The 56,739-nt window shown below is 74.1% G+C and carries 52 protein-coding genes and 1 tRNA gene (2 of these 53 running past the window's edge); 18 read left to right on the top strand and 35 right to left on the bottom strand.

Going from position 1 to position 56,739, the window contains the following annotated elements; translation table 11 throughout:
- Positions 1–1,047: the 5' portion of an MFS transporter gene (locus CLV34_RS15615; RefSeq protein ID WP_100351237.1), read on the bottom strand. It extends 426 nt beyond the left edge of the window; 1,047 of the gene's 1,473 nt are visible here — the first part of the coding sequence; it begins with the start codon at positions 1,045–1,047; its stop codon lies beyond the left edge, outside the window.
- Positions 1,048–1,263: 216 nt separating this feature from the next.
- Between CLV34_RS15615 and CLV34_RS17135 the strand changes: the two genes are divergently transcribed.
- Positions 1,264–3,507: a molybdopterin-binding protein gene (locus tag CLV34_RS17135; protein WP_100351236.1), complete on the top strand. Its 2,244-nt coding sequence runs from the start codon at positions 1,264–1,266 to the stop codon at positions 3,505–3,507.
- Entirely contained in the window at positions 3,504–3,758 is a 255-nt protein-coding gene (locus tag CLV34_RS15605; RefSeq protein ID WP_100351235.1) for a DUF6457 domain-containing protein, read from the top strand. Before CLV34_RS17135 ends, CLV34_RS15605 begins: the two co-directional genes overlap by 4 nt.
- On the opposite strand, the gene CLV34_RS15600 is transcribed toward CLV34_RS15605, so the two are convergent.
- From CLV34_RS15600 to CLV34_RS15590, 3 genes are all read right to left on the bottom strand, one after another.
- Entirely contained in the window at positions 3,755–5,209 is a 1,455-nt protein-coding gene (locus CLV34_RS15600) for a hypothetical protein (RefSeq protein WP_100351234.1), read from the bottom strand. The genes CLV34_RS15605 and CLV34_RS15600 overlap by 4 nt on opposite strands.
- Before the next feature lie 195 nt (positions 5,210–5,404).
- Positions 5,405–7,489 carry a carbohydrate-binding protein gene (locus CLV34_RS15595; protein WP_100351233.1) on the bottom strand — a complete coding sequence of 695 codons (2,085 nt, stop codon included), beginning with the start codon at positions 7,487–7,489 and terminating at the stop codon, positions 5,405–5,407.
- 86 nt (positions 7,490–7,575) lie between these two features.
- Entirely contained in the window at positions 7,576–8,208 is a 633-nt protein-coding gene (locus tag CLV34_RS15590; RefSeq protein WP_100351232.1) for an FMN-dependent NADH-azoreductase, read from the bottom strand.
- Between the two features lie 111 nt (positions 8,209–8,319).
- On the opposite strand from CLV34_RS15590, the gene CLV34_RS15585 reads away from it, so the two are divergent.
- Complete coding sequence (locus CLV34_RS15585) at positions 8,320–8,832, top strand: MarR family winged helix-turn-helix transcriptional regulator (RefSeq protein WP_100351231.1); 513 nt, start codon at positions 8,320–8,322, stop codon at positions 8,830–8,832.
- A gap of 13 nt (positions 8,833–8,845) precedes the next feature.
- Here the strand turns inward: CLV34_RS15585 and CLV34_RS15580 are convergent, their stop codons facing one another.
- Positions 8,846–9,820, bottom strand: coding sequence for a helix-turn-helix transcriptional regulator (locus CLV34_RS15580; protein ID WP_100351230.1), 975 nt, complete (start codon positions 9,818–9,820; stop codon positions 8,846–8,848).
- A 156-nt stretch (positions 9,821–9,976) separates the two neighbouring features.
- On the opposite strand from CLV34_RS15580, the gene CLV34_RS16500 reads away from it, so the two are divergent.
- The gene (locus CLV34_RS16500) at positions 9,977–14,128 is read left to right on the top strand and encodes a hypothetical protein (RefSeq protein ID WP_157803883.1); all 4,152 of its coding nucleotides are present in this window, start codon (positions 9,977–9,979) and stop codon (positions 14,126–14,128) included.
- A gap of 332 nt (positions 14,129–14,460) precedes the next feature.
- On the opposite strand, the gene CLV34_RS15570 is transcribed toward CLV34_RS16500, so the two are convergent.
- Both CLV34_RS15570 and CLV34_RS15565 read right to left on the bottom strand, forming a co-directional pair.
- Positions 14,461–16,041 (bottom strand): SulP family inorganic anion transporter, encoded by a 1,581-nt coding sequence (locus tag CLV34_RS15570; protein ID WP_211289491.1) that lies wholly within the window; start codon positions 16,039–16,041, stop codon positions 14,461–14,463.
- 66 nt (positions 16,042–16,107) lie between these two features.
- A complete protein-coding gene (locus tag CLV34_RS15565) occupies positions 16,108–17,655 on the bottom strand; it encodes an extracellular solute-binding protein (protein WP_170044716.1) in 1,548 nt (515 codons plus the stop codon).
- A gap of 118 nt (positions 17,656–17,773) precedes the next feature.
- On the opposite strand from CLV34_RS15565, the gene CLV34_RS15560 reads away from it, so the two are divergent.
- Positions 17,774–18,607, top strand: coding sequence for an SDR family NAD(P)-dependent oxidoreductase (locus tag CLV34_RS15560; protein ID WP_100351228.1), 834 nt, complete (start codon positions 17,774–17,776; stop codon positions 18,605–18,607).
- Here the strand turns inward: CLV34_RS15560 and CLV34_RS15555 are convergent.
- Genes CLV34_RS15555 through CLV34_RS15545 form a run of 3 tightly spaced genes read right to left on the bottom strand, consistent with a single transcriptional unit; the run spans position 18,597 to position 22,056 of the window.
- Positions 18,597–19,748, bottom strand: a complete 1,152-nt coding sequence (locus tag CLV34_RS15555; RefSeq protein ID WP_100351227.1) for an NAD-dependent epimerase/dehydratase family protein — start codon at positions 19,746–19,748, stop codon at positions 18,597–18,599. The genes CLV34_RS15560 and CLV34_RS15555 overlap by 11 nt on opposite strands.
- Positions 19,745–20,602 carry an MTAP family purine nucleoside phosphorylase gene (locus CLV34_RS15550; protein ID WP_100351226.1) on the bottom strand — a complete coding sequence of 286 codons (858 nt, stop codon included), beginning with the start codon at positions 20,600–20,602 and terminating at the stop codon, positions 19,745–19,747. Before CLV34_RS15550 ends, CLV34_RS15555 begins: the two co-directional genes overlap by 4 nt.
- Positions 20,599–22,056, bottom strand: coding sequence for a glycosyltransferase 87 family protein (locus CLV34_RS15545; protein ID WP_100351225.1), 1,458 nt, complete (start codon positions 22,054–22,056; stop codon positions 20,599–20,601). Before CLV34_RS15545 ends, CLV34_RS15550 begins: the two co-directional genes overlap by 4 nt.
- A 122-nt stretch (positions 22,057–22,178) precedes the next feature.
- On the opposite strand from CLV34_RS15545, the gene CLV34_RS15540 reads away from it, so the two are divergent.
- The gene (locus tag CLV34_RS15540) at positions 22,179–23,387 is read left to right on the top strand and encodes a molybdopterin-dependent oxidoreductase (RefSeq protein WP_100351224.1); all 1,209 of its coding nucleotides are present in this window, start codon (positions 22,179–22,181) and stop codon (positions 23,385–23,387) included.
- Positions 23,384–23,908, top strand: a complete 525-nt coding sequence (locus CLV34_RS15535) for a hypothetical protein (RefSeq protein WP_211289489.1) — start codon at positions 23,384–23,386, stop codon at positions 23,906–23,908. The genes CLV34_RS15540 and CLV34_RS15535 overlap by 4 nt, the downstream gene beginning before the upstream one ends.
- On the opposite strand, the gene CLV34_RS15530 is transcribed toward CLV34_RS15535, so the two are convergent.
- From CLV34_RS15530 to CLV34_RS15520, 3 genes are read right to left on the bottom strand one after another with little or no spacing between them, the layout of a single operon-like run.
- Positions 23,808–24,557 carry a class I SAM-dependent methyltransferase gene (locus CLV34_RS15530; protein ID WP_211289488.1) on the bottom strand — a complete coding sequence of 250 codons (750 nt, stop codon included), beginning with the start codon at positions 24,555–24,557 and terminating at the stop codon, positions 23,808–23,810. The genes CLV34_RS15535 and CLV34_RS15530 overlap by 101 nt on opposite strands.
- Positions 24,554–25,291: a TIGR04282 family arsenosugar biosynthesis glycosyltransferase gene (locus CLV34_RS15525; RefSeq protein WP_100351223.1), complete on the bottom strand. Its 738-nt coding sequence runs from the start codon at positions 25,289–25,291 to the stop codon at positions 24,554–24,556. The genes CLV34_RS15530 and CLV34_RS15525 overlap by 4 nt, the downstream gene beginning before the upstream one ends.
- Positions 25,288–25,992 carry a glycosyltransferase family 2 protein gene (locus tag CLV34_RS15520; RefSeq protein ID WP_100351252.1) on the bottom strand — a complete coding sequence of 235 codons (705 nt, stop codon included), beginning with the start codon at positions 25,990–25,992 and terminating at the stop codon, positions 25,288–25,290. Before CLV34_RS15520 ends, CLV34_RS15525 begins: the two co-directional genes overlap by 4 nt.
- Before the next feature lie 140 nt (positions 25,993–26,132).
- Between CLV34_RS15520 and CLV34_RS15515 the strand changes: the two genes are divergently transcribed.
- From CLV34_RS15515 to CLV34_RS15500, 4 genes are all read left to right on the top strand, one after another.
- The gene (locus CLV34_RS15515; protein WP_245859294.1) at positions 26,133–26,507 is read left to right on the top strand and encodes an ArsR/SmtB family transcription factor; all 375 of its coding nucleotides are present in this window, start codon (positions 26,133–26,135) and stop codon (positions 26,505–26,507) included.
- Complete coding sequence (locus tag CLV34_RS15510) at positions 26,504–26,923, top strand: arsenate reductase ArsC (RefSeq protein WP_100351221.1); 420 nt, start codon at positions 26,504–26,506, stop codon at positions 26,921–26,923. Before CLV34_RS15515 ends, CLV34_RS15510 begins: the two co-directional genes overlap by 4 nt.
- Before the next feature lie 121 nt (positions 26,924–27,044).
- Entirely contained in the window at positions 27,045–27,818 is a 774-nt protein-coding gene (locus tag CLV34_RS15505) for a response regulator transcription factor (protein WP_100351220.1), read from the top strand.
- The gene (locus CLV34_RS15500) at positions 27,815–29,038 is read left to right on the top strand and encodes a sensor histidine kinase (RefSeq protein ID WP_100351219.1); all 1,224 of its coding nucleotides are present in this window, start codon (positions 27,815–27,817) and stop codon (positions 29,036–29,038) included. The genes CLV34_RS15505 and CLV34_RS15500 overlap by 4 nt, the downstream gene beginning before the upstream one ends.
- Before the next feature lie 41 nt (positions 29,039–29,079).
- On the opposite strand, the gene CLV34_RS15495 is transcribed toward CLV34_RS15500, so the two are convergent.
- Together CLV34_RS15495 and CLV34_RS15490 are read right to left on the bottom strand one after the other, a co-directional pair.
- The gene (locus tag CLV34_RS15495; protein WP_100351218.1) at positions 29,080–31,644 is read right to left on the bottom strand and encodes a glycoside hydrolase family 31 protein; all 2,565 of its coding nucleotides are present in this window, start codon (positions 31,642–31,644) and stop codon (positions 29,080–29,082) included.
- A 119-nt stretch (positions 31,645–31,763) separates the two neighbouring features.
- Positions 31,764–33,164 carry an ABC transporter substrate-binding protein gene (locus CLV34_RS15490; RefSeq protein WP_100351217.1) on the bottom strand — a complete coding sequence of 467 codons (1,401 nt, stop codon included), beginning with the start codon at positions 33,162–33,164 and terminating at the stop codon, positions 31,764–31,766.
- Between the two features lie 146 nt (positions 33,165–33,310).
- Here CLV34_RS15490 and CLV34_RS15485 point away from each other — a divergent pair, with 146 nt between their 5' ends.
- Positions 33,311–34,366, top strand: a complete 1,056-nt coding sequence (locus CLV34_RS15485) for a LacI family DNA-binding transcriptional regulator (protein WP_211289487.1) — start codon at positions 33,311–33,313, stop codon at positions 34,364–34,366.
- 176 nt (positions 34,367–34,542) lie between these two features.
- Here the strand turns inward: CLV34_RS15485 and CLV34_RS15480 are convergent, their stop codons facing one another.
- Complete coding sequence (locus CLV34_RS15480; RefSeq protein WP_100351216.1) at positions 34,543–34,938, bottom strand: iron chaperone; 396 nt, start codon at positions 34,936–34,938, stop codon at positions 34,543–34,545.
- A 239-nt stretch (positions 34,939–35,177) separates the two neighbouring features.
- Between CLV34_RS15480 and CLV34_RS15475 the strand changes: the two genes are divergently transcribed.
- Positions 35,178–35,253 (top strand) — tRNA-Gly (locus CLV34_RS15475).
- A gap of 82 nt (positions 35,254–35,335) precedes the next feature.
- On the opposite strand, the gene CLV34_RS15470 is transcribed toward CLV34_RS15475, so the two are convergent.
- Positions 35,336–35,728, bottom strand: a complete 393-nt coding sequence (locus CLV34_RS15470) for a class F sortase (RefSeq protein ID WP_100351215.1) — start codon at positions 35,726–35,728, stop codon at positions 35,336–35,338.
- A 36-nt stretch (positions 35,729–35,764) separates the two neighbouring features.
- Entirely contained in the window at positions 35,765–37,444 is a 1,680-nt protein-coding gene (locus CLV34_RS15465) for an ABC-F family ATP-binding cassette domain-containing protein (RefSeq protein ID WP_100351250.1), read from the bottom strand.
- Positions 37,445–37,706: 262 nt separating this feature from the next.
- Here CLV34_RS15465 and CLV34_RS15460 point away from each other — a divergent pair, with 262 nt between their 5' ends.
- Entirely contained in the window at positions 37,707–39,422 is a 1,716-nt protein-coding gene (locus CLV34_RS15460) for a GAF domain-containing SpoIIE family protein phosphatase (RefSeq protein WP_170044714.1), read from the top strand.
- A gap of 10 nt (positions 39,423–39,432) precedes the next feature.
- On the opposite strand, the gene CLV34_RS15455 is transcribed toward CLV34_RS15460, so the two are convergent.
- Positions 39,433–40,416, bottom strand: coding sequence for an LLM class F420-dependent oxidoreductase (locus CLV34_RS15455; protein ID WP_100351213.1), 984 nt, complete (start codon positions 40,414–40,416; stop codon positions 39,433–39,435).
- 85 nt (positions 40,417–40,501) lie between these two features.
- Between CLV34_RS15455 and CLV34_RS15450 the strand changes: the two genes are divergently transcribed.
- Together CLV34_RS15450 and CLV34_RS15445 are read left to right on the top strand one after the other, a co-directional pair.
- Positions 40,502–41,020, top strand: a complete 519-nt coding sequence (locus CLV34_RS15450) for a hypothetical protein (RefSeq protein ID WP_100351212.1) — start codon at positions 40,502–40,504, stop codon at positions 41,018–41,020.
- Positions 41,021–41,030: 10 nt separating this feature from the next.
- Positions 41,031–41,510 (top strand): DUF421 domain-containing protein, encoded by a 480-nt coding sequence (locus tag CLV34_RS15445; protein WP_100351211.1) that lies wholly within the window; start codon positions 41,031–41,033, stop codon positions 41,508–41,510.
- A gap of 226 nt (positions 41,511–41,736) precedes the next feature.
- Here the strand turns inward: CLV34_RS15445 and CLV34_RS15440 are convergent, their stop codons facing one another.
- The 9 genes from CLV34_RS15440 to CLV34_RS15400 all read right to left on the bottom strand — a co-directional run bounded on the left by CLV34_RS15440 (position 41,737) and on the right by CLV34_RS15400 (position 47,814).
- Positions 41,737–42,441, bottom strand: coding sequence for an HAD family hydrolase (locus tag CLV34_RS15440; protein ID WP_100351210.1), 705 nt, complete (start codon positions 42,439–42,441; stop codon positions 41,737–41,739).
- Positions 42,441–42,968: a DnaJ family domain-containing protein gene (locus tag CLV34_RS15435; protein ID WP_100351209.1), complete on the bottom strand. Its 528-nt coding sequence runs from the start codon at positions 42,966–42,968 to the stop codon at positions 42,441–42,443. The genes CLV34_RS15440 and CLV34_RS15435 overlap by 1 nt, the downstream gene beginning before the upstream one ends.
- 11 nt (positions 42,969–42,979) lie before the next feature.
- On the bottom strand, positions 42,980–43,705 hold the full coding sequence (locus tag CLV34_RS15430; RefSeq protein WP_100351208.1) for an HAD-IA family hydrolase: 726 nt from the start codon (positions 43,703–43,705) through the stop codon (positions 42,980–42,982).
- Positions 43,706–43,728: 23 nt separating this feature from the next.
- Positions 43,729–43,965 (bottom strand): PLD nuclease N-terminal domain-containing protein, encoded by a 237-nt coding sequence (locus CLV34_RS15425; RefSeq protein WP_100351207.1) that lies wholly within the window; start codon positions 43,963–43,965, stop codon positions 43,729–43,731.
- A 105-nt stretch (positions 43,966–44,070) separates the two neighbouring features.
- Positions 44,071–44,667 carry a hypothetical protein gene (locus tag CLV34_RS15420; RefSeq protein ID WP_100351206.1) on the bottom strand — a complete coding sequence of 199 codons (597 nt, stop codon included), beginning with the start codon at positions 44,665–44,667 and terminating at the stop codon, positions 44,071–44,073.
- The gene (locus CLV34_RS15415; protein WP_100351205.1) at positions 44,652–45,938 is read right to left on the bottom strand and encodes a hypothetical protein; all 1,287 of its coding nucleotides are present in this window, start codon (positions 45,936–45,938) and stop codon (positions 44,652–44,654) included. Before CLV34_RS15415 ends, CLV34_RS15420 begins: the two co-directional genes overlap by 16 nt.
- Positions 45,935–46,666, bottom strand: coding sequence for an ATP-binding cassette domain-containing protein (locus tag CLV34_RS15410; protein ID WP_100351204.1), 732 nt, complete (start codon positions 46,664–46,666; stop codon positions 45,935–45,937). The genes CLV34_RS15415 and CLV34_RS15410 overlap by 4 nt, the downstream gene beginning before the upstream one ends.
- Positions 46,667–46,867: 201 nt before the next feature.
- Positions 46,868–47,395: a dihydrofolate reductase family protein gene (locus tag CLV34_RS15405; RefSeq protein WP_245859293.1), complete on the bottom strand. Its 528-nt coding sequence runs from the start codon at positions 47,393–47,395 to the stop codon at positions 46,868–46,870.
- 29 nt (positions 47,396–47,424) lie between these two features.
- The gene (locus tag CLV34_RS15400; protein WP_100351203.1) at positions 47,425–47,814 is read right to left on the bottom strand and encodes a VOC family protein; all 390 of its coding nucleotides are present in this window, start codon (positions 47,812–47,814) and stop codon (positions 47,425–47,427) included.
- Between the two features lie 181 nt (positions 47,815–47,995).
- Here CLV34_RS15400 and CLV34_RS15395 point away from each other — a divergent pair, with 181 nt between their 5' ends.
- Positions 47,996–48,931, top strand: a complete 936-nt coding sequence (locus CLV34_RS15395) for a DNA-3-methyladenine glycosylase family protein (protein ID WP_211289486.1) — start codon at positions 47,996–47,998, stop codon at positions 48,929–48,931.
- Positions 48,932–49,002: 71 nt separating this feature from the next.
- Here the strand turns inward: CLV34_RS15395 and CLV34_RS15390 are convergent, their stop codons facing one another.
- The 3 genes from CLV34_RS15390 to CLV34_RS15380 form a co-directional block, all read right to left on the bottom strand.
- Positions 49,003–49,389 carry a type II toxin-antitoxin system VapC family toxin gene (locus CLV34_RS15390; protein ID WP_157803882.1) on the bottom strand — a complete coding sequence of 129 codons (387 nt, stop codon included), beginning with the start codon at positions 49,387–49,389 and terminating at the stop codon, positions 49,003–49,005.
- Entirely contained in the window at positions 49,386–49,640 is a 255-nt protein-coding gene (locus CLV34_RS15385) for a type II toxin-antitoxin system Phd/YefM family antitoxin (protein ID WP_100351201.1), read from the bottom strand. The genes CLV34_RS15390 and CLV34_RS15385 overlap by 4 nt, the downstream gene beginning before the upstream one ends.
- A gap of 111 nt (positions 49,641–49,751) precedes the next feature.
- Positions 49,752–50,324 (bottom strand): ClpP family protease, encoded by a 573-nt coding sequence (locus CLV34_RS15380; RefSeq protein ID WP_100351200.1) that lies wholly within the window; start codon positions 50,322–50,324, stop codon positions 49,752–49,754.
- A gap of 220 nt (positions 50,325–50,544) precedes the next feature.
- Between CLV34_RS15380 and CLV34_RS15375 the strand changes: the two genes are divergently transcribed.
- Positions 50,545–50,913 carry a helix-turn-helix domain-containing protein gene (locus CLV34_RS15375; RefSeq protein WP_245859292.1) on the top strand — a complete coding sequence of 123 codons (369 nt, stop codon included), beginning with the start codon at positions 50,545–50,547 and terminating at the stop codon, positions 50,911–50,913.
- Positions 50,914–51,013: 100 nt separating this feature from the next.
- On the opposite strand, the gene CLV34_RS15370 is transcribed toward CLV34_RS15375, so the two are convergent.
- The 4 genes from CLV34_RS15370 to CLV34_RS15355 form a co-directional block, all read right to left on the bottom strand.
- On the bottom strand, positions 51,014–53,077 hold the full coding sequence (locus CLV34_RS15370; protein ID WP_100351198.1) for a glycosyl hydrolase family 28 protein: 2,064 nt from the start codon (positions 53,075–53,077) through the stop codon (positions 51,014–51,016).
- A 139-nt stretch (positions 53,078–53,216) separates the two neighbouring features.
- Positions 53,217–54,527 carry a glycoside hydrolase family 28 protein gene (locus CLV34_RS15365; protein WP_245859291.1) on the bottom strand — a complete coding sequence of 437 codons (1,311 nt, stop codon included), beginning with the start codon at positions 54,525–54,527 and terminating at the stop codon, positions 53,217–53,219.
- A complete protein-coding gene (locus CLV34_RS15360; RefSeq protein ID WP_100351196.1) occupies positions 54,524–56,155 on the bottom strand; it encodes a UxaA family hydrolase in 1,632 nt (543 codons plus the stop codon). Before CLV34_RS15360 ends, CLV34_RS15365 begins: the two co-directional genes overlap by 4 nt.
- A protein-coding gene (locus CLV34_RS15355) for a DUF6807 family protein (protein WP_100351195.1) crosses the window boundary here: on the bottom strand, positions 56,152–56,739 show its end. Its footprint extends 1,485 nt past the window's final position; 588 of the gene's 2,073 nt are visible here — the last part of the coding sequence; its start codon lies off the right edge, out of view; the stop codon is at positions 56,152–56,154. The genes CLV34_RS15360 and CLV34_RS15355 overlap by 4 nt, the downstream gene beginning before the upstream one ends.

The raw sequence follows: 56,739 nt of genomic DNA, 5'->3' as shown, positions 1-56,739 counted from the left end.
CGCCATGACGAGGTACGCCGCGATGGTGACCCGCGTGCCGCCGAGCTTGTCCGCGATCGTGCCGCCGAACGGTCGGGCCACCGATCCGACGAGCGCACCCAGGAACGCGAGCTGGACCGTCACCTCGGGGAACTGCGTCTTGAGCAGCGTGGGGAACGCGCCCGAGTAGCCGATGAACGACCCGAACGTGCCGATGTAGAGGAACGAGACGATCCACGTGTGCTTCGACCGGGCCGCGAGCGCGAAGCCCTTTCCGTCCGCGTGGGCGGTCGCGAGGTTGTCCATGAACCGCCAGGCGAGGAACGCCGCGAGGACCACGAACGGGATCATCATGAGTCCCGCGCGCCCCAGGTGGACGCCCGCGCCCACCGCGATGACGAGCGGTACGGCGAGCTGGACGGCCGCCGTCCCGAGGTTCCCGCCCGCTGCGTTGAGGCCGAGGGCGCGACCCTTCTCCTTCTCCGGGTAGAAGAACGAGATGTTCGCCATGGACGACGCGAAGTTCCCGCCGCCGAAGCCCGCGAGCGCCGCGACGCCCAGCATGACGCCGAACGACGTGCTCGGGTCCTGCACCGCGATCGCGAGCGCCGTCGTCGGGAGGAGGAGCAGGAGGGCGGACACGATCGTCCAGTTGCGGCCACCGAACGCCGTGACCGCGAACGTGTACGGGATGCGGAGCGTCGCGCCGACCAGGCTCGGGATCGACACGAGCCAGAACTGCTGGTCCACCGTGAACGTGAACCCCGCCGCGCCGAGCTGCGGCACGACGATCGACCACAGCGCCCACACGGAGAACCCGAGGAACTCCGCGAACATCGAGACCCACAGGTTGCGGCGCGCGACGCGTCGGCCACCGTCGTGCCAGAACGTCGGGTCCTCGGGGTCCCAGTGCTCGATCCAGCGGCCGCCCAGGCGGCGGCGTCCCGGTGCGGACGCGGGGGCGGCCGCGTCCGGCGTGGCGACCGTTCCGGGTGGTGACGTGGTGCCGGGCGCGGCGGTCGTGCCGGGCGGTGCGGTCTCGGTGAGGCCGTTCGTGGGGAGGGACATGCGCGTGCTCCTCGTGCGGCGGGCGCCGGGACGGCGCGGGACGGCTGGTGAGGCACGACGCTAGGAAGCGCGTGTTTCGCTGCCGCGCGGCCGCAGTTTCCCGTCCGTAAGGGTTTGCGCACAGGTCGCCGGGGGCACGTGTGAGAGTTCCGCCGCGCCGTCGGCTGCGACCGGGCACCGACGGCCGGAGCCGCTCCGCGGTCCTACGGTGAGCACATGACCCGCCCGTCCCGGACCGTCGACGAGCACCTCGTCCGCGCGCTCGCGCTCGTCCGGCCGCTGCCCGTGGACGACGTGCCCCTCGACGAGGCCGTCGGGGCCGTCCTCGCGGCGGACGTCGCCGCGCGGTTCGCCGTACCGCCGTTCGACACCGTCGCGATGGACGGGTACGCCCTCGCCCGCCCCGCAGCCCCCTCCGTCGCCGAGCCCGACGCCCCGCCCCCGCCCCCGCCGAGGCGCACGTTCCGCACCTCGTCTGCGCGCGATGACGTCGACAACGTGCGCCTCGACGGGTGGGTGACGCTGCGGGTCGTCGGAGACGTGCCGGCCGGGTCGTCGTACGGCGGGACGGTCGGGCCGGGCGAGGCGGTCCGCGTCATGACCGGTGCACCGCTGCCCGCGGGCGCCGACGTGGTCGTGCCCGTCGAACGCACGCGCGGGTGGGCGGAACGACCGGCGCAGCCCGGGACGCCGGACGCCGTCGTGGGAGCGGCGTCCGCGGCCGTCGACGTCCCCGCCCCCGGACCCGGCGACCGTCCCCACGTGCGTCGGGCCGGCGAGGACGTCACGGCAGGGACCGTGGTCGCGCACGCCGGTGACGTCGTGACCTCCCGGCTCGCGGCGCTCGCCGCCGCCGTCGGGCACGGGACGCTGCCCGTCCACCGCACCCCCCTGGTCGCGGTGCTGTCGACAGGCGACGAGCTCGTCCCCGCAGGAGAGCCCCTCGCCGCCGGACGGATCCCCGACGCGAACTCCGTCCTGCTCGCGGGAGCGGCCCGGGAGGCGGGCGCCCGGTCATGGCGTCGCGGGGGCGTCGGCGACACCCCGGCGGCGCTCGCGGCGGCGCTCGACGACGCCGTGGCCGCGGGCGCCGACCTCATCGTCACGACGGGCGGGGTGAGCGTCGGGGCGCACGACGTCGTGCGTGACCTGCTCGACGGCTCTGCCGGTTCGCCGCGCGTGACCGACGCGCAGGTCGTGACCGTCGGCATGGCGCCCGGGAAGCCGCAGGGCCTCGCCCGCTGGCGCGGTGTGCCCTGGGTCGCCGCACCGGGCAACCCGACAGGGGCGTCCGCGTCGTTCGAGCTGTTCGCCCGCCCGATGATCGACCGGCTGCGCGGGCTGTCCGTCGTCTCCGCAGAGACCGTCTCCGCCGAGGTGCCCGAGACCGTCCGCGTCACGGACGGCTGGTCGTCGCCGCCCGGACGAGTCCAGGTAGTGCCCGTCCGCGCCCTGCCCGACGGCCGGGCCGCACGAGCCGGCGACGGGCACCAGCTGTCGTCGCTCGCCGCAGCGGACGGGATCGCGCTCGTCGGCCCGGACGTGGACACCGTCGCCCCCGGTGACGCGGTGCCGGTGCGCTGGTTCCCGGGTGCAGGTCGCGTGAGCGCCGCGCCGACCGAGACCGGTGTGACGACGGGTGCGGCGGGCACCCGGACGACGGGCGCCGCTCGGGCCGACCGACCCCTCCCGCCGGACCCGGTCTACGACGCCGTGATCCTCGCCGGGGGCCGCGCCGAGCGGCTCGGGACCTCGAAGCCCGGCGTCGACGTCGCCGGCGGAACCCTGCTCGAGCACGCGCTGCGTGCGGCGTCCGGAGCGGTTCGGGTCGTCGTCGTCGGGCCGGACGACCTGGCGGACGACGTCGGCGACCGCGCCGTCCTGACCCGCGAGGACCCGCCGTTCGGCGGCCCGGCCGCCGGGATCGCCGCGGGCCTGGCAGCGCTGGACGCCGAGCAGACGCGCGCCCGCGGTGACGATCGTCGGGCGTCGGCCGACCGTGTCCTGGTGCTCGCGTGCGACGTCCCGCGGGCTGCGGGTGCCGTGCCGCTGCTACTCGCCGCGGCCGCGCGGACGGACGACGGCGCGTTCCTCGTCCGCGACGGGCGCGCGCAGTGGCTCGTGGGCGTCTACGCGCGTCCGGCGCTCGACGACGCGCTGGCGGCGCTCGCGGCGTCCCGCACCGACGGGCTGCACGGCGCGTCGGTCCGCGCGCTCGTCGCGCCCCTGGCCTGCGCCGAGGTCCCCGACCCGGACGGCCTCAGCGCGGACGTCGACACCTGGGCGGACGTCGCCCGGTTCGCGGCATCGGACGCGGAGGGCGGGGGCGAGGCGGTGTCGCGCGGCCGTGGCCGGGCCTGGCGAGAGGCCCCGAGGGACGAGTGGCCGGATGGTAGGCCGCGCGACGCCGCCTCGCCCCCGCCCCCACACCCATCACAGCAACCGAGGAGAACACCATGAAGGAGCTCGACGACTGGGTCCGCGCGCTCGCGTCGGAGGTCGGCATCGACCCGGAGTCCGTGGACGTCGACGGCGTGCTCGACCTGGCGGGCGACGCGGCGCACAACGTCGTCCGACCTGCGGCGCCGGTGACGACGTTCGTCGCGGGGTACGTGCTGGGTCTGGCTGCGGCGGACGGCGACCCGGACGCACCGACGAGCGACGACGTGCTCGAGCGCATGGGTGCGTTCGCGCGGGCGTGGACGCCCTAGAGGTCCGCGAGCACGTTCTGGCGGAGCCTTGCCAGCTCGCCGTCGTCGATCAGCCCCTCGGCGTGGAGCCTCTGGATCTCGCGGAGTCGGTCGGCGGCGGAGGGTGTCCCTGGGGCTGCCGTCGGTGGCTGCGCGACAGCACCGGTCGGCGGGTTGCGGGGCGGCGTCGTGTTGCGGGGGGGTGCGGGCAGGGGCTGAGGCCGTTCCGGCTGGGCCTCGAGGTCCGCGAGGACCGCGCGGGCGACTGCGGCGAGCGTGTTCGCAGCTCGGATGCTCGAGGGGGTCGGGGAGTCGACGCGGACGGAGTGGGTCTTCGTCCCCGTGACGATCGTGACGTAGAGGTCACCTCGGGTGTTCGAGTACAGCGTGTTGAGGCCGCCCGTCAGCACCGCTCCCGCAGCACGGCCGGCAGCGCTCTTCTTCTGGACGTCTGCCGAAGACTCGATCGACAGCAGCCGCTCGTACGGGCTGGACCCGGTGCCGAACAGCCCTCCGACCTTCACGTAGCCCTTCGCGTAGACCTTCACGGTCTTCGTGCCGACGTTCTGGGTCGTCATCTCACGCCCGTAGGCTGCACGGTCCTTGGCCTCCTTGGCGTCGCGCTCCCTGTCTGCAGCGGCGCGTCGCTGGTCGCGTTCGTAGGAGCGTTGGGCCTTGCTGAGCTTGCGCTCCTCGCGGGCTGCTTCGCGTTCGGCGTCAGCGTGGGCGCGGCGCTCCTCTCTGGTCAGCGGGCCCGAGAGCCGCGCCTGGGCGTTGGTGTCGCTGCGGGCCGTCCGATTCGCGGAGAGCTCTTCGAGTCGTGCCGCGCGGTCAGCTGCCTCCTGCTCACGACGCGCCTCGTACTCCCTCGCGCGGCGCGCGTTCGCTCGCATCTGCTCGACGGCCCGGTCGGCCGCGGAGAGCGCCGGGGCGGCCGCCTCGCCCGCCGCGGCCTGTGCCGCGAGGGCTCGGGCCTTTTCGACGGCGGCCTGCGCGCGGGCTTCGCGCCGTGCCGCGTCGCGAGCTTCTTGTGCGGCGGACCGTTCCTGCTTGCGGTACTCCTTCGACGTCACGACGCCGTGCTCGCGCGCGAACGTCATGGCAGCCACCGCCACCGGCGTATCGACCACGAAGTCGTCCCGAAGCGCTGCGACGAGCCCGCTCAGGGCTGCGAGATCGTCCCGCGACATCACGATGAACCGGGTCGGACCAACCGCCGAGACCTCAACGGTCAGCGTCCTGAGGCGTTCGTCGACGACGATGTGGCCGACGTCGGACCAGGGGGCCCTGAAGACCATCTCCTTGGTCAGACCCGCGACGCTCAGGAGCCGAGCGTTCGTCAGGACGACCCGGTCGCCGCCTCGCGCGGATCCCTTCGCGAAGAACACCACTTCCTCGCCCTCGAGCAGGCCGGGAGTCTCCGCCAGCACCGCCTGAGCCTTCTCCGGTTTGATCCCCGCTCCGCACTTCATGCCATCGCTCCCGCCGTCATCAGCCGTTGCACGACCGTGCGGCCCGCAGCCCTCATAGTCGGTGACGAGCCCCGTGAATGGAAGGGTGAGATTGGTACCGCGACGTGGCGAGGCCGCCCGGTGTTCTCGCACGCGGGACGCACCAGCGGCCGGGTTTGCAGGTGCAAACCCGGCCGCACCGTGCGGCGGGGACCGTCAGCCGGCGAGGACCCAAGGCCCGTAGAGCGTGCCGGGCACCTGGTTCCGCGTCCACCACTGGGCCGTGTACCTCCGGCCCTGGTAGACGACGACGTCGCCACCGGTGAACACGCGCGACGGCGTCCACGCGGCGGTGCCGTCGGACGCGGTGGCGATCTCAGCCCAGGCGCCGTACGGCCGGCCGGGCTGCTCGCCCGACGTCCACCACAGCGCTTCGAACACCGCGCCGCCGGACGAGACCCGATCGCCCGCGACGTAGACCTTCGTGGCGACCCACGCGGCGGGCCGGGGCACGCCCTGGTCGCCGAGTCCGAGGTCGCAGCGGATCCGTCCGCTGTACAGGGCGTGGCCTTCCCCGGCCGAGCCGGGCCCGGTGCCGTAGATGCCGTCGTCGGACCACAGCACCGCACGGGTCCCGTCGGTGCAGGTCGACGTGGGCGCGAGCGCGAAGCCCTCGAGGTTGTCGACGGGCAGCCCGGCGGGCTTCGCGTAGGCGACGTCGGGGACGATCGCGCCCGTCGCACCCACCTTCAGGACGGTCGACGTGACGCCGCACGTGTTGTCGCACAGGGCCCAGATGCGCTGCGTGCCCGCGTCGAACTGGACGTCCATGACGTGGCCCATGCCCGTGTCGACGACGGCGACGCGGTGGTACGAGCCCCCGGCGCCGAGCGCGTAGGCGTAGAGCTTGCCGTCGTTCTCGAGGCCCGCGAAGTACAGGCCCGTGCCGTGGCCCGGGTAGTCGGCGGGGTGGTACGTGCGCCCGGTCGAGGCGTCGACGAACCCGTTCGCGGTGAGGTAGCTGTCGGGGACGAACGCGACGCCCTCGAACCCGAGGTTCGCCTCGGTCTTGTTGCCGGCGTGCAGCTCGGGGAACTCGGACGTCAGGTTCCACTGGTCCGTCGCGACGAGCGTGCTGCCCGCCTGTGTCGGGTCGAACCGCAGGACCGAGTTCAGCGGGACCGTGTTTGCCGCGTTGTTGCGCTCCGTCGTGACGTAGAGCGCGCCGTCGCCGCCGACCGTCAGGCCCTCGGTGTCGGGCTGGTTCGTCGCCGGGTCGCTGCTGCCCGGGAAGAAGATCTCCTTGCCCGCGCCCCAGCCGTCCGACGTGTCGGGCACCCAGAGGCCGTCGTGCTGCACGAGCCGGAACACCCAGCTCTTGTTCTTCACCGCGTAGAGCACGGACGGGTCGGACGGGTCGAACGCCAGCCCGCTGACGTCGCGCCCCTCCGGACCGGTCGTGGTCTTCCACGCGCACTGCGCGTCGGCGAGGGCGACGTCCGCGCTGCCCGGCCAGGAGGTCGGCGCGAGCGCCGTCGCGGGGAGCGTCCCCGTGCCGGACGGCGCCTCGGGCTCGCATGCGAGCGTCGTGCCGCCGGTTCCCCCGCCGGTGCCGCCGGACGCGCGCGGGTCACGCGCGTCGCCGAAGCGGCTGGTGCCGGGCGAACCGACGTCCGATGCCGCGCCGACCGTCGCGGCCCAGGCGTGGTCGCCGTCCCCGACCGCGGCGAGCTGCCACTGGCTCGCGTCGTCGGCGCCGAGCGCGGCGGCCGTCTTCGGCTCGCCCGACACGGCCTGGGTGCGCGGACCCTTGAGCGTCCCCGTGCCCTGGTCGTCGTAGGCGAGGCGGTCGACGAGCGTGCCGGTCGCGTCGTAGACCTCGACGTCGTCGGCTCGGCCGATGTTGTGGGTGATGCCACCGAGCACGGGGACGTCGGCCGCGAGCCCCCACTGCGTGCGGAACGTGTCCGCCGTCGTCTCGGTGAGGAGGACGGACCGACCGGAGGCGACGGTCCCGAGCGATGCGAGCGGGACCTGGCCCGCCCCGCCGCCGCTGGCCGCGTACGACCAGCCGGCGAGGTCCACCGGGGTGGCGCCCACGTTGGTGAGCTCGACGAACTCGCCGGCCGTGACGCCCGGCTTGTACATCCACTCGGTGATGCGGATCGACGACGTGGCCGGAGCGGTGGTCGAGGCGGGGGTCGTCGCGGCCTGGGCCGCCGCGGGGAGCGCGACCGTCAGGGCGCCGGCGGTCGCGGCGAGCGCGAGCGTCGCCAGTGCCCGGTGGGCAGGAGTGTGCATGGTGCCCGATGGTCGCGGCGTCGCCCGTCCACCCGCTGTCGCCGGGGTGAACGGGCGACGAACATCGCGCAGCCCGACGACGGCGGTCAGCGGGTGGCGAGCGCCCGGCCGGCGGCGACGGCGGCCTCCTCGGCCTCCTTCTTCAGGAGCGCGGCGGGCTCGGTGAACGCGTCGAGCGCCGGGTTGACGCCGACGAGCGTGAACTCGCGCTCGATGACGGTCAGGTCGGCCTTCCAGACGTCGCCGACGATGCGGCGCAGGTAGCCGATCGAGTGGTCCCAGCCCTCCTTGGGGGTGCCGGGCGCGTACGAGCCGCCGCGGGTCGTGATGAGCACGACGGGCTTGCCCTCGAGCAGGGGCGTGCCGGCGCCACCTCCTGCGATGACGAGGTCGATCCACGTCTTGGCGTGCTGGGAGACGCCCCAGTTGTAGAGCGGGAGGGCGAGGATGACGGCGTCGGCCGTGCGGAGCTCCTCGGCGAGCTCGGTCGCGAGGGCGAGCGCGTCGCGCTGGGCGTCGGTGCGCTGCTCCTCGGGGACGAACCCGGCGAACGCTGCCGCGGCCCATGCGTCGGACGGAAGGGGCTGGTCGCCGAGGTGGCGGCGGACGATCGTCTCGTCAGGACGGCCGGCGGCGAGCTCGGCGGTGACGAGGTCGGCGAGGGCGCTGCTGGCCGAGGCCGGTCCCTGGATGCTGGCGTCGACGCGCAGGACGGTCATGGTGTCTCCCGGTGATCGAGTGCCGGGCCCGGCTCCCGGGCACGACTTGAATGTTCAACTCGCACCGTAGACGCTCGGAGTTGAACATTCAAATGAGCTATCCTCGACCCCATGGGGACGACCGGGACGGCCGACGCGCGGCAGGTGCCGTGGCTCACCGGCGAGCAGCAGGAGCACTGGCGTGCGCTCGTCGCGCTCGTCATGACGCTGCCCGCCGCCCTCGACGCCCAGCTCAAGCGCGACGCGGGCATGAACACGTTCGAGTACCACGTGCTCGTCGCCCTCGCGGCCTCCGACCACGGCGTGGTGCCGATGAGCGACCTGGCCGTCCTCGCACAGGGATCACCGTCACGGCTGTCGCACGCGGTCTCGCGTCTCGAGCGCGCCGGCTGGGTCGAGCGCGTCACCTGCCACGAGGCCGGGCGCAGGACGAGCGCGCGACTCACGGCAGCCGGCGACGACAAGCTCCGGGCGACGGCCCCGGGCCACGTCCGCGAGGCCCGGCGGCTCGTCGTGGACGCGCTCGACGCCGACCAGCTCACGGCGCTCGCCACGGCGGCCCGCACCATCGTCGACGCCGCCGTGCCCGCCGCGTGCGACGGCTCCTGCGACCCCGGCTCCTGACGGGACGCGGCCGTCAGACCCAGCCGCGGCGCGCGGCCTGGGCCCCCGCCTGGAACCGGCTGGTCGCCCCCAGGCGCGTCACGAGCTCCGCGATCCGGCGCCTCACCGTCCGCTCCGACAGCCCGAGCTGCCGTCCGACGGACTCGTCCTTGAGCCCGGCGCCGAGCAGCTCGAGGATCTCCCGGTCGACCGGCTCGAGGCCGTCCTCGGGGGCGGTGCCCTCCGCGGACGCGAAGAGGGGCGCGCCGCGCTCCCACGTCGCCTCGAAGAGCTCGACGAGCGCGTCGCAGAGCCGCGAACGGTGCACCACGACGGCCGTCGTGCGGGCACTCTCCGCACGGTCGGTGAGCGGGATGATCGCGACCCGCGAGTCGACGACGACCATCTTGAGCGGGACGTCCGGCACCACGCGGGCGCGCTCCCCGCGGGCCACGTCCTGCCGGATCACGCCGGCGAACCCCTCGACCGCGAGGACCTCCGACGCGTACACGGCCCGGACGCTGACCCCGCGGCCCAGCACGGTCTGCTCCTCGGACATCTGGTCGCCCGGCCCCGCGACGACGTACGGCGGCGCGTTGAACGCGAGCACCTCGTGCTCGGCACCGAGGATGAGGTGGGACAGGCGCTCGGTGATCGCGGTCGGCCCCTCGACGAGCTCGACGAGCCGTGACGGCTCGGTCCGGAGCAGCCGTTCGTGGAACTCGGCCGCGTACAGGGACACGGCGGACGTCGTGCGCTCGAGCTCGGCCTGCCGGGCGCGGACGAGCGCGGTGAGGGCGAGCTGCGGGTCGACGGGCGCGTACCGCACCGGGCTGCCGGGCTGCTGCGTGGCCAGGCCGAGCGTCACGAGCTGCTGAGCGGCACGGCGGGCGACCACGACCGACGCCTCGAGCTGGTCCGCGAGCTCGCGCTCGGTCGGGCTGGGCCCCTTGAGCAGCGAGCGGTAGACCCGTTCCTCGACCTCGCCGAGTCCGACACCTTCGAGCATCCGGGGCCTCCCGCCCTGTCGACGCCTCCCCCGGCGGCTCCAGGTTACCGGCCGGTACCGGCCAGTGACCGGAAGAGGAACGCCTGCGGGCTACAGGTTTCCGTGTGAGCGCTGCCACAGTGATTCCGACCCTGGTATGACCATGAGAGGGAATCCATGAGAACCCGCACCCGGAGCCTGCGCTCCGCCACACTCGCCGTGACGGCCGCCGCCGTCACCGCGATGGTGACGGCGCCGGCTGTGAGCGCCTCCACAGGCGCCGACGACGGTGGGAGCGACAGCCTCCACTTCACCGCGTCCCAGCTGGACAAGGCGAGCCAGCACTACCTCCCGCAGGCCGACGGCACCCCGGGCCTCGTGGCCCAGGCGCAGGACCTGACGGACGACACCACGAGCACCTCGGCCCAGCAGTCGCAGACCCTCAAGGGCTCCGCGAAGCTCGGTGCCACGAGCAAGAGCGACGCGGACGTCGACGGGTTCGTCTCGAAGGGCAGCGTCGAGACCGTCCGCGGTGCGATGTCGACCCTGACCCTCGGCGGGACCCTCGACTGGGTCGGCATCACGAGCGCCGGCACCGTCGCACGCTACGACGCGCAGGGCCACATCGTCTGGCAGGACGGCGTCCATGACCTCACCAAGGCGTGGGACATCACGTCGATCAACGACGTCCACACCGAGGACCTCACGCCGCAGCTCTACGAGGGCTACAACCCGTACACGCCGAGCGCGACCGGGCGCCACCCGTTCGCTCAGGCCGACCTGAACGGCGACGGCACCGCGGACGTCGCGGTCGCCTACCAGCTCGGGGTCGCGCCGGACGCGCCCTTCACGACGCCCGGCTCCGACCTGAACAGCGGCACGTTCGTCAGCGTCTTCGACGGCAAGACGGGCTCGATGCTCTGGCACCGGCTCGTGCCGGGCACCGTCGGCTCGATGACCGTCCAGGGCGGCACGCTCGTCGTCGCCGAGAACACCGGACCCGACTGGTACAACAACCCCGTCGCGACGCAGGGCGACAGCCGCAGCGCGCTCGTCGGCTACCGCTTCTCGGGCAGCGGCCACACCGCCATCACGGGCACCCAGGCCTGGACCTACTCGACCGGCGCCCCGAACGCCGACTGGTCCGACGTCGAGACCCTCGGCTCCGGCCAGGTCACCGTCGGCTGGACCGACACCCCGCTCGGCCTCGGCACCCCGCGCCCCGCCGCCGGGCACGTCGTCGTGGTCGACGCGAAGACCGGCAAGGGCGTCGTCGACGTCAAGACGCCGGGCTACCCCCGCATCGTCCAGCAGGGCACGTCGGCCGGCACCGTCCTCGTCGCCGAGCAGAACGACCCGCTCGACTCGGTGTTCTGGCAGCTCACCACGATCGACGTGAAGACCGGCAAGCGCTCGGTCGTCACCACCCACCAGGGCGCGATCCCGGAGGCCGTCGAGGTCAACACCTCCGCCCTGGGTCTGCTCGCCGGCCAGCCGCAGTACGTCGTGGCCGAGCTCGGCATCAACGCCGACCTCAGCGACGGCGCGTCGTCCGTCGCGGGCGTCGACAAGAACGGCAAGACCACCTGGACCTACACCACCAGGTCCACGGTCGGCGCCACCGAGTCGCCGGTCACGGGCGTCTCGCTCGACCCGCTCGGCCACGTCCTCGTGACGGTCTCCGACGCCGTCGCGCAGTCCCGCACCAACCCTGCGGGCCCGGAGCACACGCAGGTCGTGGCGCTCGCCACGCGGACCGGCAAGACCGCGTGGACGCACGAGGGCTCGGTCGCGGGCGACCAGGTGACCTCCTACCTCGGCGGCTCCCTGACGGTCGGCTACGACCTGACCGCGTCGCTCACCGGCTACCTGGGCGCGGTCACCGAGACCATGCCGATGCTCGGTGACCTCTACGCGGCCGACTCGTACGACGTGAACGGTGACGGCGTCGCCGACGTCATCGCCGGTGGCGAGAGCCGCGGCGTCTTCGCCCTCGACGGCAAGTCGCTCAAGAACGACGTCACCAAGGTCCTCTGGGAGACCCCGGTGGCCGCGTCGGTGCACGGCGTGCACGTCGCACCCGTCGCGGGCTCGAACGGCAAGACCTCGACCGAGGTCGTCGCCGCGACGGCTCAGGGCTTCGCAGTCATCGACCCGAAGAAGGGCACGCTCGTCTCGCAGACCTCGACCGGCGCGTTCGAGTACGACGCACCCGTCGTCGACGGTCACGTCGTGGTCTCGGGCACGAAGGGCGTGTCGGCGTACGACGCGGCCGGCAAGGCCGTGTGGACCTACCTGCCGGCCTCTGCCGCCGGCAAGAACGTCGCCTACTCCGTGCCCGCCACGGACGGCAGCGGCAAGCTCTTCCTCGAGTACGGCGGCGTCCGCGGCTACGGGACCGGCACGTCCGACCCCGCACCGACCGCCGTCGCCCTCGACAGCACCACCGGCAAGCAGGTCTGGTCGGTGCAGCCGACGGCCAGCGCCAACGCCGCCTGGGTCGAGTCGCAGCACGGCGCCTACGCGTCGAAGGACATCCCGAGCACGGACGGCCACGGCGTGGTCTTCACGTTCGGCGGTGACACCGTCCAGAGCTTCGGCAACACGGCGATGATCGTGAACGGCAAGACCGGTGCCGTCGTCAGCGAGACCCTGGGCAACGGGTCGGCGACGTTCCACGGCTACGCCTCGTCGCCCAGCCAGGGCCTCATGTGGCTCAACGCGTTCCTGATGCGCACGTTCCCCGCCGACGGCTCGTCGGTGGTGCAGACGCACACCCTGCCCGACGTCCAGCAGGCCACGTTCGCGACCGCGCAGGACGGCAGCTCCGTGTTCGTCGGCGGCGTGGGCGGCATCTACGCCTGGAAGGCGCCGATCACGGACAACGACGGGAACTTCCTGGAGCGCGACGCGGCGGCGTTCGCGTACTTCGCGGGCACGGTCACGCCGCTCGCGCTCGACGCCGACAAGGCCACGGACCTGCTCGCGCTGCCGATGGACTACGAGGCGTACAACCTCAACCAGAACGTCGGCGGCTACGGCGCCGACCCGTACCCCTCGGACGCCTTCCCGCACGGTGTCACCACGCTCCAGGTGACCGGCACCTCCGGCGCGGCGTCGTCCGACGCCGCAGCGTCGCTCCCGTCGTCCGCGACGGTCGCGGCCGCCACGGCGACCACCGCCCTGCAGTCCGGCGCCCTGCCGGTCGGCGTGGCGTCGACCCCGCACCAGGTGCTGTCCCAGAAGGCGGCCCCCGCGGCGTCCAGCTCCGCGGACGACGGCGAGGCCACGACCGGCTACACGCCGCAGCAGATCCAGAAGCGTCTGGGCCTGACGGGTGACGGCACGGGCCAGACGGTCGCGATCTCGATCGCGTACGACTACCCGACGGCGAAGAGCGACCTGAACCACTACGCGGCGCACTTCGACCTGCCGCTGACGTGCGACAACGCAGACGCCGACCCGAGCGACTGCTTCGACCTCGACGTGGTCTACGCGGACGGCAAGCAGCCGGCCCAGGACGACGGCTGGAACGAGGAGGCCGCGCTCGACCTCGACTCGGTCCACTCGGTCGCGCCGCACGCGAAGATCGTGCTCGTCGAGGCCGAGGACGCCTCGTCGGCCGCCCTGTACCGGGCGATCGACAAGGCCGCCGCACTGCACCCGGCCGCGATCAACAACAGCTGGGGCATGCCGGAGTTCTCCGAGGAGTCGTTCTACGACTCCCACTGCGTGGTCACGACGGTCTGCACCCAGTCGACCGGTGACGACGCCCACCCGGCGGGCTACTCGAGCACGAACCCGGCGATCCTCGCGGTCGGCGGCACGAACCTCAAGCTCGACGCCGACGGCAACACCACGGGTGAGACCGCCTGGTCCAAGACGGGTGGTGGCCTGAGCTACTTCGAGAAGCGCCCGGCGTACCAGGACGGCATCGTGTCGTCGCCGTTCCGCGGTGCCCCGGACGTCTCGTTCGTCGCCGACCCCAGGACCGGCATCGCCACCTACGTCACGCTCGCCACCGAGGGCGGCAGCTACTGGACGCAGGTCGGCGGCACGAGCCTCTCGTCGCCGATGTGGGCGGGCATCCTCGCGGACGCCGACCAGCTCCGCACGGCCGAGGGCAAGGCGCCGTTCGCGGCGGCCGGCAAGGACGGCGACACGATCCACCAGGCGGTCTACTCGCTCGGCTCCGCGCTGAACGACGTGACGGCCGGGTCGAACGGCCTGTGCGGCGCCGAGTGCACCGCCGGCCCGGGCTACGACACGGTGACGGGCCTCGGCTCGCCGCTCGCCGGGATCGACGTGGCGCTCGCCGCGAAGAAGTAACCCCCCCCCCCCCCCCCCCCCCCCCCCCCCCCCCCCCCCCCCCGCTCCCGTGCCGAACAGGTGGTTGTCCACCTGTTCGGCGCGGATGGGGTGGACAGGAGCCTGCTCGACCGGGGACGACCCCCTGGTCGGGCAGGCTCCTTCGTCGTCTGCGGGACGTCGCGCGGGGCAGGAGCTCGTGCGCGAGCACCGGGTCGTCAGGACGCGCGGTTCCGCCGTGCGCTCCGCAGGGTGTGCCGCTCTTCGTGCCACCACGCACCACAGCCCGCGCCAACGGCGCTGCCCCGGCCGCCGAGTCCCCGGGACGTGCCCGCTCGCGCGGCAGCGGGGAGCTACCCGGCGGCGACGAGCCGGCCCGACAGCCGGTCATGGCGCGCCTGCGAGTCGGGGTCGAGCCCGACGATCGTGACGCGCTTGCCGTGCGCCTCGTACCGGGTGCGGATCGCGTCGAGGGTCGCGACGGTCGACGCGTCCCACACGTGCGCGCGCGACAGGTCGAGCACCACGTCGGACGGGTCGCCCGCGTAGTCGAACCGGGAGACCAGGTCGTTGGACGACGCGAAGAACAGCTCGCCCGCGACGGCGTAGACCCGCCGGCCGTCGGGGTCGTCGGCGCGGCCACCGTCGTCGGTGGCGTCGTGCGGCGGGTCCACGCGGGTCACGGTCGCGAGGTGCGCGACGCGGCGCGCGAACAGGACGGTCGCGGCGAGCACCCCGGCGATGACGCCGTAGGCGAGGTCGTGCGTCGCGACGGTGACGACGACCGTCAGCACCATGACGCCGGTCTCCGAGCGCGGCATGCGGCGCAGGGTGGACGGCGCGACGGAGTGCCAGTCGAACGTGCCGACGCACACCATGACCATGACGGCGACGAGCGCGGCCATGGGGATGCGGGCGACCGCGTCCCCGAGGCCGACGACCAGCACGAGCAGGAACGCGCCGGCGAGGAACGTCGAGATGCGCGTGCGCGCCCCGGAGACCTTCACGTTGATCATGGTCTGGCCGATCATCGCGCAGCCGCCCATGCCGCCGAAGAACCCGGTCACCACGTTGGCGACGCCCTGGCCCCACGACTCGCGCCGCTTGTCGGAGTGAGTGTCGGTGACGTCGTCGACGAGCTTCGCGGTGAGGAGCGACTCGAGCAGCCCGACGAGCGCGGCCGCGAGCGCGTACGGCGCGATGATGCGCAGCGTGTCGAGCGTGTACGGCACGTGCGGGAGCCCGAACGAGGGCAACGAGTCGGGCAGCGCGCCCTCGTCGCCGACGGTCGGCACGTGGATCCCACCGAGCAGCGCCGCGGCCGTGAGCAGGACGATCGCGACGAGCGGCGCCGGCACGACGGTCGTCCAGCGCGGGAGCAGCACGATGACGGCAACGCCGACGGCCACCATCGGGTACACCGCCCACGGCACGTGGACGAGGTGCGTGAGCTGGGACATGAAGATGAGGATCGCGAGCGCGTTGACGAACCCGACCATGACGGAGCGGGGCACGAACCGCATGAGCCGTGCGACGCCGAGCAGCGCGAGGACGACCTGCAGGACTCCCGCGAGGACGATCGTCGCGACGAGGTAGTCGAGCCCGTGATCACGGACGACGGGGGCGACGACGAGCGCGACCGACCCGGTCGCCGCCGAGATCATGGCGGGCCGACCACCGGTGAACGCGATCGTCACCGCCATGGTGAACGACGCGAAGAGCCCGACCCGCGGGTCGACGCCGGCGACGATCGAGAACGCGATCGCCTCGGGGATCAGCGCGAGGGCGACGACGAGACCGGCGAGCACCTCGGTGCGCAGGCGGCGGGGCGAGCGCAGGGCCCGCGCCACGGACCACGCGGCGTCCGCCTCGGGCGGCCCGACGGGAAGGTCGGGGACGGTGACGGGCTCGGCGGCGCGGGGGGCTTCAGGCACGTGGCGCCATTCTACGGGTGCCCGGGGCACCGGACGCAGTCGACCGCCGGCGCGACGATCGACGGGTCAGCCGGTCGCGGCGGTCCGCTCCGCGTCGCGCTGCGCCGCGGCGAGCAGCGCCGGCACGTCGGCGTCGCGGTCAGTGAGCACGGCGCGGACGACGGCGTCGAGGGCGACGTACTCGGCACGCGGGGCGACGACGGGCGGCGCCACCAGGGGCCGTCCCGGCACCGAGCGCACCGCCGCGACGTTCACGGGCGTCAGTCCCACGAGCGGCCCCACGGGGTCCGGCTGCTGGGGGTTGGGGACGAACGTCGACCCGGGGCTCGGCGCCACCTCGCCTGACGAACCGCCTGACGGAGTACCCGAGGCCGATGCGCCCGCGGAGGGGGTGGTCCCCGTGACCGCCGGGCTCGGCGCGGCCGTCGGGATGCCGCCGGCGCCGCCCGGTCCGTCGGTCGCCTCGGCCGCTGCGAGCGCCCGCGACGCCACCGTCCCCGAGACGTCGCTGAGCGACGAGTCGGTCCCGTTGATCAGCCCGGCGACGTAGGCGGTGTCGATCCATCGCGCGGCCGCGTCCTGCTGCGCGGAGGTCGCGTCGGGCGACACGAACGCCGTCATGCCGTCGACCGCCACCCCGGCGTCGTCGCCGGTCAGCGGAATGGGGGCGATGCCGAGGTCGTCGGGGTCCGTGCCGGCGCGGACCGCCGCGGACGACAGGTCGGTCGTGCCGACGACCATGGCGACCTTGCCCGCCGCGAAGGCGCGGACCACGTCGTCCGTCGACCCGAGGAGGGTCGTGCCGAGCGAGCCGTCCTGCCAGCGCATGTCGTGCAGCAGCTCGGCGGCGGTCCGCGCACCCGCGAAGGTCACCGCTCCGTCGTGCTCGATCCGCCCGCCCGTGGCGGCGGCGACGGCGGCGAGGGTCGCGCCGCCCGACCCGTTCTCCGTGGGCACCCCGAGCCCGGCGCCGCCGGTGCTCGCCGCGAGGAGCTTCGCGTCCCGGCGCACCTGAGCCCAGGTGGTCGGCGGGTCGTCGGGGTCGAGACCGGCGTCGCGGAACGCGTCCCGGTCGTAGACGAGCCGCGCGGGGGACGCGGTCGCCGGCACCCCGCGGACGGTCCCGCCGGCGGTCGTGCCCGCCGTCGCGCGCCCGGTCGTACCGGGGGTCGTGCCCGGGGTCGTCAGCGCGACGTCGAGGTCGTCCGTCCCGGCGCCGTCGAGGTAGGGGAACGCGGCGAGGACGTCCTCGACGTGCGCGACCTGGTCGTCCGCGACGAGCGCGGGCGCATCCGTGAACGGGGCGACGAAGACCGTGGGGACGGCCCCGGCGGCGGCGTCGGTCGCGAACGTCTGCGCGTCGTAGCCGTAGACCCGGAACGTGACGCGGACGTCCGGGTTCATGTCCTCGAACTCGGCGACCAGCCCGTCGAGCGCCGCCTGGGCGCCGTCGTCGAGGCCCGCGAACGTCGCGACGGTGATCTGCGTGGGGTCGTCGTGGCCACCCGCCGAGCACCCCGCGAGGGCGCCGAGCGCGAGAGCCGCGACGCTCGCCGCTCCCACGACAGCCGACGCAGCGGACGGCAGCACCGCGCTCCGGGTCCGACGCTTCACACCGTCGATGCTATCGGGCCGTGCCGCCCGCGACCGGGACCGGCAGGCCCTGCGCGGGCGTGCGCCCGGAGAGTCGGACACCATGGCGGACGACCACCGCTGCCGACGAGAGGGAACCGTGCGCACCGTCGTGATCACCGGGGCCAGCGACGGGATCGGGGCCGCGGCCACGAAGCTCCTCGCCCGCCGGGAGCCGCAGGACGTCCGCCTCGTCCTCGTCGGACGCTCGCCCGACAAGACGCGCGCGGTCGCCGAACGGATCGGTGCCGAGCACCACGTGGCCGACTACGAGCGCCTCGACGACGTCCGGCAGCTCGCGGCGACACTGCTGCGCGAGTGCGACCGCATCGACGTCCTCGCCCACAACGCCGGCGGCATCTTCTCCGGCCCGGTGCGCACGGCCGACGGGTTCGAGCGCACCTTCCAGGTCGACCACCTCGCCCCGACCCTTCTGACGCACGAGCTCCTCGGACGGCTCCTGGAGAGCCGGGCGTCCGTCGTGAGCACGGCGAGCGTCGCCGCCCGCGTGCTCGCCCGACCCGACCTGGACGACCTCGAGACGTGGCACCGCTTCACGCCGAACCGCGCGTACGGGAACGCGAAGCTCGCGAACGTCGTGTTCACCGCGGGCCTGCACGAGCGGTTCCACGAGCAGGGGCTGTCGTCCGTCGCGTTCCATCCGGGGATCGTCGCGACCGGGTTCGCGGCCGACACCACGAGCGTGTTCCGCCGCCTGTACCACGGCGTCCTCCGCCCGTTCCTGACGTCGCCGCAGCAGGGCGGCGCGAACCTCGCACACTTCGTCACGGGCGAGGCGGGCGTCGACTGGCAGTCCGGCGCGTATTACGACCAGCACCGGCGGCTCGGGCGCACGCACCGCGTCGCGTCCGACCCGGCCTTCGTCCGCGAGCACTGGGAGCGCAGCGCGCAGCTTCTCGGGATCAGGTGGTAGCCACGGAACCGGGTGCCGCGGGCAGCGGTCCCCCGACGAGGTCGGCCACCCCGTCGACGAACGCGACGCGCGGCCTCCACCCCGTCTCGGCGCGCAGCCGCTCGGACGACGCCGTGACGTGCCGGACGTCCCCGAGCCGGTACTCGCCCGTCACGACGGGCGACGGTCCACCGGCGGCGCGCGCGAGCTCCCCGGCCAGGTCGCCGACGGTCCGCACCTGTCCGCTGCCGACGTTGAAGGCCCGCGTCGCCCCCTCGGCCGACCCCGGCGACGCGGTCCACGCCGCCGCGGCGAGGTTCGCGGCGGCCACGTCGTCGACGTGCACGAAGTCGCGGCGCTGCGCGCCGTCCTCGAACACCCGGGGCGCGGTGCCCGCCGCGAGCGCCGAGAGGAAGAGCGCCGCGACACCGGCGTAGGGCGTGCCGGCGGGAAGACCCGGACCGTACACGTTGTGGTAGCGCAGCAGGGCGGCCGTCCCCCCGGACGTCCTGGCCCAGGCGGCGGCGAGGTGCTCCTGGTGGAGCTTCGTCGCCGCGTAGACGTTCCGCGGGTCGAGCTCTGCGTCTTCCGTGACGAGCGCCGGGACGTACGGGCGACCCGTCGGAGTGAGCGGGTCGAAGACGCCCCGGTCGAGGTCGGCCGCCCGCCGCGGCGGCGGCTGCACAGACGCGGCGTCGGGCCGCTCCGGGTCGGTGTACCGCCCCTCCCCGTACACGACCATCGAGGACGCGAGGACGAGCCGCGGCACCCCGCGGCGCGCCATCGCCGCGAGGACGTGGGCGGTCCCGGTGCCGTTGGAGTCGACGTAGTCGGGGGCGTCGTCGAGGGAGACGCCGAGGCCGACCTTCGCGGCGAGGTGCACGACGACGTCCGCACCGTCGACGGCGGCGTCCGCGACACCGGGGTCGCGCAGGTCGGCGACGGTCACCGACAGCCGCGACGCGGCGTCGAGGTCGGCGAGCGCCGCGAGCCGGCCGGGGAGACGCTCCCGCGCCACGCCCCGGCGGTGGACGTCGGAGCGGTGGACGTCGGGGCGCAGCGAGTCGACGACGTGCACGTCCCACCCGGCGTCGAGCGCGGCGCGCACGGTCGGCACGCCGATGAAGCCGGCTCCCCCGGTGACCACGAGCCGCCCCGTCATGCGCCCGCCCCCGCGACGGGCAGCGCCAGGACGCGCACCGACGCCTCGCGCGGTACGAGCTCTCGCGGCTCGTAGTCCTCGGGCACGGCGGCCACGATCGCGGCGAGCAGGGCCAGCAGACGCGGCTGGGCGGCTGCCATCCGGGCGAGCACGAGCGACGCGTCGGCCGCGTCGGCATCCCCGGCGACGACACCGGCGTCGGTGTCGGTGACGAACGACAGGTTGACGAGCCCCATGCCGAGCTCGGCGGCCAGGACCGTCTCCGGGTACTGGGTCATGTTCACGATGTCGGCGCCCGCCGCGCGGAACCACTGCGACTCGGCGCGTGTGGAGAACCGCGGACCCTGGACGACGACCGTCGTCGCGGTGCCGGCGACGTCCTCCCCGAGGCGGCGCGCGGCGTCCAGCGCGACGTGGCGCAGGGCGGGGCAGAACGGGTCGGCGGCGGCGAGGTGCTCGACACCGGCAGCGCCTCCCGTGAAGTACGTGTCGGCGCGACCGGTCGTGCGGTCGATCAGCTGGTCGGGCAGGACGAACCGGCCCGGGGGCAGGTCGGGGGCCAGGCCTCCCACCGCTGTCGACGAGACCACGGCGCGCACGCCCAGGCTCGCGAGCGCCCACAGGTTCGCCCGCGCCTCGATCGCATGAGGCGGGAGGGTGTGCGCCGTGCCGTGCCGCGGGAGGAACGCGACGGTGCGGCCGCCGAACTCGCCCACCGTCAGCGGCGCCGACGGGCTGCCGAAGGGGGTCGCGACGTCGAGCTCGCGGGCCGTCCCGGCGTCGAACAGGCGGTACAGCCCGGACCCCCCGACGACGGCGACGCGGGGGGTGGGATCGGCAGAGGTCTCGGTCATGCGGTGCTCCTTGCGGTCGAGGTCAGGTCCGTGTCGTGCGGGTGCGCCGAGCCGGCGACACCCCCGTCGGGGTCCGGGGCGTCGCCGCTCCCCCACCTCCGCCAGGCCGCCGCCCCGACCACGACCGCCAGGCACGCCCCCATGGCCCACCGCTCGACGACGCCGTCGCCGAACATCTGGCTCGCCTGCAGCCCCACGGGCAGCGCGAGCCACTCCCACCGGCGGCTCAGCGCGACGAACGGCAGCAGCAGGACGGCGTACCAGGCCGTCGCCGGGCGGACGACCAGCAGCGTCCCGCCGATCAGCACCACCTGGGTCAGCCACGGACGGTCGGGGTCCGCACGCCACCACGACCACACCGCGAGCGCCGCGACGAGCAGCAGCGCGACGACGGTCGCCGCGGTCCCCGGCACGACGAGCGTCACGAGCGCGAACCGCGCCCCGGAGTCGTACCCCTCCTCGTCGAGATAGCCCGACAGGTAGCCGAGGACGCCCGTCCCCGACACCGCCACGTACGGGACGTACACCAGCGCGACCGTCACGACCGCGGCTGCCGCGGTCCGCCAGCCGTGACGACGGAGCAGCGGCGGCGCGGCGAGCGCCGGGATCACCTTGGTGGCGGTCGCGAGCCCGAGGAGCACGCCGGCGACGAGCGGGCGGCGGTCCGTCGCGCCACGGCGCAGCCACGCCAGGTCGCTCGTCGCCGCCAGCGTCGCCAGCACGAGCAGGAGCGTCCCCAGACCGTCGACGTGGGAGTTCGTGACGACCTCCTCCGCGACGAACGGGCACCAGCCCCACACCGCGGCCCACCGGGCCGCCATCCCCCGGCGGCGCATCCCGACCAGCAGCGCCCCCGTCAGGCCCAGGCCGACCAGCAGCCCCGAGACCTGCAAGGGCCAGTACTCCGCGCCCGACGGGACGGGCGCGCGCACCGCGGCGAAGTACGCCTCCGCGACCGGCGGGTAGATCGTCGGGACCTGCGGCCGGTTCAGCGCCGTGCACAGCGGCGCACCCGACGGGACGGTCGTCGTCGGCTGCACCCGCAGCTCGTCGCACGTGACGGTCCCGTCCGCGGCGACGTCCGGGGCGGGGAACAGCCAGTCCGTGCGCAGGCCGGCCAGGTGGTCGTCCGCGGGCACGTACGCGTACGGGGAGGTGCCCGCGTCCTGCACGATGCCGTCCCACGCGTAGCGGGCCGAGTCGGTGCTCATGTTGGGTGGCCCCACGAGCGCCGCGACCCCGACCGCGAGCGACCCGGCCAGCACCAGCGGCACCACCCGCCGCTCCGGCACGCGGCGCAGCGCGAGCAGGGCCAGACCGAACAGGACCCACCCGGCCGCGAGCCACCAGGCCAGCACGGGACGGTGCGACGGGGTGAAGCCCGGGGTGCGCGTCGTGACAGCGGTGACCACGGTCAGGGCGGCCACCGCGACGGCGGAGAGAGCGGTACGCACCCTCCGATCGTGCCGTGCCGTCCTGCCCGGGTGCGCCTCCACGGGCGCCCGGACGGCGCCCCGTCAGCGGACCGTAAGATCCTGCGCCGCCGTCCGAGCCTCCACCGGCGAAGGATGGCCGCATGGGGAGCGCGCCGGACGACCGCCCGCCCACCGGCCGCGGTGGACGGATCGCGCATGCCCTGCAGGACCGTCTCGACCACCCGGCCCGCTCCACCCGCACCACCGTCGTGATCGGCCGGCTGCTCGGGCTCGCCCTCCTGATGTGCTTCGCCACCGGCCTGTACAGCCACTACCTCCAGGACCCCGCCTCGTGGATGCGGTTCCCCACCTGGCCGTCGAACCTCTACCAGATCACCCAGGGCGTCCACGTCGCCACCGGCATCGCGTCGATCCCCCTGCTGCTCGCCAAGCTGTGGAGCGTCTACCCACGGCTGTTCCAGTGGCCGCCGCTGCGGTCCGCGCAGCACGCCGTCGAACGCGTCCTCGTCGGGGTGCTCGTCGCCGCGTCCCTCGTCGAGGTCACCATCGGGCTCCTCAACACGTACCAGTGGTACGTCTTCCCGTTCCCGTTCCGCGCGATCCACCTGGCGCTCGCGTGGGTGGTGGTGGGGGCGCTCGCGATCCATGTCGCGGTGCAGCTGCCGAAGATCGTGGCGCACTGGTCGGGACGGTCGCGCGAGGTCCGGGGTGCTGGGGTCGAGGGGGTGGGGGACGGCCCTGCACCTCGCACCGCGGAGGCTTCGCGGCGGGGGTTTCTCGTCGGGGTCGGAACGGCGACCGCGGCCGTGGTGCTCGGCACGGCCGGGCAGTCCTTCGGGTGGCTGCGGCGGACGAACCTGTTCGGGGCCAGGACGCAGGCGCTCGGGCCGCAGGGGCTGCCCGTCAACCGGACGGCCGCCGCCGCGGGCGTCGAGCAGAGCGCGACGGACGCCGCCTGGCGGCTCGTCGTGGCCCACGGGGGGCGGACGGTCGCCCTGAGCCGCGCCGATCTCGAGGCCATGCCGCAGCGCGAGGTGGTGCTTCCCGTCGCGTGCGTGGAGGGCTGGTCCACGACGGCACGGTGGGGCGGGGTGCGCCTGTCGGACGTCATGGACCTCGTCGGGGCACCCCATGACGTGTCCGTGCGCGCCACGAGCCTGCAGCGCCAGGGCGGGCAGCGCGTCAGCGAGATGGGTCCCGAGTTCGCGAGCCACCCGGCGACGCTCGTGGCGTTGCGGATCGGCGACGACGACCTGCACCTCGAGCACGGCTACCCGGCACGGCTCATCGCCCCCGCCCGGCCCGGCGTCGAGCAGACGAAGTGGCTCGCGCGCCTGGAGACCACATGAGCCCGCGGTGGGTGCGGCCGACCCGGGTGGCCTTGCTGGGCGTCGGCGGGGTCGCGCTCGTCGTCGGCGGGTGGCAGCTCGTCGCCGCGCAGCACGTGGTGGACGTCGGCAGGTGGCTCGTCGGTGCGCTCGTCCTGCACGACGGGGTGTTCGCGATGTTCGTCGTGGGGCTGCTCCTCGGAGGCTCGGCAGCCGCCGGGGCGCTCGCGACACGCGGCGTCCGGGCTCCCCGCGGCGCCGGGGTGCTGCTCGCCGCCGGGCTGATGGTGGGCGGGGCGCTCACGCTCGTCGCGTGGCCCGAGATCCACAAGAAGTCGCTCGGGACGGCGAACCCGACCGTCCTGCCCGGCGACTACGCGACCCGCCTGCTCGGCGTGTGGGTCGCGATCGTGGCCGTGGTGGCCATCGGGACGCTCGTCCTCAGCGTCCGCGCTCGAGTGCGACGAACGACCGCCCGTCGCGGTGCCACTCCAGCGCGGGACGGAGCCCCACCCCGGACGCCCGACGACCGATCGTCCTGAGCCCCGCCTCCGCCCACGCGAACGGCGCGCTGGTACGACCCGCGGCGTCCACCGCCACGGCGTCGAAGGCGTCGTCGTGGCCCGGGTCGGGGTCTGCCTCGACGACCACGCGCCCTCCGGGCCCGACCAGCTCCGCGCACCGGGCCAGCAACGCGGTCACGTCCCCGCCGATGCCGACGTTGCCGTCGAGCAGCAGGACCGCGCCCCAGGCACCGGTACGGGGAATCGGGTCGAACACGGACCGGCACAGCACCGGCAGTCCCTGCGACCGGGCCAGCGCCACCGCGTCGGGCGAGACGTCGACGCCGAGCGCCGGGCGTCCCAGGTCGGCCGCCGCGCGCACCGCGCGCGCCGGCCCGCACCCGACGTCGAGCACCGCGCCGCGGGTGCGGCGCAGGACCTCCCGGTCGGCCGCGTCGGCGGGCGCGAGGTAGCGGGCGACGTCGTGCAGGACGGCACGGCTCGTCGAGGTCGCGTGCCGGACGACGCGCAGCTCTCCGCCGCCCGCGCGCAGGGCCGCGGCGTACGGGTGCGCACCGCCGCCTCCGAACGAGGCAGCGGTCCGCGCGCGGTCGAGGTCGCGGTCGATGCCGTCGTCGACGCGGCCCGTGATGCCCCCGTCGACGAACCCCACGGGTTGCGCCGTCACGCGGCGCCCACCAGGACCCCGTCGAGCACGCCGCCGGGCTCGGCGAGCCCGGCCAGCGCGCCGCCAGGGCGGGCGTCCTGGAGCACGAGCCGCAGGTCGTCCGCGGTGTCGACGTCCACGAGGGCCGCGAGCCTCCCGACGCGCAGCCCGTGGGCCTCGATCCGGGCGCGCTGGAGGGCACCCGTGTCGGCGCGCGACATCGGCACGCCGCGCACGAGCGACCCGGGACCGCCCGGGAGGCGCCGTGCCCGGTCGGCGCCCCCCGCGGTCGTCGCGAGCGCCCAGTACCCGCCGTCGGCGGCGGGCCCGAGCCACACGTCGGGCGGGGCGGTCGGGTCGTCCAGGTCGGGCGGGTCGGTGACCGGGGCCAGGTGCGCTGCGGTGAGCTGCGGCGTGTCCATGCCGACGAGCAGCAGCGGCCCGTCGACCACGTCGAGCAGGTGCCCGAGCCGCACGTCGAGGGTCCCGTGCGGCTGGGGCAGCACGTCCCACGCAGCGGCCTCGGGCGGCAGCGTCAGGGGGTCGTCGGCCCGCCCGTCGAGGAACAGGACGCGCCGTGCGGCGGGCACGTCCGCCAGCGCCCGGAGGGTGTCGGCGAGGCAGGCACGCGCGACGGCCGCGGCGTCGTCGAGCGTCAGCGGCGGGTGGAGCCGCGTCTTCACGCGCCCGGGGACGCACTCCTTCGCGACCACGACGAGCGTGGGTCCGGCCGCGCCCGAGTCCCCGCCCGTCACGACACCTCCCGCATCAGCCGGGACATGTCCTGGACGGCGCGCGCTGTGCCGAGCACCGTCCCCGTGACCTTGGACCGTCCGACGCGCGGCCGGTACGACACGTCGACCTCGCGCACCCGCCAGCCGGCGGCGGCGGCCCGCAGGAACACCTCGAGCGGGTAGCCGCTGCGCCGGTCGACGAGCCCGAGGCCGACCAACGCCTCGCGGCGGGCGGCGCGCAGCGGACCGAGGTCGTGCAGGGGGACGCCGGTGCGACGGCGCAGACGCGCGGCGAGCGCGAGGTTGGCGGCGCGTGCGTGCACGGGCCACGCCCCTCGGCCCTCGGTCCGGCGACGCCCGAGCACGAGGTCGGCGTCGTCGGCGAGGACGGGGTCGGCCACCAGCGGCAGCTCGGCCGGGTCGAGCGACCCGTCGGCGTCGCAGAACGCGACGACGGGCGCGGTGGCGGCCAGCAGGCCAGCGTGCGCGGCGGCCCCGAAGCCTCGCCGCGGCTCCGTGACGACGACCGCGCCGTGCGCCCGGGCGACGTCCGCCGAGCCGTCCGTGGACCCGTTGTCCACGACGATCGCCCGGTACCCGGCGGGCATCCGCGCGAGCACGCCGGGCAGCGCCGCCGCCTCGTCGAGGCAGGGCAGCACCACGTCGACGCGGGCGCGGGCGAGATCAGTCTCAGGGTCTGGGTCTCGGAGGTCTTCCGGCAGGTCGTCGGCCACGCTCCCGACGCTACGGACGACGCCCGCGCGCCCGTCCGGGAAAGTCTTACGGTCCGAGGACGGACGGCCGAGGTTCCGCGTCGCACCAACACATAGACAATTATCGATAGATGGTGGACGATGGGTCCGTGACGACCCCGCTCCCCCTCGCCCCCGATGACGCCACGGCGTCCTGCTGCGCGACCCCGCGCAGCGCCCTCTCGCCCGAGCGCGCCGACGAGGTCGCCACCCTGCTCAGGTCGGTCGCCGACCCGACCAGGGTGCGCCTGGTCGCCGCGATCGCGGCAGCCCCGGACGGCGAGGTCTGCATCTGCGACCTGACCGGGCCGTTCGGCCTGACCCAACCGACCCTGTCCCACCACATGCGCGTCTTGATCGACGCCGGGCTGGTCGCCCGTGAGCAGCGCGGGCGATGGGCCTACTTCAGCCTCACCGTCGACGCCCGCCCGCTCCTCGCCGCCGCGCTCACGAGCGCGCTCCCCGCCGCGGGAGACGGCCGATGAGCGTCACCGACACCCCGGCCGTCCTGTTCGTCTGCGTGCACAACGCGGGACGGTCCCAGATGGCCGCAGGGTTCGTGCGCGCCCTGGCCGGTGACGCGGTCGAGGTCCGGTCAGCGGGTTCCGTGCCTGCGTCCCAGATCAACCCCGTCGCGGTCTCGGCGATGGCCGAGGTCGGCATCGACCTCACGGGCGAGCAGCCCCGCATGCTCACGGCGGGCGCGGTCCAGGACTCGGACGTCGTCGTCACGATGGGCTGCGGCGACGCCTGCCCGTACTACCCCGGCACGCGCTATGAGGACTGGGAGCTCGACGACCCCGCCGGCCAAGGCATCGAGAGCGTCCGACGGATCCGCGACGAGATCCGCGAGCACGTCGTCCAGCTGCTCGTGCCGCTCGGGGTGGCGCCCCCGACCTGACGTCCGGAGCGGCTCGACCGGACGGGTCGTCGCGCCCCCCAGGTCTTACGGTCCGAGGACGGACGCCCGTCGCACCCCCCGGCCGAGCGCCCGGCGCGGGCCTCCCGCCTACGCTGGACGGGTGGTCTCCTCCCCTGCCGCCGCACCCGGTGCGGCGGACGACGTGCTGACGGACCGCCGGGTCCTCGTCGTCGAGGACGACCCGACGGTCCGCGAGGTCGCGTGCCAGTACCTGCGGGCGGCGGGATTCCTGGTGGACCAGGCCGCGGACGGCGTGAGCGCGCTGCGGATCGCGGCCCGCGCACGCCCGGACCTCGTGGTGCTCGACCGCATGCTGCCGGGGATCGACGGGGTCGAGGTGTGCCGGCGCCTGCGCGCCGAGCACGGCACGGCCGTCGTGATGCTCACGGCGCTCGGCTCGACCGAGGACCGCATCACCGGCCTCGAGGCCGGGGCCGACGACTACCTGGCGAAGCCGTTCTCCCCGCGCGAGCTGGTGCTGCGGGTCCGGTCGGTGCTGCGCCGCAGCGTCACGGACCTCACCCCGGAGGCGGCGTTCGACCTCGGCCCGTTCCGGCTCGACCCGGGCGGTCGCACGCTCACGAAGGACGACGCGCCCCTCACCCTCTCCGTCCGCGAGCACGACCTGCTGGCGTTCTTCCTCAAGCACCCCGACCAGGCGTTCAGCCGCGAGCAGCTGCTGCGTGCGGTGTGGCGGTGGGAGTTCGGCGACCTGTCGACGGTGACCGTCCACGTCCGACGGTTGCGGGAGAAGATCGAGGACGATCCCGCGCACCCGGCGTGGCTGACGACCGTCTGGGGCGTCGGCTACCGGTTCTCCTCCGGCGCCGGCGCCTCGGCGAGCGCGACGCCCGCCGGCGGAGACCTCGCATGATCGCCCTCCAGGACCTCCTCGTCATCGTCGCGATCGCCGTGGCCTGCGCCCTCGTGGTGTGCGGCGTCGCGGTCGTCGTCCTGCTGCGGTGGCGCAGCGCGAGCCTCCTCGCGCAGGTCTGCGTGGTCGTCGGGGCGGCGGTCGTCGCAGCGCTCGCAGGGATGGTCGCGGTCGCGCAGGCCATGTACCTGTCGCCGCACGACCTGGTCGTCGCGCTGTGGGTCGCGGGGGTCTCGGGTGTCGTCGCGCTGGGCGGCGCGTCCGTCCTGGGCCTCTGGCTCGCCCGGGAGGTCCGCCGCGTCCGGACGCTGACGCGCGAGGTCGGTGAGGGGCGGACCGTCCGCGCCGTGCCGGGAGCCGGCGGGGGAGATCTCGCCGAGCTGGCGTCCGTGCTCGCGGAGACGAGCGAGAAGCTCGCCCTGGCGCGCGACGAGGCGGCCCGCACCGAGTCCGCCCGGCGCGACCTCGTCGCCTGGATCTCGCACGACCTGCGCACCCCGCTCGCCGGGCTGCGCGCCATGACGGAGGCCCTCGAGGACGGCCTCGCCGACGACCCGGAGCTCTACTACCGGCGCATGCACGCGCAGGTCGACCGCTTGTCGGGCATGGTCGACGACCTGTTCGAGCTGTCGCGCATCCACTCCGGGACCCTGTCGCTGACCCTCGAGCCGCTCGCGCTGTACGACCTGGTGAGCGACGCGGTGGCGGAGCTCGCTCCCCTCGCACGGTCCCGGGCGGTGAGTCTCTCGCAGTCGGGGCCGACCGACCTGACCGTCGTCGGCGACGCCCGCGAGCTCGCGCGGGTCGTCGGGAACCTGCTCATCAACGCGATCCAGCACTCCCCTGCGGGCAGCGAGATCCAGGTCATGACGACCGCGGAGCCGGGTGCCCGTGCGGCCGTGGGCGTGGTCGACGCGGGCGGCGGGATCCCCGAGGCGGACCTCACCCGGGTGTTCGAGGCGGGGTGGCGCGGGTCGTCGGCGCGCACGCCCCCTGCCGCGCTCGCGGCCACCGGCGACGCGGGCTCGGGCCGCACCGCCGACGACGCCCCCGAGGGCGGCCGCAGGGTGCGCGACCAGCCCGTGCCCGGCGGCGCAGGCCTGGGCCTCGCCATCGCGCGCGGTATCGCCGAGGCGCACTCGGGGGCGGTCCAGGTGCGGAACGTCCCCGGGGGGTGCCGGTTCGACGTGGTCCTCCCCCGCCTGGTACCGACCCCCTGAGGCCGTGGCGCGGGCCGCCACGGGCCCGGCCCCGCCCACGCTCACCCCTGCGCGAGCAGCACCTCGCCGAGCGCCGACTCGAGCACGCGCGGCAGCCCCAGCGCCTGGAGCCGCGAGACCACCGTCGTGAGCGAGCCGCCGGACGAGACGGTCCCCGCGATCACGCCCTGGATGCGCTCCTTGAGGTCGTACGCGACCTGCGCGCGGTCGAGCACGTCGAAGCAGCGGCCCACGACGTCGTTCGCACGCAGCCGCACGCCCCGCGACGCGTCCAGCAGCAGCACGAGCTCGGCGCCCACGGGAACGTCCTCGACGGTCACCGCGAACGCACCCCCCAGCCCTCGCGTCGTCGTGGATCCGACCCGGACGCCGTCGACCGTCGCCCGCACGACGTCGACGTCCGTCCGGCGGCCGCCGGCGAACGCCGGGAAAGACACCGTCCACGAGCGCGTCGCGGGCAGCGAGTCGAGGCCCGCGGTGCCACCGGCCGCCGGCCCGACCACGAGCCGCCCCGACCGCGCGTCCCCGCTCGCACCCGTGACCGCGCGCGCACCTGCCGGGTCGTCCCAGCGCAGCGGCGTGCGGACGACGCCGTCGGGGTCGGACCCGTCGCCCACGCCGTCGTCCTCGACGAGGTCGAACGCGCCGTCGGCGCCGACGACCACGACCACCTCGAGCGCCGCGGGGTTGCCGACGTCGTTGCCGGGCACCGCGCGGGCGTCGAGCGGGACGATCGCACCGGAGCGGGCGAGCACCGGCACGGACGACAGGTCGCGGTGCAGGACGATCTCGCGCCCGGTTCCCGGTCGGCCGGTCGCGTCCTGGTCGGGACCGACGTCGTAGACGAGGCCGGTGAACAGGTCGACCCAGGTGCCGGGCGGGAGCCACGCGGACGTCGACGCGGTGCGGGTCACGGGGTCGGACGGCGACGTGACGGGTGCGACGAGCAGCTCGGTGCCGAACGTGAACTCGTGCCGCTCCTCGTACGCCGGGCCGGCCTCGGGCCAGCGGTGGTACAGGGGCGCGACGAGCGGCGCGCCCTCGAACGCGGCGCGGTGGTTCATGGTGTGCAGGTACGGGACGAGGCGGTGGCGCAGGCGCAGCGCCTCGGTCATCGCGGTCCGGGCGGGCTCGGGGAAGGTCCACGGCTCCTTGGTGATGAACGCGTTGGACCCGGAGTGCAGCCGCAGCACGGGCGAGAAGACGCCGAGCTGGAGCCAGCGGGTCGCGAGCTCGTCGTCCCGGACGCCGTGCATGTGCCCGCCGATGTCGTGCGACCACCACCCGTAGCCGATGTTCGCCGCGGACGCCGTGAAGGACGGCTGGAAGGCGAGCGAGTCCCAGCTGATGACCGTGTCGCCGGAGAACCCGACGGGGTACCGGTGCGAGCCGGGACCGGCGTAGCGCGAGAAGGTCAGCGGGCGCCGCCCGTCGCGCGCCGCGTCCAGGAAGTGGAAGTGGTTGAGCATCCACAGGGGGTCGATGCCGGCGACCCGCGAGTGCGGCCCGGACTGCCAGTCGACCCACCAGAAGTCGACGCCGTCGTCCTCGAGCCGGCGGTGCAGGACGTCGAAGTACGCGGCGAGGAACTCGCGGTCGGTGACGTCGAACGCGACGGGGTCCCGCTGCGACGTGTCGCGCCCGAGCGCGCGGGCCATCTCCTCGTACGCGTCCTCGTGGGCGCGGACGCCGTCCGCGGGGTGCACGTTGAGCGTGACCCGCAGCCCGCGCTCGTGCAGCCACGCGAGGAACACGTCCGGGTCGGGGAACAGGTCGCGGTTCCAGGAGTAGCCGGTCCAGCCGGAACCGAGCGCGGGGTCGACGTCGACGACGTGCCAGTCCATGTCGATCACGCTGACGGAGAACGGCAGCCCCTCGGCGTCGAACCGTTCGATGAGCTCGCGGTACGTGCCGGCGGTGTACCGGTGGAAGCGGCTCCACCAGTTGCCGAGCGCGAAGCGCGGCAGCAGGGGCTGCGGTCCGGAGACCGCGTAGAAGGCACGCAGCGCCTCGGCGTAGTCGTGTCCGTACCCGAAGACGTACAGGTCGTGGCGCTCGCCCCCGGCCGGGGCAGGCGGCCGTGGCGCGACCCACCCGTCGTCCGTGAACAGCATCGACGCGGAGTCGTCGAGCAGCGCGAAACCGGTGCGGGACACCACGCCGTCCTCGAGCGGGACGGCGCCGTCCGCCTCGTCCAGGGTGCGGGCGGTGCCGCGCAGCGCCGGCATCCCCGCGACCGTGCCGTCGGCGTCCCCGAGGACCTCCCCGAAGCGCCACACCGAGTGGTAGACCGTCACCCCGCCGCGGACGGCGACCGACAGGCCGCTCGTCGTGAACCGCCCCCGGTCGTAGACCAGGTGGAGGCGCTCGGTGACGATCTCCAGGTGCGGGCCGTCCTCGAGGACCCGGAAGTCCGGGACGGGCAGCTCGCGGCACACCGCGAAGGACGACGCCCGGTCCTCGAAGACGCCGTCGTCGGCGTACTCGAGCCGCAGCAGCCCGTCCGTCAGGACGGTGATCCGGTACTTCTCGCCCTGGACCACCGCGCGCGGGTCCGCGATCGGACGCGTGCGCAGGGTGCGGGACGGTGGCGCAAGGGTGCTCATGGGTGACTCCAACGGTAACGAGAAGATGCGCCGGCCGGTGGGCGGAGCGGTGCCCACCGACCGGCGCAGGCGGACCGGCCGAGATCCGGATGGAGGCCGGGCCGAGCTGGGGTGGTGTGTCAGGAGTTGGAGTCGACGACGCGCTGTGCCTGGGTCTGCGCGTCGCTCAGCAGCTTGTCGATGTCGGCGTCCTTCTGCGTGAGGATGGTCTGGACGACGTTGTCGAGCTTGGCGTAGACGTCCTGGGTCCCGACGCCGGGCTCAGGGACGAGCGGCTGGCCGAACACGTTGTCCGTGTACCCCGTCATCTGGTCGAGAGGGACGTTGACGTACGGCTTGATCCACTCCTGCTGCTGCTGGTAGGTCGCCTGGTCGAAGATCGGGAGCTGAGGCGCACCGACCGGCTGCTTGTTGGCGACCGACTGCTCGGCGGACGCCACGGCGGCGTCCTTCGAGACGAGCTGCTGCACGTAGTAGAAGTCGATCCACTTCACGGACGCGATCTGCTCCTGCTGGGTCGCCTTGGCGGACACCGCGGCGAGCGTGCCGCCACCGAGCGCGCCGGCGTCGTCACCCTGCAGCGGCAGGACGGTCAGGCCGTAGTCCTTGACGTCCATGTTGTTCTGCGTGATGAGGTTCGGCAGGTTGCCGCCGCCCGACACGTACATGCCGATCTTGCCGGCGGCGAAGTCCTGGTTGATGCCGGCCCAGTCGTAGAGGAAGTTCTGGCCCATCGAGTTGTCGGTCCAGCGCAGGTCGTGCAGGTACTGCGCGACCTCCTTCATCTGGTCGGTGTCGACCGTGGCCGTGGTCGTGCCGTCCGCGGTGTCCTCGACGCGGCCGCCGAAGGCGTTGTCCATCGTGGTGAGGATCCAGCCGCCGGTGTTCGACTTGGTCATCATCGCGAGGCCGGCCATGCCGGTCTTGTCCGAGATCTGCTTGGCGTCGGCGCGGACCTCGTCCCACGTCGTCGGGGGCTTGTCGGGGTCGAGCCCGGCCTCGGTGAACAGCGCGCGGTTGTAGTGCAGGCCCTGACCGTAGGCCGCGATCGGGACGGCCCACATGTTGCCGTCGGCGTCCTCGCCCTCGGTGGCGACGTTCTTGTTGAACGTGTCGGCGTACGGCAGCTGCTTCACGAGCGGGCTGATGTCGGCGATCTGCTCCTGCGCGATGAGGCCGCGCCCGTCGGTGAACGGGATCGGGAAGACGTCGGGCAGGGTGCCGCCCGCCAGGTCCGCGGTGAACGTCGTGGCCGTCCAGGTGTACTCCTGGGACTTCACGGTGATGAGCGGGTTGGCCTTCTCGAAGACGGCGACCCGCTGGTCGAACTGGGCCTTGGCGTCAGCGTTGAGGCCCTGGTCGATCGCCACGGTGATGGTGACGGGTCCGCTGAGCGTCGCGGCGGCGGACGGGCTCTCGGGGCTCCCGCTGCTGCCGCTGCTGCACGCGGTGAGCGACCCCAGACCGAGCGCAACGGCTCCGACGGCGCCGGCGGCACGCCACATGGTCGATGACTTCATCGTCTCTCCTTGAGATGTCCGGCCGCGGCCGGGTGGTCGTCGTGCGCCCTCTCGTCTCCACGTCGAGACTCAAGGTTTAGCGCTACACGTTTAACGCTAAACGCGGATAGGATCCCCGTCAAGACCCCAGTTTCGAAGGAGCACCGGTGCCGCGCGTCACCCTCAAGGACATCGCCCGCGAGGCCGGCGTCAGCGTCATGACCGTCAGCAACGTCGTCAACGGCAACCGCGGCCGCGTCTCCCCCACCACCGCCGCCGAGGTCGAACGCATCGTCGCCCTCCGCGGCTACGTCCCCAACGCGTCGGCCCAGTCCCTCGCCGCCGGCCGCACCCGCCTCGTCGGGCTCCTCGTCCCCGCCGGCACCGACGACGACGACCTCCTCGTCAGCCCCCACGACGTCTCCGTCATGGGCGCCGTCGAGACCGCGCTGCGCCGCCGCGACCACCACCTCATGCTCCGCGGCGTCGCCGACGCCCGCGACGTCCTCGACTCCGTCCAACGCTGGAACCTCGACGGCGTCGTCGTCATGGGCTTCACCGACGACGCCCTCGACGACCTCGCCCTGCCCGACGACCTCCCCACCGTCGTCATCGACGCCTACTCGCCCGGCGTCCACGGCCCCGCTGCTCCGGCCCGCACCCGGACCGTCCGCACCGACGACCACGAAGGCGGGCGGCTCGCCGCCGAGCACCTCCTCGCCCTCGGGCACACCGACGTCGTGTTCTGCGGCCCGACGCTCACCGCCAGCCACGTCGTCGAGCAGCGCCTCGCCGGGTTCCGGTCCGCGTTCGCGGCCCACGACGTCGCATGGTCCCCCGCGAGCATCGTGCCCTCTTGGACCACATACGCCGACGGGCTCTCCGCGGGCGCACGCATCGCCCACGAGCACCCCACCGCGACCGCCGTGTTCGCCACCGCCGACGTCCTCGCCGCCGGGCTCGTCCGCGGGCTCGCGCAGCACGGCGTCGACGTGCCCGGTCGCGTGTCCGTCGTCGGGTTCGACGACGCCGAGATCGCCCAGCAGGTCACCCCCGCCCTCACGACCGTCCGGCAGGACACGCGTCGCAAGGGCGTGCGCGCCGCCGAGCTGCTGCTCGACCTCGTCGACGCGGGTGCCGGTGCGGGAGGCGACGACCGGGGTGACGCCGACCTCATCGGCGTCGAGCTCGTCGTGCGGGCGTCCACCGCCCCGCCCCCCTGACCCCCGCGGTCCGGCACCCCGCGGTCCGGCACCGCTGGTCCGTCGCCGCTGGTCCGTCGCCGCTGGTCCGTCGCCTACGCAAGGTCGCTTCGCGTCCGTTGCGGCGCACGCGAAGGGCCGAAGTGCACGCGAGCTCCGGCCGGTGACCGCGTGACGCCCTGTGCGGACGTCCTCGGTCAGGGCGCTCCGGGACCAGGACGCCCGGGCCCCGCGCGCTCAGGCGCGCGCGCGTCGATCTCGGCCCGCCGCAGCTCCACGACGCGCCGGAGGACGTCGTCGGGCACCGGGTGCGCGGCGTCGAACCGGATCGTCCCCTTCGACAGCGAGAACCCACCGAGGTCGTCGGCGACCTGCGCGACGACCTCCCCGCTGAACGGCACGACCGAGAGGTGGTGCTTGTTCTCGACCGGCGCGACGAGCCCCTTGCCCCGATACACGAGCGCCGCCATGGCGTACTTGGTGCCCTGCTCGGCGTCGGGGACGACGTCCAGCGCGATGTCGCGCACGTGCTCCAGTGCCGTCCGCGACGCCGCGTCGGTCACGGACGCGAGGTAGTCGTCGAGGTCACCCATCGTCCGACGCTACGTCCGCCGCCCCGGTACCGCGATGCGGCCGGCCGGCCCGCGAGCTCGCGTCCGTCTCGGCCCTTCGCGCGCGCCGCAACGGACGCGAAGCGACCTTGCGTAGGCGACGGACCGGCGGGGCGGGCGCGGGACGGGGGCGGGCACGGGCACCGGGCGGTCGGCGCGGGCGACGACGTCGACTAGACTGAGGACGCGCACGCACCCAGTACAGGGTCTCCAGCGCGCACGCGGACGTGGCTCAGTTGGTAGAGCATCACCTTGCCAAGGTGAGGGTCGCGGGTTCGAATCCCGTCGTCCGCTCCACAGCACGGCTCGACACAGCACGACTCGACGGCGGGGGCACCATCACGGTGCCCCCGCCGTCGTCGTGTGCGGCGGCACTCCGTCAGGACACCGGGGTCGCGACCAGGACGACGTTGTCCCGGTAGTGCCCGGTGGACGCGTCCCACGTCCCGCCGCACGTCATGAGGACGAGACGCCGCGGGCCCGTCTCGTCGAAGATCTGGTCGAGCGGGAGCCGGCTCTTCGCGACCAGCAGCACGGACCGCACCGCGTAGTGCGCCGTGGCCCCGGACGCGTCCCGCACGTCGACCCGCGCTCCCCGCCGCACGTCCTGGAGGCGCGCGAACTGTCCGATGCCCTGGAGCGTGTCGACGTGCGACGCGAGGACGGCGCTCCCGGCACGGGAGGCCGGCGCCGGGCCGTACCGGTACCAGCCCGCGACCTGGCCCGACGCGGGGATCTGCAGGGTGCCGTCTGCGGCGACGCCCGCCGGCACGACCCGGACGGATGCACCGGACGGGTCCGGGACGCGTCAGGCGCTGAGGACGGTCACCTCGCGCACTCCGCACCCCCTCTCGACGAGCCAACGACGACCGGGACGCGTCCCGTCGTACCCGGCGCCGATGCGCTCGAGGAACCGTTCGTCATGGCTCACGACGAGCAGCCCGCCGCGGTACCCGGCGAGGGCGTCGACGAGCTGGTCGACGGTCCCGAGGTCGAGGTTGTTGGTGGGTTCGTCGAGGACGAGCAGGTGCGGTTCACGCAGGAGCTGGCACGCGAGGGCGACGCGGAACCGTTCGGCCCCCGACAGCGAGCCGACGGGGCGCTCGACGGTCCGGCCGCGCAGCAGGAACCGTGCGAGCCGGTCGCGCACCTGCCCGGGCGGCACGTCGGGCGCGGCCGCGCGCACCACGTCGAGCACCGTCCGCGCCTCGCCCGCCGGACCGCCACGCTCGTCCCCGAGCACGAGCCGCTGGTGCAGGTACCCGACCCGGTCGGTCAGCACCCGTCCGCCGGTCCCGGCGAGCAGCGCGTCGAGGAGGGTCGACTTCCCGGCGCCGTTGTCGCCGACGAGCGCGACACGCTCGGGTCCCTGCAGGACGAGCCCGCGACCGTCGACGGTCCGGTCGGGGTCGACCTCGACGAGCCGTCGTCCGGCGGGGACGGCGGTGCCGGGGAGGTCGACGTGCACGCGGTCGTCGTCGCGGACGCGTCCTTCGGCTTGGTCGACGGCGTCGCGGGCGGCGTCGACGCGGTCGTCGGCGAGACCGCGGCGCTTGCCCGCGGTGCCTTCGGCGGCGCTCTTGCGGGCGTTCGCGAGGATCTTCGGCATGCTCTCGGCGGCCTTGCGCCCGGCCTTCGCGGACCGGGCGAGGCGGGTCTCCGTCTCGATGCGGTCGCGCTTTTCGGCGCGGAGGCGCTGCTCGGCGGTGCGGACGGCCCGGGCGGCGGCGTCCTGCTCGACGGCGAGGTGCTCCTCGTACTGGGTGAACGTGCCGCCGAACACGTCGACGGCGCCGGTGCGCACCTCGGCGGTGCGGTCGAGCAGGTCGAGCAGCTCGCGGTCGTGGCTGACGACGAGGAGCGTGCCCGGCCAGGAGTCGAGCATCACGTGGAGCCGTTCGCGGGCGCGACGGTCGAGGTTGTTGGTCGGCTCGTCGAGGAGCGTCACGGACGCGCGGGCGTCGCGCGCCGCCCGGACGGCGGCGAGGATCGTCTCGCCGCCCGAGAGGGTCGCGGCGGGTCGGTCGAGGTCTGCGGCCGTCAGCCCGCAGGCGCGGGCCGCGTCGGCGGCGTGCTGCTCGACCTCCCAGTCGTCGGCGAGCGCCTCGAAATGCGCGGCGAGGCGCGCCGGGTCGGGTTCCCCGGACTCGATGGCGCGGAAGGCGCGCAGACGGGTGCCGACGCCGAGCAGGTCGGCGACCGTGGCGCCGGTGTCGCGGACGACGAGGTCCTGCGGCACCCACGCGACGTCGCCGTGGGTCGTCACGGCGCCGGACGTGGGGGTGAGCTCGCCGGCGACGAGCCGCAGGAGGGTCGACTTGCCGGCGCCGTTGCGGCCGACGAGGCCGGTGCGGCCGGGGCCGAAGGCGACGGTGACGTCGTCGAGGACGACGTCACCGTCGGGCCACGCGAACGTGACGTGGTTGAGGACGACCGACGAGGACGTGGGGGCAGGGGTCGACGACGGTCGAGCGGGCGTTGCAGGCATACAGGGCTCCGGAGGGTTCGGCGGTGCGCCGGACCTGCCCTCGCGGGAGGGCGGTCAGCGCGGGGACGCTGAGCGGGAGCTGACCTTCAACGGGCTTCCTGTCGTCGGGGGCGTGTGGTCCCCGCAGACGCGCGCAGTCCGGCTGCGCGACGTGGCGGGGCGCACCTATGGTGGCACCGACCGCCCACGGGGGCCACCGCATTTCCGTCGCCCGGGGCCACGGACGCTCCGGCGGGTCACCGGCCGCTGTTACCGTCGGCCTGTGCAGCCACCCCCCGAACCGGCCGCCGACGGCCCGGTCGGCAGCGAGGACCCCGCGTACCAGCGGTTCGCGCGGCTCGCCCATGCCCTGCTCGGCGTCCCGGTGTCGCTGGTGTCGTTCGTCGACGCGTCGGGCCAGGTCTTCCCGGGGATGGTGGGGTTGCCCGAGCCGTGGGCGACGCGGCGCGGGACGGCGCTGAGCCACTCGTTCTGCCAGTACGTCGTCCGCGCGGACGAGCCGCTCGTCGTGTCGGACGCGCGCACCGTCGACTTCCTCCAGGACAACCTCGCGATCCCCGACCTGGGCGCGATCGCCTACGCGGGCTACCCGCTGCACGACGCCCGGGGACGCGCCGTCGGGTCGCTCTGCGCGATCGACTCGGAGCCGCGCACGTGGACCGACGACGAGCTCGCGACGCTCGCGGACCTGGCCGCGGCGTGCACGTCCGAGATCCAGGTGCGGGGCGAGCGCACGCGGAGCCTCGAGGCGGAACGCCTGGCGCGCCGCAGCAGCCGCCTGAACCGTGACCTGCTCATCGTGGCCGAGGCGTTCGCCGAGACGCGCACGCTGCCCGAGGCGCTCGACACGCTCCAACGCATGGCGACGACGGCGCTGGGCGGGTCGCGCTGCGCCGTGGCACTCATCGAGGACCGGAGCATCACGTGGGCGCGCCGCTCCCCCGTCCCGGGGCTCGCCGAGGTGGCGTGGCGCGACATCCCGCTGACGGAGACCACCAACGCGACCGTCCGCACCCTGCAGGCGGGGCGACCGCTCCTGTTCGCGGACGGTGACGAGCTCGCCGAGATGTTCCCCGAGCTGCGCGGCACGGGACCGGGCGCCGCCGCGATGCTCCCCCTGGTCACTGCGGCAGCACCCCTCGGGGTCGCCGTGGTCCGGTGGCAGCTCCCCCGCGAGATCGACGACGCCACCCGGACGGTCGCACGGCAGCTCGCCGCCTATGCGACGCTGGCGCTCGAACGTGCCCTGCTGCTCCAGGACCGGCGTGACGTCGCGCACCAGCTCCAGGCGGCGATGCTCACCGAGCTCCCGACGATCGACGGGGTGCAGCTCGACGCCGCCTACGTCCCGGCGTCCCGGGGCGAGGAGGTCGGCGGCGACTGGTACGACGCGCTGGCGCTCGCCGACGGGTCGAGCGCGTTCGTCGTCGGCGACGTCACGGGGCACGACATGGAGTCGGCCGCACGGATGGGCCAGCTGCGCGCGATGCTGCGCGGGTTCACGTGGACGTTCCGCGAGCCGCCGTCGAGGGTCCTCACGCGCCTCGACGAGGCGAACCGTGGCCTCCGCCTCGGGACGACCGCCACCGCGCTCGTGTGCCACGTGTCGACACCGCGTCGGAACGGGCGGCGTGAGCTGCTCTGGTCGAGCGCCGGGCACCTGCCGCCGGTGGTCCGCCGCGCCGACGGGTCGGTCGAGACGCTCCACCGCCGGGGCGACATGCTCCTCGGCATCGCCCCGGCCGACCGGCACGACCACCGTGCGTGGCTCCGCCCGGGCGACACGCTCGTCCTCTACACGGACGGCCTGGTGGAGCGCCGCGACGAGACCGTGCTCGACGGGGTCGAGCGGCTGCGCGCGCTGATCGCTGCGACCGGCGACACGAGTCCCGCAGCCCTCGTCGCGGCGCTGGCGCCGGACGACGCCCGTCGTGACGACGTCGCGGTCGTCACCGTCACGGTCACCGTCGGCGACTGACGACCGACGGTCAGGGCGCGGCCTCCCGCAAGCGGTCGAGCAGGGGTCCCGCGACCGTCTCGAGGAACTCCTGCTGTCCCTCGTCCCCGATCTGGACGAGCGCGACGTCGGTGAACCCCGCCTCCCAGTAGGGCGCGACGGACTCGACGATCGCGTCGAGGTCGGGGCCGCACGCGATGGCGTCGGCGACGTCGTCGGGCCGGACGAACTGGCTCGCGGCCGCGAACCCTTCGGTGGTCGGCAGGTTCGCGTTGACGGGCCACCCGAGCCCGAACCACCGGAACTGCTCGTGCGCGCGCCGCACGGCGGTGTCCCGGTCGGGCGCCCAGCACACGGGCACCTGCCCGATCGCCCGGGACACCGGCAGCCCGGCGTCGGACCGGAGCGCTCCCCACGACCTCACGAGGTCGGCGTCGGGCTCGACGGCGACGAGGTGGTCGGCGAGGGGTGCGAAGCGGTCCACGGACGCGTCCCCCGACACCGCGATGCCGAGCTGCACGGGGTCGTCCGGCAGGTCCCACACGCGCGCGGAGTCGACCCGGAAGTGGGTGCCCTCCCAGGTGACGTAGCCGCCCCCGAACAGCGCGCGGATGATCGTGACGGCCTCCTCGAGCATGTCCTGCCGCTCGGCGACCGCGGGCCAGCCCTCACCGACGACGTGCTCGTTGAGGTTCTCCCCCGCGCCCAGCCCGAGCGTGAACCGGCCGTCCGACAGCAGCCCGAGCGTGGCGGCCTTCTGGGCGACGACCGCCGGGTGGTAGCGCATGGTCGGGCACGTCACGTACGTCATGAGCTCCACGCGGGACGTCACCTGGGTCACCGCGCCCAGCACCGACCACGCGTACGACGCGTGCCCCTGCGTGTCGAGCCACGGGAAGAAGTGGTCGCTCGACACCTCGAAGTCGAAGCCCGCGTCCTCGGCGGCAGCGGCGTACCGCACGAGCTCGCGCGGTCCGGACTGCTCGGTCATGAGGGTGTATCCGAAGCGTGTCATCCTTCGATGCTCGGACGGGGCACGAGACCACGCACGCGGTGCCGCCCGGAGGGCGTCCCGGGAGCCTTCGGTCCATGATCGCGGTATGCCCGACCAGCTCCCGACGCTCGAGTCACCACGTGGTGTCGACGCGGGGCCGCGCTCGGCGTGGCCACGGCGGGTCGGCACAGCGGGCCTGGTGCTCGTGGTGGTCGCCGGCGCCCTCAACCTGTTCGGGCTACGGACCTCGACGAGCACTCGCCAGGAGCAGGGCTGGACGGTCGCGGTGCACCACGCGTCGGTCGCGCGGGCCGGCCTCGACGTCCCGTGGTCCGTCCGGGTGACGCACGCGGGCGGACTGCCGAAGCAGGTCGTCGTGCGGGTGACGGCCGACTACTTCGACATCTTCGAGGAGCAGGGCCTCACCCCGTCACCGACGGCGGAGACGGACGACGGCACGTGGCTCGTGTGGACGTTCGCCAGTCCGCCCGGGGACACCATGGACGTCACGTTCGACACGTACGTCCAGCCGTCGAGCCACCGAGGACGGTCGGGCGAGGTGTCGGTCCTGCTGGACGGGTCGCCCGTCGCCACGACGCCGTTCCGCACCGTCCTGCTGCCCTGAGGAGGCACCCGTGGAGATCGTCGCGCGCGCGCTCGTCGTCTTCGTCTTCCTGTGGTTCGTCACCCGGGTCGTCGGGCGGTCCACGCTCGGCGAGCTGAGCACGTTCCAGCTGGTGCTGTTCGTGACGATGGGCGACATGGTTCAGCAAGGGGTGACGCAGCAGGACTACTCGGTGACGGCGGCTGTCCTCGCCGTGGGGACGTTCGCCACCGCGACGATCTTCCTCACCTGGGTCAACGCCCGCTTCCCGCGGGCACGGGCCGTGGTGCACGGGGTCCCCGTCGTGGTGGTGGCGGACGGCGAACCGTCGTTCGAGGTCATGAAGCGGGAGCGCGTGTCCCTGGACGACCTCATGGAGGCGGCGCGGCAGAACGGCATCGAACGCATCGCCGACGTCCGCCTGGCCGTGCTCGAGACCACGGGCCAGCTGTCGTTCTTCACGCAGAGCGGCGCGGACCCCCACCGCCCGGTCGATCGCCCGGAGCGCTGAGCGCGCGACCTCGGGCATCGGGGTCGCGGCGGCCCTCACGTCGGGAGATGGACCTCGGACTCGAAGGACGCGTGGCGGTCGCCACGGGCGGTGACTCGGGAATCGGCTTCGCCGTTGTCGTGGACGGCGCACCACGCCCGGTACTACGAGAAGCTCGGCGACACCCCGCCGTGGGAATGAGGTCGCGCCGCGCCCCTGGAGCGAGGCTCCGGGCGGCGGGTCGGCCTCACGGACTGAACGCGCGGGTCAGGGGGCTGTCGTCCAGCCGGTCGAGCAGGTCCTGCGGGTCGCGGTAGACCGCGACGGCACCCGCCTCGCGCAGCTCCGCCTCCGCCACGCCTCCGCACAGCACACCGACGCAGGGGATGCCGGCGCGGCCCGCGGCCTCGACGTCCCACACGCTGTCGCCGACGAACACCGCGCGCGCCGGGTCGATCACGCCCGCCTCGAGGGCCCGGTGCACCAGGTCGGGCTCCGGCTTCGACACGTCGACGTCGTCGGCCGAGGTGACGGCCCGGATCGCGTCGTCCACGTCGAGCACCGCACGAAGTCGCTCGAGGCTGGCGGGCGACGCCGAGGTCGCGAGGACGGGACGCACCCCGTGCGCGGCGACGGCGCGCACCAGCTCCCGGGCGCCCGGGGTGCGGCGCAGCAGGAACGCGCTCGCCGCCGAGTACCGCTCGTGGGCGTCGCTCAGCCGTGCCGTCCACGCCGCGGCGGCGCTGCCGCCGACCCGCTCGATCAGTTCCGGGCCGGCCTGGCCGAGCGTCCGGTGCACCGTCCACGCGTCGACCTCGAGCCCGACGTCGTGGAACGCCCGCACCCAGGCGTCGACCTGCAGGTAGTTCGAGTCGACCAGGGTCCCGTCGACGTCGAAGAGCACACCACCCGCCACGGGCAGGTCGCCGGGTTCGTCACCGCGAGTCGTCATCACTCGATCGTCGGACGCTCCCGCCGCGAGCGCCAGCGCTCGACCTCCGTCTCGACGTCCCGCAGCGGCGTCACGACCGGCGGGCCGCCGAGCAGCTGGCGTCGCGCCTCGACGATGCGGCGGTTGAACTCCTCGACCTGTGCCCGCACCCCCGCCTCGGTGCGTTCCCGGTCGAGGTGGGCGTCGAGCCTCGCGTCGTCGGTGCGGAGCTGCAGCGCCTCCGGCAGCACCCCGGTGACGTGCTCGCGCTCGACGAGCTGCTTGACCCACCAGTCGGGGTCGTGGTGCGTGCCCAGGCTCGGGATCGGCTTGCCCTGGAGGGGGAGGTCGTCGAACTCGCCGCGCGCGATCGCGTCCTCGACGACGTGGTCGACCCAGCGCGCCTTGAGCACCACGTCCTCCTGCGCCCGGAGCCGGGACTGCGGAGAGCGCGGGTTCTCGGTGCGGCGGTGCTCCTCGTCGCGGCGGCGACGCGCGCGGCGGGCGGCCTCGACCTCGTCCTGTGGTGCGTCGTCCGGCCGGTCCATCGCGCCTCCTGTCAGATCGCCGTGAGCAGCAGACCGTCGTCGTCGGTCCGGACCGTGACCGCCTCGAGCGTCGGCACGACCCAGTCCGCCTGGTGCAGCGCCTCGGCGTCGTACGTCGTGGTGAGCGCCAGGACGCGCATGCCCGCCGCCTTCCCGGCGGCGACACCCGCGGGTGCGTCCTCGACGACGACGCACTCGGACGGCTCGATGCCGAGCCGGTCGGCGCCCTCCAGGTATGGCTCGGGGTGCGGCTTGCCGAGCTCGACGTCCTCGGACGTCACCATGACGGGCGGCAGCGGCAGCGCGAGGGCCTCGACGCTGGACCCCGCGAGTCGCGTGTCACCGCTCGTCACGATGGCCCACCGGTCGGCGGCGTCACGCGCGAGCGTGGAGACGACGTGCTGGGCGCCGGGCATCCAGCGGACGTGCCCGGCCGCCGGGTCGGACATGCGTCCGAGGAGCTCGTGCGTGAGCTCCTCCCGCTCGGCGACGGTCAGTCGTCCGGGCAGGGCGAGCTCGAGGGCCTGCACCCCCGGGATACCGTGGATATACGGCTCCAGGGTCTCGAAGGGCACGTCCAGCGTGTCGGCGCCCCACCGCCACGCCGCCTCGACCTTCTCCGTGGTGTCGACGAGCGTCCCGTCGAGGTCGAGCAGGAGCGCCGACGCGCGGACCCCCGCCGCGGGGAACGGCTCCGGGGCAGGGGCGGGCACGGGGTCGGGCGTCAGGTGGGGCACGCTTCCACTCTACGATCCGGCCGTCAGGACGCGTTGAGCCCCAGGTTCTTGCGGCCCTTGAGGTAGTACGTGATCGGGCCGATCCAGTTCACGAGGATCGCCACGCCCCACGCGAGCTTGGTGCCCTCGATCTCGTCCTCGTCACGCTGAGACAGGTCGCGGTACGCGCTGACCGTGAGGGCGAGCTGCGCGACGCCCAGGACGAGCACCCCGAACCGCTGGCCCCCGCTCAGCTCGCTCCACTTCTTCTTGTGACCCATCGGTCCTCCCTCGGCAGCGGTCACCGGCCTGGTCGCCGGCTGGTGTGCGGTCGCCGACGACGCTACGCGGCCGCACCGACGCTCGCGCGCCGGAGCCACCGGGCGTCACGGCCTGCTGAACGCGACGCGGACGAGCCCGCCCACGAGCGCCGCGCACCCGGCCGCGGCAGCAGCTGGAGCGTCCGGCAGCGCGAGCGGGAGCGCCCAGGACGCGGGCGGCACGCCGGCACCGTGCGACCCGAGGATCCAGCTCCCCGCCCCGAACAGCGTGAGGACGACGAGCGCGCCGTCGGTCGCGGCCGGCCCGGCGAGCAGGACCACCCCGAGGAACAGCGCGAGGTTGCGGTCGAGGACGAGGGGGCTGACGTCCGAGCACAGCCCCACGAGCGCCGCGACGAGCGCCCCTCCGGCGAGGGTCAGGGCGACGAGCAGCAGCCGGCGCCACCGGTAGCGCGGGTGGCGACGCTCGACGGTCGCGGTCACGAGGACGTGCTGCGCCGCGGTGTACGCACCGACGACGAGGAGCGGCAGCAGGGGCGCGACGACGTCCTTGACGGTGCGTCCGGGGATGGTGACCGGCCCGGCGAGCAGGGCGGCGAGCAGCCCGTAGACGGCGAGACCGGCGGCGACGAGCGGGAGCCGCCAGGCCCGCGCGACGGCGATCGCGCGGGGCGGGCGGACGACTCTCAGCCCTTCGGGCACGGCGGGAGCTGCGCGAGCGTCGTGGCGAGGAACGTCGTCGCTGCGGGCGAGCCGATCGGTGCGTCGGGGATGCCGGCGTCGGCGGGGGTGGTGACGTCGTCGGCGTCTCGGCTCGTGTAGTACGAGATCCAGGTTCCCAGCTGCTCGACTGCCGGGTTCGACCACCAGCTCTCGGGGCTCTCCGAGCTCAGGCAGTACGGCGCCATCAATCGGTTGCTGACCTCGATTCCGATCCTGGCTCCCACCTCTCGGTCCGGCGCAGCACCGACTCGGGCCACCCGCGCGAGGAGGAGGTCGTCGGTGATGCGGAGCGTCGTGGCTGTCCGGGGCGACGCGGTGACCACCTGGTGGGCGAGGCCCTGCCTGTCGACAGCCGTCATGAGATCGGGCAGGAACCGCTTCGCCGTGCCGGGCACGCAGACCGTCGGCTCCTTGCCTGCGCAGGCCCACGCGACAGGCACTGCTCGCAGCTCGTCGTCCACGCTGCCCGCGATGCCGAACAGGACGGCCACGGCCACGACCGCTCCCACCACGCCGCGGCGGGTGCCGCGCGACCAGCCCAGCCGTTCGCGGACCACGAGTGCGCATCCGGCAGCGACCACGAGGAGGAAGGCGAGGCGGACGAGCTGCTGCCCCGGCCGCGTGGCGTACCCGGTCAGCCCGCCGGTCGCTCCGCCGAACTTCACCAGGACATCCATCCCGGCGATCCAGGCCCACATCGTGAGGCCGAACGCGGCGCCTGCGGCGAGCGGCACGACGACGCGCCAGCGCAGGGCGGCACCGATCGCGGCGCCCGCGAGCACGTAGGTGACCACCCCGACGACGGCGATGACCCCGTCGACCGAGTCGGCGACCAAGAGGTCGACCGGTGCTCCCGTCACGACGCAGAGCGCGAACTGAGCAACGAGGCCGCCCAGGAAGACCGTGAGCGCGAGCGCGGTCACCGGGGCGATGAACAGCCATGCGCCGCGCCACGGACGGATCCGCGCGAGCCATCCTGCCTGGATGAGCGCTCGGCCCTGCCACGCTCCCCCCGCGGCGGCGAGCGGGCCGAACATCACCAGAGAGAAGAGGTATTGCGACCACGCCCATCGCACGTCGATCCAAGCGGCGTGCGACCGGCCGAGGATCTGCGCGACCTGGAGTGCGACGAGCGCAGCACCGAACCACCACAGCGCGCGCGACGAGATGGCGAGCGGCGCGCCGGCCGGCTCCTTGTCCGGAGCCGAGGATGTGGATGAAGGCGACGCAACGGTGGGAGCCCCGCTCATGGAGCCACCGCCAGGGCGGTCAGTGCGCGATCCCAGGACGGGCCGTCGGGAGCTGCGTCGCGCAGGTCAGCGCCCGGCCCGTCGTGCACGACGCGACCGTCAGACAGGACGACGATGCGGTCGGCGAGGTCGTCGAGGTCGTCGGCGACGTGTGTCGCGGTGACGACGACGGCTTCTGCCGCGATACGCCTCAGGACGTCCCGCAGCGCGAGCCGGTGGGCGGCGTCGAGCCCGACGGTCGGCTCGTCGAGCAGGAACACGGGCGCCCGCTGGGTCAGCAGGGTCGCGAGGTAGACGAGCCGTCGCTCACCCCCGGACAGTCGACCCACGCGCGACCGGGCCCTGTCGGCCATCCCGACGGTCTCGAGGTGCGCGACGGGGTCTGCCGCCGCGAGGCCGACGACAGCCTGGGCGAACCGCACGGCGTCGAGCGCGGTGAGGTGGTCGAGGCCGGACGGGGCCTGCGGCAGGTAGGCGACGGACCGTCGCCCGGCACCGGACGTGACGTCCTGCCCACCGACCGTGACCAGGCCGTCGACGGGCAGCAGCCCGGCGATGCCGGCCAGCAGCGTCGACTTGCCGGAGCCGTTGGCTCCCGCGAGGACGTGGCTCCCCCGGTCGAAGCGGAGCCGATCGACCACGACGACATCGCGGCCGCGACGTCGGACGGCGACGCCGTCGAGGACGAGGGCCGCCCTCACGGACGGCGGGCAGGACTCGTGTGTCATGCCCGCCACGAATCCGCCTGCGCAAGCTGCGCAGCGCCGACAGACGCGACGACGGAGAGGACGAGAACGGCGACGAGCTGCTTGAAGAGTCTCATTGAGCCCCCTTGTGACGGAACGCCCCAGTGCGCTCCGGTGCCGCGACGCATCCGCGGCGAGCACAAGTTACACCGCATCGCTTACATATGGGCGCCGTCTCATGCTTTAAGACGCATATCGGACCAGAGCCACTCCGTCCGCGAACTGCCGCGTCTCGAGCGCGCGCAGCCGCCGCGGCGCCGAACCCTCCGGGAACAGCCGTCGCCCCCGCCCCTGCACGACCGGGTAGACGAACAGGCGGTACTCGTCGACCAGGCCGGCGGCGTCGACCGCATGGCAGAGGCTGATGCTGCCCGTCACGACGACGTCCTGCCCGGGCGTCGCGAGCAGCCGGCGCACCCCGTCGAGTCCGTCCTGGATGACGGTGGTGTTCTCCCACGCCGGGTCGGTGAGCGTGGTCGACACGACGTGCTTCGCGAGCCCGTCGAGCTGGGCGCCGATGCCCGTGGGGTCGTCGTCGCGGTGCCGCCAGTACCCGCGGAAGTCCTCGAACGTCTGCCGGCCGAGCAGGATCGCGTCGGACGTCGCGTCCTGGCGTCGCATCTCCGCGAGCACCTCGGGGTCCTGGTCCGCGGGGTCGAACCAGTCGTCCAGCATCTCGACGGCGCCGTCGACCGTGACGTTCTGGGTCACGACGAGCCGACGTCCTCCGCCCGCGGCGCTCACGCGTCCGCCACCACGGACAGCACGTTCCCCGCGGGGTCGGTGAACCACGCGATGAGCGGGCCGCCGCCCCGGAACACGAAGTCGTCGTCGGTCTCGACGGGCGTGCCGGCGTACCGCTCGAACGCGACGCCCCTCTCGCGCAGAGCGGCGACGGTGGAGGTCACGTCCGCGACGGGGAAGTTGAGCACGGTGAAGGTCGCGGGCACGTGCGCGTCCCCCTTCGGGTACACGAACACCCCGGAGTCGCCAGGGATCCGCAGCCACAGGCCCATGCCGGGGGTCTCCTCGACGTCGAGGCCGAGCGTGCCGGCGTAAAAGTCGCGGGCGGCGTCGAGGTCGTCGACGGAGAAGCCGCTGAACGCCGTCGCGAGCAGGGTGTCGGTCATGGGTCGTCCTTCCGGGTCGGGCAGCCCGCGGTCCGGGCCCGCCATCAGGGTCGACTCCGCCCGCTGCACCGACTCATCGGGCGCACCGTCACCGGGCACGCTGTGGCATGCCCTCGGTCCGGACGGGCCGTGTGACGATGGACCGGTGACGTCCGTCCTGCCGCCGCGCTCGATTCTGCCGGTGGCTCCGCGCACGGTGCCGCGCGAGCGGACCGTCGAGACGGCGGCGCCGGTGGACGTCCGCGCGACCCTCGCGCCGCACGCCCGCGGCAGGCGCGACCCGGCCCAGCAGGTCGGCCCGGACGGTGCGGTGTGGCGCGCGACCCGGACGCGCGCGGGCACGGCGACGCTGCGGTTCCTGGCCGTCGGGCCACGCTGCGTGACGGTCCAGGCGTGGGGCTACGGTGCGGAGGCCGCGCTCGACGCCGCTCCCGGCCTGCTCGGCGTCCACGACGACGACACGGGCTTCGACCCGCCGCCCGGCGTCGTCCGGGACGCGTGGCGGAGCACCCGACGGGTCCGGCTCACCCGGTCGGGCAACGTGCTCGAGGCCCTGGTGCCGGCGGTGCTGGAGCAGCGCGTCCAGACGATCACGGCGCACGCGGCGTGGCGGTGGCTCGTCCTGCGGCACGGCGAGCCGGCGCCCGGGCCGGTCGCGGACCGGATGAGCGTCCCGCCGTCCGCTGCGGCGTGGGCGGCCGTGCCGTCGTGGGACTTCCACCAGGCGGGCGTCGACCCGGGCCGCGCGCGCACGGTCGTCGCCTGCGCGCGGCTCGCGTCGTCGCTGCAGCGCGCCGCGGACCGCTCCCCCGGCGACCCCGCCGAGGCCCGCCGCCTGTGGCGCACGGTGCCCGGCGTCGGCGTGTGGACCGCCGCCGAGACCGCGCAGCGCGTCCTCGGCGACCCGGACGCGGTGTCCGTGGGCGACTTCCACCTGGCGAAGCAGATCGGGTGGGCGCTCACCGGCGAGCGCACCGACGACGACGGCATGCTCGCGCTGCTCGAGCCGTACCGCGGCCACCGGCACCGGGTGGTGCACCACCTGCTGCTCGCGGGTGTCGCCCGCGCACCCCGCCGCGGCCCGCGCCTGGAGCTCGTCGACCACCGGTCGTCCTGAGCTTCACGCGCTGCCCCGTCCCGTGCTTCACGCGCTCAGGACGCCCCCCCCCCCCCCCCCCCCCCCCCCCGTCAGGACGACAGGACCCCGACGGCGAAGCCTCGGCTCGCAGCGGCCAGCCGGTCGTCGTTCGTCCAGAGTGCGTCGCAGCCGTGGACCTGCGCCGCTGCCACATGGAGCGCGTCGGGCGTCTTCATGAGCGTCGTGGCCCGAAGTCGCGCCGCGCGCTCGATCACGGTCTGGTCGAGCTCGACCTGATGAAACAGCGCGAGAACCGTGCGGTATCGCTGCTCGACGTCGATGTCGTCACGCCGCAGCGGTCCGACGAGACACTCGAGGTGCACCAACGGGCTCACCGCGAAGACCTCGTCGCGCGCGAGCATCTCCCGCAGCCTCGTACCCCGACTCCCCTGGTCCTCGACGGCGTAGATCACCAGACAGCTGTCGAGGTAGATCACTCCCAGCCCTCACGCTCGTTCGCGATGTCGAGATCGAGCTGCGCCGGCTCACGGGTCAGCCGAGGAGGCAGCGGGTGACCGTCCAGCCACTCCACGACCACATTGCCACGCCCGTGGACGAGGTCGATCGACACAGGCACCAGGCGGACGAGCGGCACGTCACGCTTGGCGATGACCACCTCCTCGCCGGCGGTCGCGCGCGCGATCAGTTGCGACAGGTTGTTGCGCGCTTCGAGGACGTTGACCTGCACGGCATGCCCCTCTCTGGCTAGCCAGAACTTCTGGCTAGTTCAGCCTAGGGGACGGTCGCCCTGACGTGTCAAGGAACCGCCGAGATGCCCTTCGCGCGTCGATGCCACGCCCTACCCACTCACGGGCAGGTGCAGGTCGACGACGTGGTCCACGAGCCCGTACTCCTTCGCCTCCTCCGCGGTGAACCAGTGGTCCCGGTCGGCGTCGGCGACGATCCGCTCGACCCGCTGACCGGTCTGCTCGGCCGTGATCGCGGCGATGACGTCCTTGGTCTGCCGGAGCTGTTCGGCCTGGATCCGCACGTCCGTCGTGGAGCCGCCGATCCCGCCGAGAGGCTGGTGCATGACGATCCGCGTGTGCGGGAGGGCGAACCGCTTGCCCGGCGTCCCCGCCGTGAGGAGCACCTGCGCCATCGACGCCGCGAACCCCATCGCGACGGTCTGGACGTCGCACGGCACGAGCCGCATCGTGTCGAACACCGCGAAGCCCGCCGACACCGAGCCGCCGGGCGAGTTGATGTAGAGCTGGATGTCGGCGCGGGGGTCCTGTGCGGCGAGCAGCAGGATGCGTCCGCAGATCTCGTTGGCGTCGTCGTCGCGGACCTCCCGGCCCAGGACGACGATGCGGTGCTTCAGGAGCTCGCGGGCGAGCTCGCGGTCGACGGGTGCGGTCTCTTCGCTCATGCCGCCAGTCTGCGGAGCCGGGTCGCCGACGTGCGGGCCGTTCTGCCGGGGGCCGATCTGCCCGCCGCAGAACGCCGATCTGCTGAGGGCGCAACGCAGCACGCGCCGCACCGCGCGACCGCGGGCTAGCGTGCTGGGAAGAGCCAGGACCACCGCCCACATCCGCACCAGCACAGGGGGAGCCACCATGCACGACGCCCGGAGGGCGGTCCTCCGCCCGGTGCCCACGACACCCGCCGCCCCGCCCGCACCGACGTCCACGGCCCCACCCGTCCTGCCCCGCACGGGCACGGGGACGACGGCGCCGCCGCTGCTGCGCGACGCCCTCGGCGCCGAGCTCCGGCGCCGACGGGACGACCTCGGGCTGCGGCTCGTCGACGTGGCCGAGCGGGCCCGCCTGTCGGTGGCGTACGTGTCGGAGGTCGAGCGCGGCCGCAAGGAACCGTCGTCGGAGGTCGTGGTCGCGCTGTGCGACGCGCTCGACGCCCCGCTCTCCGCCGTGCTGCGCGACGTCGTCCACCGGCTCGAGCACGCCCCGGCCCGCACCCCGTCGACCGGCCGGTACGGCGGTCTCGCGCTGGCTGCCTGAGCGTTCCCCGCATGGCGGCGCGCACGACGACGCCCCGCGCACGGACCGGGTGTGGCCCGTGCGCGGGGCGCGTCGGCATCGCCCCTCCCGCTGCTCTCGGTCAGCGGCAAGTGCTCGTGGGCCCGCCTTCTCCCGGTGCGGGCGACACGTTCGTGAACGTGTTCCCCGTGGAGAACTCGTCCAGCTTCCACGGGTTAGCGTTCCCGAGGACGCTCGCGAAGCACACGTCCTGGAACGTCGACCCGACCAGACCCTGGATGCCCGTCGCGTTCACGTTGCGGAACCGCACGTCGTCGAACGTGAACGGCCCGATCGGGTCGGCGTCGATGGCCGGACCGGCCTCGATGTCGAGCACGGGCTTGGACGTGCTCGCCGCCATGCCGCACGTCGACGTGCTGTTGCCGTCGACGCTGACGTCCTGGACCCGGATGCCCTGGAACGTCGCGGAGCCGCCGGCCACGTACCCGGACGGTGAGAGCGAGTAGCTGAGCGTCGCGATGACGGCGCTCGTCTTGAGGCACGCGGCGGCGCTGTCGCGGAACACGACGTCCTTCGCGCCGCCGTTCATGTCGGACGTCGACTTCATGCGCAGCGCACCCGTCTCGGTCTTGTAGAAGACGTTGTCCTCGGCGAGGACGTCGTGCACCCACGCGGCGGTGTGGCTGCCGATCGCGATGCCACCGTGCCCGCGGCGCACGTAGTTGCCGAAGATCCACGTGTCGCCGGTCGACCGGCCCTGCGCGCCGTAGGTGCCCTGGCCGGCAGCGAAGTTGACGACGTCGTCGCCCGCGTCGAAGAAGTTGTTCGCGACGACGGCCCGCTCGGTGCCGCCGAGCTCGATGGCGTCGCCGTTGTTGGTGTCGAACGTCGTGTTGCGGGTGCCGTAGACGCCCACGTCGGACGAGTCGAGGATCATCAGCCCGTGGAACGCGGGGTTCTCGACGGTGAACCCGTCGAGGTACAGCCCGTCGACGCCGATGAAGGTCGCGATGCTCGACCGGTACTGGCCGTAGACCGACGAGTCACTCACGGTCTCGGGCCGGTTGAGGATGCCCGGCATGGTGTCGATGGTCGCGCGGGCGTGCTCGGTCTGGTTCGCGGCGAGGATGCCGTCGGTCGCGACCTTCGCGGCGCTCGACGCGACGTAGTCGGGCAGCGTGGCGCCGGTCTCGTCGGTGGTGGCGCCGGTGGCGGTCCGCTTCCAACCGTCGCCGTCGATCGTGCCGGGGCCGACGACGCGCACGTTGCGCGCCACGTCGCCGGGCTCGCGGCTCGTCGCGCTCTTGCCGAGGTCGCGGGGGCGCACGTTGAGGAGCGACGGCGGGCGCAGGTAGGCGGTCCAGCTCGCGTCCGTGGGCGTGGGCGTCGGCACGGGGTAGAGGTAGTAGCCCTTCGTGACGGGGTAGTCGGCCCAGTCGTCGGAGCCGAGCAGTCGGGCGCCCTGCGCGAGCTCGAGCGTCATGTCGCTGTGCAGGAACAGCGCGCCGGTCCTGAACGTGCCCTTCGGGATGACGACGGTGCAGCCGGGGATCACGCAGACGTCGATCGCGGCCTGGATGGCCTTCGTGCTCAGGGTCGTGCCGTCGCCGACGGCCCGGAACGGCCACGACGTGACGGTGATGCGGGGGCCCTGCCACGCGGTGGTGACGCGGATCGCGTCGGACGGTGCCGAGAGCCGGCCGTCGGCGAGGACGGCCCGGACGGTGAAGGTGTAGGAGTGCAGCGGCTTGAGACCGGTGACCTTGAAGCTGTGGTTCTGCACCTGCACGTGCCAGCCGTCGGCGTCGTTCGCGGAGAAGGTGTCGACGTACCGCTGCGAGGGCGTGTGCTCCTCGGCGTTGGCTGACGAGCGCCCGAGGGACCTGCCGTCCTGGTAGACGACGTAGTCGGTGACCTGGGTCGACTCGGCCTTGTTCCAGACGAGCAGCGTGCTGCTGGCGTCGGTCGCGGCACCGGGCACGCAGAGGTTGCTCGGGGTGAGTGCGCCGGCGCCGACGGCGCCGGTGGCGTCGGTGGTGCAGGTCGGGTCGGACAGCCGGGCGAGGGTGGTCGCGGCTCCGGGCTGCGCCGCGAGGGCGGTGGCCGGGACGGCCGCGACGAGGCTCCCGGCGAGGGTGAGGGCTCCGAGCGTCGCGACCAGCGACGTCCGCCGTGAACGGTGCATCTGGGGTGGTCCTCCATCGAGACGGCGGGCGACGTTGCCCGCAGCCTCGACGCTAACGAGGACGCCGCGCTTCAGCAATCGGTTTCTGACGTTTCTCGACAATGAGAGGCGTTTTCTCGCAACGCGAGTCATGCGGGCGTCAGATGACGGACAGCTCCGCATCCGAAAGCGGTTTCCCGTCCGCCGTGCAGTCGAAGACCCGCACCCCCGACGCCCTCTCGAGCGCGAGCGGCGACCCCTCGCAGCCCACGAGCCGCACGTCCCGAAGCCGCACGTCCTCGCACCCGACGAGCACGACCCCCCGCCGCACCGACGCCTCGACGCCCTCGGCCATCGCCGGCACGAACGGCTCCGGGTCGTCGGCGAACGACACCGACACGTCGTCCAGGCTGAGCTCCGCGACGGGACGCTCGGCGAGCCCGAGCACGAACGCCGCGGCCGCGCGCACCCGCCGCGCGCTGACGTGCGCGAGGTGGACCCGACGGATCGTGGGCGTGCCCTCCCCCACGGGCTGCGCGGCCCGGTCCGACACGACCGGCTCGCGGCCGCCCGGGCCGCAGAAGTAGTGCTCGTTGACGACGAAGGGACACCCGACGTCGTCCATCACGACGTTCGACACGCGCACGTCCTCGATCGTGCCGCCGCGACCGCGCCGGGTCTTGAGCCGGATCCCCCGGTCCGTCCCCTGGAAGACGCAGTCGGCGACGACGACGTTGCGCACGTCCCCGCTCATCTCCGAGCCGATCACGACGCCGCCGTGCCCGTGCACGAGGGTGCACCCGACGACCGTGACGTTCTCGCACGCGACCCGGTCGGCGGTCTCCTCCGTGCCGGCCTTGAGCACGATGCAGTCGTCCCCGACGTCGACGTGACAGCCGCTGATCCGCACGTTGCGGCACGACTCGGGGTCGATGCCGTCGGTGTTGGGCGAGTCGGGCGGGTTGAGGATGCTCACGTCGCGGATCGACACGTCCTCGCAGAGCAGCGGGTGCACCGTCCACGCGGGTGAGCGGCGCAGCGCCACGTCCCGGACGACGACGCGCCGGCATCCGTGCAGCCCGACGAGCGTCGGACGCGGGTGCTCCAGCGTCCCGGCGCGGTACGCGTCCCACCAGGGGTCGCCGGCGCCGTCGATGGTCCCGGACCCGGTGATCGACACGTCCTCGGCGCCCGACGCCCACAGGCACGGCTGGTGGATGGTCGCAGGCGCGCCCTCCCACCGGGCGTCGACGAGCGGGTAGAGCGAGGGGTCGGGCACGAACTGCAGGACGGCGCCCGCCTCGACGTGCAGCTCGACGTGCGAGCGCAGCCGCAGCGCACCCGTCCGGTGGACGCCCGGGCCCACCACCACACGCCCGCCGCCCGCGGCCGCGGCGGCGTCGATGCGTGCCTGGATCTCGTCGGTCTCCAGCGCTCCGCCCGCCTCCACGTCTGCCTCCAGGACGCTCACGTCACCGCTCCCACGTGCCACGGCACGAACTCCTCGGCCCCGATCGTCTGGCCGTCGATCGCCAGCTCCTCGGACACCGTCTGCTCCCCCGACGCGACCCGCAGGATCCGGTCGAAGATCTCGCGGCCGACCTCCTCGACGGTCGCGGTGCCGTCGACGATCCGGCCCGCGTCGAGGTCCATGTCCTCGGACATCGCGCGGTACATCGGCGTGTTGGTGGCCACCTTGATCGACGGCGTCGGACGACACCCGAACACGGACCCGCGACCCGTCGTGAAGACGACGACGTTCGCCCCGCCCGCGACCAGACCCGTCACGGACACCGGGTCGTAGCCCGGCGTGTCCATGAACGCGAACCCGACGTGCGGCGCGACGCGCTCCGCGTACTCGTACACGGCCGACAGGTCGGCCCGGCCGCCCTTCGCGACCGCGCCGAGCGACTTCTCGAGGATGGTCGTGAGTCCGCCGGCCTTGTTGCCGGGCGACGGGTTGTTGTCGAGGCTGCCACCGCCGGCGCGCGTGTAGTCCTTCCACCACGCGATGCGGTCGAGCAGCCGTTGCGCCGTCTCCGGACGCGTCGCCCGGCGGGTCAGCAGGTGCTCCGCCCCGAAGACCTCCGGGGTCTCCGCGAGGACGGACGCGGCGCCGTAGGCGACCAGCCGGTCGGACGCCCAGCCGAGCGCCGGGTTCGCGGTGATGCCCGAGTAGCCGTCCGACCCTCCGCAGTTGAGGGCGAGGACGAGCTCGGAGACGTCGCACTCCTCGCGCTCGCGCGCGGCCACGAGCGGCAGCATCCGCTCGACCGCCGCGACGCCTGCGGCGACGGTGGCACGCACGCCGCCCTCGCCCTGGATGGTGAGCGACTCGACGACCGTGTCGGCCGGGAGGTCCGCGAGCACGGGGTCGGTGCGGGCCGGGGCGGGCGCGCCGGGGACGTGGGTGGTCGGCATCCCGAGGAAGGCGCCCGACCCGTCGGGCGTCGTGAGCTGCTCGGTGAGCACCATCTCGCAGCCGAGCCCCAGCACGAGCAGACCGCCGACGTTCGGGTGGGCGGCGTACCCGCGCAGGGTCCGCAGCAGCAGCCGGCCGCCCTCGCTCGACGGCACGAGGCCGCACCCCGACTGGTGGGTCAGCGGGATCACGCCGTCCACCCCGGGGTACGCCGCGAGGACCTCGGGCGTGAACCGGGCCGCGATCATGCGCGCGGTCGACGCCGAGCAGTTCACCGACGTGAGGATCGCGACGTAGTTGCGCGTGCCGACGCGGCCGTCCGCCCGGCGGTACCCGCGGAAGGTGGGGCGCGGTCCGTCGGGCACGGCGAGCTCGGCGTGCGTGCCGCCGAGCGCCTCGTCGCGGTGCCCCTCCTCGTACCCGAGGTTGTGCGAGTGCACGTGCTCGCCCGCCCGGATCGGCTGCGTCGCCACGCCGATGACCTGGCCGTACTTGTGGACGCCGGCGCCGGTGGCGAGGTCCGTGAGCGCGACCTTGTGCCCGCGCGGCACCGCCGCCGCGACCGTGACGTCACGGCCGGCGACGTGCACGACGTCCCCTGCTGCGAGCTCCCGGACGGCGACGGCCACGTCGTCGTCGGGCCGCAGCGCGAGGACGTCTGCCCGCGCGCCGCTCACGAGCGGTCCGCCGATCCGTCGACCGCGAAGACCTCCGCGGCCAGCGGCACCCAGCGCTCCGCGACAGCGGCGGGCGTGTGGAGCCCGTCGAGCACAAGCGCCGTCATGGCGACGCGCAGCGTCTGGCCCGCCCCGAGCCCGAGGGGGCCGTCCCAGGCGACCGCCGGACCGGCGGCGACGTACGGCTCGGTGCGCACGAACCAGCGGTCGTCGCCGTCCTGCACGAGCACCACCGTCGTCCACGACCCCGCGCTGCGGAGGGCGAGCGACAGCCACGGCGACCGCGACCCGAGGCACGCGGTCGCGCCCTCGCCGTCCGCGGACGCGACGACGCTCTCCTCCACGGGCGCAAAGCGCCAGTACAGCCCGCCGTACCCGGCGGCGTTCGGCCGGGCCCGGACCGGGCCGGCGACGGTCAGCGCGCGCTCGGCGACGAGGTCGCTCGTCCAGCGCAGCGCCCAGCCGGCACCGCCGGGCAGCAGGGCGGAGTCGACGACGCGCTGCTCGGTGAGCAGGCGCGACCCGTCGGGCGCCTCCCAGTCCACCGTGTCCCGCAGCACGCCGGGGTGCTCGCCGCGGTCGGC

This window comes from Luteimicrobium subarcticum (genome assembly GCF_002798015.1).
In the GTDB taxonomy this organism is placed as follows: Bacteria; Actinomycetota; Actinomycetes; order Actinomycetales; family Cellulomonadaceae; genus Luteimicrobium; species Luteimicrobium subarcticum.
This window is presented reverse-complemented; position numbering and strand designations above follow the sequence as displayed.

Excerpts from the sequence above, each read along its gene's own strand:
- CLV34_RS15535 (WP_211289489.1), top strand. The coding sequence starts at position 23,384 with ATGAGCCCGCGGTGGGTGCGGCCGACCCGGGTGGCCTTGCTGGGCGTC.
- CLV34_RS15435 (WP_100351209.1), bottom strand. The coding sequence starts at position 42,968 with ATGGACCGGCCGGACGACGCACCACAGGACGAGGTCGAGGCCGCCCGC.
- CLV34_RS15495 (WP_100351218.1), bottom strand. The coding sequence starts at position 31,644 with ATGAGCACCCTTGCGCCACCGTCCCGCACCCTGCGCACGCGTCCGATC.
- CLV34_RS15415 (WP_100351205.1), bottom strand. The coding sequence starts at position 45,938 with ATGAGCGGGGCTCCCACCGTTGCGTCGCCTTCATCCACATCCTCGGCT.
- CLV34_RS15455 (WP_100351213.1), bottom strand. The coding sequence starts at position 40,416 with ATGACACGCTTCGGATACACCCTCATGACCGAGCAGTCCGGACCGCGC.
- CLV34_RS15540 (WP_100351224.1), top strand. The coding sequence starts at position 22,179 with ATGGGGAGCGCGCCGGACGACCGCCCGCCCACCGGCCGCGGTGGACGG.
- CLV34_RS15490 (WP_100351217.1), bottom strand. The coding sequence starts at position 33,164 with ATGAAGTCATCGACCATGTGGCGTGCCGCCGGCGCCGTCGGAGCCGTT.
- CLV34_RS16500 (WP_157803883.1), top strand. The coding sequence starts at position 9,977 with ATGAGAACCCGCACCCGGAGCCTGCGCTCCGCCACACTCGCCGTGACG.
- CLV34_RS15500 (WP_100351219.1), top strand. The coding sequence starts at position 27,815 with ATGATCGCCCTCCAGGACCTCCTCGTCATCGTCGCGATCGCCGTGGCC.
- CLV34_RS15450 (WP_100351212.1), top strand. The coding sequence starts at position 40,502 with ATGCCCGACCAGCTCCCGACGCTCGAGTCACCACGTGGTGTCGACGCG.
- CLV34_RS15410 (WP_100351204.1), bottom strand. The coding sequence starts at position 46,666 with ATGACACACGAGTCCTGCCCGCCGTCCGTGAGGGCGGCCCTCGTCCTC.
- CLV34_RS15600 (WP_100351234.1), bottom strand. The coding sequence starts at position 5,209 with ATGAAGTGCGGAGCGGGGATCAAACCGGAGAAGGCTCAGGCGGTGCTG.
- CLV34_RS15440 (WP_100351210.1), bottom strand. The coding sequence starts at position 42,441 with ATGACGACTCGCGGTGACGAACCCGGCGACCTGCCCGTGGCGGGTGGT.
- CLV34_RS15370 (WP_100351198.1), bottom strand. The coding sequence starts at position 53,077 with ATGCACCGTTCACGGCGGACGTCGCTGGTCGCGACGCTCGGAGCCCTC.
- CLV34_RS15380 (WP_100351200.1), bottom strand. The coding sequence starts at position 50,324 with ATGAGCGAAGAGACCGCACCCGTCGACCGCGAGCTCGCCCGCGAGCTC.
- CLV34_RS15605 (WP_100351235.1), top strand. The coding sequence starts at position 3,504 with ATGAAGGAGCTCGACGACTGGGTCCGCGCGCTCGCGTCGGAGGTCGGC.
- CLV34_RS15555 (WP_100351227.1), bottom strand. The coding sequence starts at position 19,748 with ATGACGGGGCGGCTCGTGGTCACCGGGGGAGCCGGCTTCATCGGCGTG.
- CLV34_RS15550 (WP_100351226.1), bottom strand. The coding sequence starts at position 20,602 with ATGACCGAGACCTCTGCCGATCCCACCCCCCGCGTCGCCGTCGTCGGG.
- CLV34_RS15585 (WP_100351231.1), top strand. The coding sequence starts at position 8,320 with ATGGGGACGACCGGGACGGCCGACGCGCGGCAGGTGCCGTGGCTCACC.
- CLV34_RS15400 (WP_100351203.1), bottom strand. The coding sequence starts at position 47,814 with ATGACCGACACCCTGCTCGCGACGGCGTTCAGCGGCTTCTCCGTCGAC.
- CLV34_RS15510 (WP_100351221.1), top strand. The coding sequence starts at position 26,504 with ATGAGCGTCACCGACACCCCGGCCGTCCTGTTCGTCTGCGTGCACAAC.
- CLV34_RS15590 (WP_100351232.1), bottom strand. The coding sequence starts at position 8,208 with ATGACCGTCCTGCGCGTCGACGCCAGCATCCAGGGACCGGCCTCGGCC.
- CLV34_RS15480 (WP_100351216.1), bottom strand. The coding sequence starts at position 34,938 with ATGGGTGACCTCGACGACTACCTCGCGTCCGTGACCGACGCGGCGTCG.
- CLV34_RS15465 (WP_100351250.1), bottom strand. The coding sequence starts at position 37,444 with ATGCCTGCAACGCCCGCTCGACCGTCGTCGACCCCTGCCCCCACGTCC.
- CLV34_RS15595 (WP_100351233.1), bottom strand. The coding sequence starts at position 7,489 with ATGCACACTCCTGCCCACCGGGCACTGGCGACGCTCGCGCTCGCCGCG.
- CLV34_RS17135 (WP_100351236.1), top strand. The coding sequence starts at position 1,264 with ATGACCCGCCCGTCCCGGACCGTCGACGAGCACCTCGTCCGCGCGCTC.
- CLV34_RS15425 (WP_100351207.1), bottom strand. The coding sequence starts at position 43,965 with ATGGGTCACAAGAAGAAGTGGAGCGAGCTGAGCGGGGGCCAGCGGTTC.
- CLV34_RS15580 (WP_100351230.1), bottom strand. The coding sequence starts at position 9,820 with ATGCTCGAAGGTGTCGGACTCGGCGAGGTCGAGGAACGGGTCTACCGC.